Genomic DNA, 56,888 nt, shown 5'->3' with positions numbered 1-56,888 from the left:
GGTGGATACACTCTTGCTCGGCGGCTACGAGTGTCGTGAAGCGGACAGCGGCGAACGCGCCCTGCTGGCTCTGTCGCGCCAAAGCTTTGATATGGTGATCTCCGATATCCAGATGGGGGGCATGGATGGCTTGACCCTGCTGGCCGCTATCCGCCAGCAATATCCGCAGATCCCCGTGCTGCTGATGACGGCCTACGCCAACATCGACGGTGCCGTGCGCGCGATGCGCGAAGGCGCCATCGACTATCTCGCCAAGCCGTTTTCCCCCGAAGTGCTGCTCAATCAGGTCAGCCGCTATGTGCCGGCCCAGAAAGTAGAAAAGCGCGCCGTGGTATACGGGGATCCCAAGACCGCCGAACTGTTCCAGCTGGCGACCCGGGTGGCCAGAAGCGAAGCCACTGTCATGGTGACTGGTCCGAGCGGCACCGGCAAAGAGGTGCTGGCTCGCTACATTCACGACAACTCCAGCCGCGCCGAACAAACCTTCGTCGCCATCAACTGCGCCGCCATCCCGGAAAACATGCTGGAGGCGACCCTGTTCGGCTACGAGAAGGGGGCCTTCACCGGTGCCGTGCAGGGTTGCCCCGGCAAGTTCGAGCAGGCCCAGGGCGGCACCTTGCTGCTTGACGAGATCACCGAGATGGATCTGGGGTTGCAAGCCAAGCTGCTGCGGGTATTGCAGGAAAAAGAAGTAGAGCGGCTCGGCAGTCGCAAGATGATCCCACTCGATGTGCGGGTCATCGCCACCAGCAACCGGGATCTCAAGAAGGCGGTGCAGGACGGCCTGTTTCGCGAGGATCTCTACTACCGTCTCAACGTCTTCCCCCTGCGCTGGACCGCGCTCTGGGAGCGGCCCGGCGACATACTGCCGCTGGCGGAACATCTGCTGGCACTGCATGCCAGCCAGCAGGGGCTGCCGACGCCGCAGCTGGCAGAGAGGGCTCGCGAACGTCTGTTGGCCCACGCCTGGCCCGGCAACGTACGCGAGCTAGACAACGTGGTGCAACGTGCCCTGATCCTGAGTCCGGATGGCCTCATTGGCTGCGAGCACCTGATCCTGGAAGAGGTGGACGAGGAGGAGATCCGTTTCACCGGCAGCGAGCGTCTCACCGGTGGCGAGCATCTGGGAAGCGAGCTCAAGCAGCAGGAGCATCAGATCATCCTCGACACTCTGCAAGACTGCAACGGCAGTCGCAAGGCGGTGGCCGACAGGCTCGGCATCAGCCCGCGCACCCTGCGCTACAAGCTGGCCCAGATGCGGGAGGCGGGGATAGATCTTCCCGCCTGAGTATGGGGTCGAACCTGTCGTAGCCCTGATTGCTTGGCCTGGTTATCAGGTGGCCGGGAGCCCCTCTGGGTTGCAAGGTGGTGTGGAAACTGTCGTGACCCTCATGGTCTGACTCTGTTGTCCAAAAGGAAGGGCTCGCCTGTTTGCCGAAAGGTGGGGGTGAGCAATACCCTGGCTGCCTGGCTTGGTTATCAGTGCAGTCAGGGTGGTGTTGCGCTTGAGTGCCGAGGGTGGGAACTGTCATGGTCTTGGCGGCCTGGCTCGATTATCATGGGGTCCTTGGCGTTTGAGCCTGGCCCCTGCTGTATCGTTGATGCAGGGGACCGAGCCTTTATAAGGGACCCCTATGATCTCTCATCGAAAACTCGAAACCGTACTCAACCATCTACTTGAACCCCACGCCATCAAGGATTACTGCCCCAATGGGTTGCAGGTGGAAGGGCGCGCGCGCATTCGCAAGGTCGTGACCGGCGTCACCGCCAGTCAGGCTCTGATCGATGCGGCCGTGGCCCTCGACGCCGATGCCATTCTGGTCCATCACGGTTACTTCTGGAGCGGCGAGCCGGCCCAGATCACTGGCATGAAGCAGCGTCGCCTCAAGACCCTGCTCACTCACGACATCAACCTGTTTGCCTATCATCTACCGCTGGATGTGCATCCCGAGGTGGGTAACAACGCCCAGCTTGCCAAGCTGCTGGACATCAAGGTGCGCCGTGGCCTGGAGCCCTGGAACAGCAAGAGCGTCGCCATGGTGGGCAAGCTGGAAGAGCCGATGAGCGGTCGCGATTTTGCGAAGCTCATCGCCGAACGGCTCGGTCGTGAACCCCTTTATTGTGGTGATACAGGCCCCGAGCTTATCCGCTCCGTGGCCTGGTGCACTGGCGGTGGCCAGAGCTATATCAATCTGGCGGCGGAGCAGGGGATCGATGCTTTCATCTCCGGCGAAGCCTCCGAGCAGACCATCCACACCGCCCGCGAGATGGGCATGCACTTCTATGCGGCCGGGCACCATGCTACCGAGCGCTACGGCATCAAGGCGCTGGGAGAGTGGCTGGCGACCGTGCAGGGGCTGGATGTGACCTTTATCGATATCGACAATCCGGTGTAAGTTCGATTAGCCGCGTAGCGGCGTCATCGGACATGACTGCAGCAATTGAGCGAGTAGCTAGAAATGACAAGGGAGGCTGAGCCTCCCTTGTTACATTTTGCATGCTGCGCTTAGCGGTTACTCGCAGGCATGACCTGCGGGGCCAAGGGCGGCACCGTCCAGCAGGACGGTATCGCCTTGCATTCTCAGCCTTCCCTCGCAGAACCACTGCACCACCAGCGGGTAGATGCTGTGCTCCTGGACCTGCACCCGGGCCGCCACTTCCTCGACATCGTCACCTTCGAAGATGGGGACGCGAGCCTGCAGGATCACGGGACCGCCATCCAGCTCTTCGGTGACGAAATGGACGCTGGCACCGTGCTCGCTATCACCGGCATCAATAGCCCGCTGGTGAGTGTGCAAGCCCTGATACTTGGGCAGCAGTGAAGGGTGGATGTTGATCATCCGCCCTGCAAAGTGACGCACCAGATCGGCACTCAGGATCCGCATAAAGCCGGCCAGTACCACCAGATCCGGCTGATAGTCATCCATCAGCGCCTGCAGGGCGACGTCATACTCCGCCCGGCTGGCAAACTGCTGCTGGGCCAGAATGGAGGTCGCCACCCCGGCCGTTTGCGCACGCACCAAGCCGTAGGCATCGGCCTTGTTGCTGATGACGCCGACCACTTCGCCGGCAATCTTGCCGCTGGCGCAACTGTCGAGAATGGCCTGCAGGTTGCTGCCGCTGCCGGAGACAAGCACCAGGATGCGTTTCATAGGGGAGGTCATTTGGCTGCTGATCCGGTCATTCATTGAATGATGACCTGCTCCTCACCCTCGGCCGCCTTGGCGATATGGCCGATGTGCCATGCATTCTCGCCTTCGGCCTTGAGCAGGGTCAGCGCTTTTTCAAGCTGATCCGCCGGCAGGGCGATGATCATGCCGACACCGCAGTTGAAGGTACGGTACATTTCGTGGCGGGTGACGTTGCCGGCCTGCTGCAACCAGCTGAACACCGCCGGCCACTGCCAGCTCTGCTCGTCGATCACCGCCTGGGTGTTGGCGGGCAGTACGCGTGGGATGTTTTCCCAGAAGCCGCCGCCGGTGATGTGGGACAGGGCGTGGATCTCGCACTCCTTGATGAGCTTGAGCACCGGCTTCACATAGATGCGGGTCGGCTCCAGCAAGGCGTTGGCCAGGGTGGTATCACCCAGCGGCTGGTGCACATCGGCCTTGGAAACCTCAAGGATCTTGCGGACCAGGGAGAAACCGTTGGAGTGGGGGCCACTGGCAGCCAGGGCGATCAGGGCATCGCCGTCACCCACTTTACTGCCGTCGATGATCTCGCTCTTTTCCACCACACCAACGCAGAAACCGGCGATGTCGTAGTCTTCCCCTTCATACATGCCCGGCATCTCGGCGGTTTCGCCGCCCACCAGGGCGCAGCCTGATTGCTCACAGCCGACACCGATACCGGTGACAACGGCCGCGGCCGTGTCCACGTCCAGCTTGCCGGTGGCGTAGTAGTCGAGGAAGAACAGGGGTTCAGCACCCTGTACGATCAGGTCGTTGACGCACATGGCCACCAGGTCGATACCGACGGTATCGTGCTTTTTCAGATCGATGGCGAGACGCAGCTTGGTGCCCACACCATCGGTACCGGAGACCAGTACCGGTTCCTTGTAGCCCGCAGGGATTTGACACAGGGCCCCAAAGCCGCCAAGACCACCAAGGACTTCAGGACGACGAGTGCGTTTTGACACGCCCTTGATACGTTCAACCAGTGCATTGCCAGCATCGATATCTACGCCAGCATCCTTGTAGCTCAGTGAGGTTTTGTCAGTCACGCGTATTCCCCGTCATATGAAGAAGTGGAGGGTAAAATTCGGGGCGTATTCTAACAGTGGCCGAGTAAAAGCAGAAAGGAAATCGTTTGCGCGTTTTTGCGTGGAAAAGCTCTACAAGCCGTGGCTTTTGTTGTATGATTGCGCGATTTTTTCGCGGCAGTTAGAGGAGATAATAATGAAAGTCGTTGAAGTCAAACACCCCCTGGTCAAACACAAAATCGGGTTGATGCGTGAAGGCGATATCAGCACCAAGCGTTTCCGTGAACTGGCCAAAGAAGTGGGCAGTTTGTTGACCTACGAAGCGACCTCTGACTTCGAAACCGAGAAGGTTACCATCGACGGCTGGAACGGACCAGTGGAAGTTGACCAGATCAAGGGCAAGAAGGTCACTGTCGTGCCTATCCTGCGTGCCGGTCTTGGCATGATGGATGGCGTGCTGGAGCACATGCCGAGCGCCCGCGTCAGCGTGGTCGGTATCTACCGCGATGAAGAGACTTTGCAACCGGTTCCCTACTTCGAGAAGATCGTCAGCAACATCGAAGAGCGCCTGGCGCTGGTCATAGACCCCATGCTGGCCACTGGCGGCTCCATGATTGCCACCATCGACCTGCTGAAAAAGAAAGGCTGCCAATCCATCAAGGTGCTGGTGCTGGTCGCCGCCCCCGAAGGCATCAAGGCGCTGGAAGCCGCTCACCCCGACGTTGAGCTCTACTGCGCCTCCGTCGATCAGGGCCTGAACGAGAAAGGCTATATTGTCCCGGGTCTGGGCGATGCTGGCGACAAGATCTTTGGCACCAAGTAATTCCTGATGCCTTGACCACCTTCTCTGTGTGAGGGGTGAGAATGGAGCCGGCGCCTTGCCGGCTCTGCTGTTTATGGCATCCTCTGTCTTGCTGCAATGCGCGCCTTGCCGCTACCATAAGCAGCATCTCCCATTTCGAGACTCCTCTCATGCTCAAACGTGTTGTGACCGCCCTCTGCTGCGGCTTGTCATTCATGGTCTCGGCCGCTCAGGTGACCGATCTCTATCAGGGCAAGGCGCCCACCAGCGGCGACATGGTGGCTGCCCAGTCCCAGGCGCTGGGGGATGTGCTCGTCAAGGTGACCGGCAAACGGGACATCCTCACCCAGCCTGACGTGGTCAAGGCGCTGGCCGCCCCCGGCGACTATGTGCAGCACTATGGCTATCAGGATGTGGGGCCGGTCAAGTTTCTGAAAGCCGACTTCAATGTGGCCAAGGTCAATGCCCTGATCTCCCAAAGCAAGTTTGCCCTGCTGGGGCCTGCAAGGCCACAGATGGCGCTCTGGCTGGTAATCAATGAGGGGGAGCGCCGCATCCTGCCGGATCAATCCAGCGATGGCTGGGCCAGCGCATTGCGAACCCAGAGCCAGGCCATGGGGCTGCCGGTCAGCATTCCTTTGATGGATCTCGATGACAACATGGCGGTCAACGCCACTGACGTCTGGGGTCGTTTTGCCGCTCCCATACTGCAGGCGAGCCAGCGTTACGGCGCCGAGATGGTGGTGCTGGGCAAGCTGACACCGGAAGGTGACAAGTGGAGCATAGACTGGGGCCTTTATGGGCCCAAGGCCGGTGGCGAGCTGGCCGAACTCACCCGTGGCAGCAGCAGTGGTACCCAGGCCGAGGTGGCACAGCATTTTGCCGATGAGCTGGCTGCCTGGCTGGTACAAAACTATGGCGCGCGCATTTCGGGTGTCGCTTCCAGTCAGACACTGGTGGTGGAAGGTTTGTCCGGTATTGATGGCATGATCACGGTGCAGAAGATGCTGCAGGGGATGGCCAGCGTTACCAAGGCGACTATCGGCAAGCTGGAGGGGGACAAGGTGACCTTCGATCTCTCGTTGCAGGGCGACAAGGCCGAGCTCATCCGCGGCCTGCAACTGGAGAGCCGGTTGCGCCAGATTGATGATAATGACAGCGGTTTGCGTTACCAATGGTCGCAGCCCTGATCATTTCATCGTGTTCCCGACCGCCCGGCCAAGTCCGGGCGGTTCTCTATCTGCCTTTGCGATGGTACACTCTGGCACAAATGTCACAGTCAAAGCCTAACGAGTGAAGCAACCGGCCCAACTGTCTTTAGCCGTACAACTACCGGATGATGAAACCTTCGTCAGTTTTTATCCCGGCAACAATGCTCATCTGATCACCGCTCTCAAGAATGCGGCCATTGGTCAGGGATCGCCTTTCCTCTATTTCTGGGGTGCCAAGGGATCGGGACGCTCCCATCTGCTCCATGCCACCTGTGCCGAGGTCAATGCCCGCGATGCGGCGGCGGCCTATCTCTCCCTCGATCAGTTTGAACAGCTGGATCCCAGCATGCTCGATGCCCTCGAAAGCTTGCCACTGGTCTGTCTCGACAGCCTGGAAGCCATCGCCGGCAATGCGCAGTGGGAACGTGCCCTGTTCGATTTTTACAATCGCTGGCAGGAGAAGGGGGAAGGTACCCTGGTGGTCACGGGTTGCAGCGCACCGCGCAAGCTGGGGCTGCAACTGCCGGATCTCGCCTCGCGCCTCGACTGGGGGGTGAGTTTCCATCTCGACGAGCTGGATGATGAAGGCAAGCTCAGTGCCCTGCAGCTGCGTGCCGAGCTGCGGGGCTTCAAATTGCCCATCGATGTGGGCCGCTTCCTGCTCAACCGACTCTCCCGCGACATGCGCACCTTGCTTACCACCCTCAATCAGCTCGATAACGCCTCATTTCGCGCCAAGCGCAAGCTCACCATCCCCTTTGTGAAAGAGATCCTCGAACTTTGAGCGGGCTGTGGCTGCGTGTGCGGGTAAACCCGGATTGAAACCAAAAAGAAACCCCGGCACCAGGCCGGGGTTTTTGTCTGTGCGACTGTCGTGATCAGTGGAACTGATCTTCTTCGGTCGAACCTGTCAGTGCGGTCACTGACGATTGGCCACCCTGAATGACGGTAGTGACCTTGTCGAAGTAACCTGTGCCCACTTCCTGCTGGTGAGCAACGAAGGTGTAACCACGGCTGGCGGCGGCAAATTCCGGCTCTTGCACCATCTCGACGTAGTGCTTCATCCCCTCGCCACGGGCGTACTGGTAAGCCAGTTCGTACATGTGGAACCACATGTTGTGGATGCCAGCGAGGGTGATGAACTGGTACTTGTAACCCATGTCGGACAGCTCCTGCTGGAAGCGGGCGATGGTGGCATCGTCCAGATTCTTCTTCCAGTTGAAGCTGGGGGAGCAGTTGTAGGCCAGTATGGTGTCCGGGTACTGCGCCTTGATGGCTTCGGCAAACTTGCGCGCCTCGTCCAGATCCGGCTTGGCGGTTTCACACCACACCATGTCGGCATAAGGGGCATAAGCCAAGCCACGGGAGATGGCCTGTTCGATACCCGCCTGCACCTTGTAGAAACCTTCGGCGGTACGCTCACCGGTCAGGAAGCCTGAATCGTACGGATCCGCATCCGTGGTCAGCAAGTCCGCCGCGTTGGCATCGGTACGGGCGATCACCAGGGTGGTGGTGCCACAGACGTCGGCTGCGAGGCGTGCTGCAACCAGCTTCTGCACCGCTTCCTGAGTCGGCACCAGCACTTTGCCGCCCATGTGGCCGCACTTCTTGACCGATGCCAGCTGATCTTCGAAGTGTACGCCGGCTGCGCCCGCTTCAATCATCCCCTTCATCAGCTCGAAGGCGTTCAGCACGCCGCCGAAACCTGCTTCGGCATCCGCCACTATCGGCAGGAAGTAGTCGATGAAACCGGCATCCTGCGGCCCCACCTTGTTGGCCCACTGGATCTGGTCGGCACGGGCAAACGAGTTGTTGATGCGCTCAACCACCGAGGGGACGGAGTTGGCCGGGTAGAGAGACTGATCCGGGTACATGGTGGAGGACAAGTTGTTGTCCGCCGCCACTTGCCAGCCGGAGAGGTAGATGGCCTCTATACCTGCCTTGGCCTGCTGCACTGCCTGGCCGCCGGTCAGGGCGCCGAGGCAGTTGACGTAGCCTTTCTTGGCGCTGCCGTGGATCAGCTCCCACAGTTTGTCGGCGCCGCGTTGAGCCAGGGTGTGCACCGGCTGCAAGCTGCCGCGCAGATTCACCACGTCTTCGGCGCTGTAGCCGCGCTTGATCCCTTTCCAGCGGGGGTTTTCTGCCCAGTCTTTCTCGATAGCCTGGATCTGTTGCTCACGGGTCAGTGCCATATCAGTTCCCTCTTTCATTGATTTCACGTTTCCATTGACTTGTTATTGGCGGGCTCCGCTGGGGAGACCCGTGGTTCAGAGCCGCTCGTAACCGGGCAGCGTCAGAAAATCGATCAGGGTATCGGCGCAGGTGATCTGCTCCATCAACTCGCTCGCTTCGGCAAAGCGTCCTGCTTGCCAGCGGGCGGCGCCCACTTCATGTTTGACCACCTCCTGCTCCTCGGCCAGCATCTGGCGAAACAGCTCCTTGGTCACCACTTTGCCGTTGGAGAGGCTCTTGCCGTGGCGGATCCACTGCCAGATGGAGGTGCGGGAGATTTCGGCTGTCGCCGCATCTTCCATCAGGCCATAGATGGGCACACAGCCATTGCCACCAATCCAGGCTTCCAGATATTGCAGGGCGACCCGGATATTGGTGCGCATGCCCGCCTCGGTACGTTCGCCTTCACAGGGAGCCAGCAGGTCGGCGGCTGTGATGGGCGCATCCTGCTCGCGTAATACGCCGATCTGGTTCTTGGCGCCTGCCGGTATGGTGGCGTTGAATACCGCCATTGCGGTGTCGGCGAGGCCGGGGTGGGCGACCCAGGTGCCGTCGTGGCCGTTGCTTGCTTCCCGCTCCTTGTCTGCCTTGACCTTGGCAAAGACCTGCTCGTTGACTGTGGCATCCTTGGCCGGGATAAAGGCGGCCATGCCGCCCATGGCAAGAGCGCCGCGCTTGTGGCAGGTCTTGATCAGCAGGCGCGAGTAGGCGCTGAGGAAGGGTTTGTCCATGGTGACCACCTGACGGTCGGGCAGCACTCTGTCTCCATGATCTTTCAGCGTCTTGATATAGCTGAAGATGTAGTCCCAGCGGCCGCAGTTCAGCGCGACTATGTGATCCTGCATCTGATAGAGCAGCTCATCCATCTCGAACACCGCCGGCAGGGTTTCGATCAGCACGGTGGCCTTGATGGTGCCGCGGGGCAGACCGAACTTGTCTTCGGTCCAGGCAAACACTTCGCTCCACCAGCGACCTTCCAGATGACTTTGCAGCTTGGGCACATAGAAGTAGGGGCCCGAGCCCTTGGCCAGCAGCGCCTGATGGTTGTGCAGGAAATAGAGTGCGAAGTCGAACAGGCCGCCGGGGATGGGCTCACCGTCGAAGGTGACATGTTTTTCCGGCAGGTGCAGGCCACGCACCCGGCAGATGAGCACGGCCGGATTGGGATTCAGGGTATAGGCCTTGCCTTCCGGACTGGTGTAGGAGACGGTGCCATTGACCGCATCGCGCAGGTTGATTTGACCCTCGATCACTTTATTCCAGGCAGGAGCCAGGGAATCTTCGAAGTCCGCCATGAAGACTTTGACATTGGCGTTGAGGGCGTTGATGACCATCTTGCGCTCAACTGGCCCCGTTATCTCTACCCGGCGGTCTTGCAAGTCGACCGGGATACCGCGCACCGTCCAGTCGGCTGCACGGATATGTGCTGTTTCCGGCAGAAAGTCCGGCAGCTCGCCGCCATCGATACGGTCCTGGCGTGCCACACGTTGTTTCAACAATTCGCCCCGTTGGGGAGCAAAGCGTTCCACCAGTTCGGATACCAGGGCCACCGCATCCGGCGTCAGAATTTGCGCGTATTCGGGAAGCATCTCGCCCTGGATGCGCAGACGGGCGCTACAGTGGGTCTGGGCCGGTGCCGACATAGGGTTCACTCCTTTGAGAATTACATTTTGAACTAATTAACTACGACTAAAGTCGATCCCTGTTCTTTCAAACTTCCCGTAACAACGGGATAACACGATTTATAAGGTGCGAAATATTGCCCTCTCCGTCAACCAATTTTTTAAAACGCCTGTTTCTGACACATAGTTAAGGTTATGTTTTTAATGGAGTTATGTGATTAGCGTAAATGCTCTATGCAGATGGATATGCTCTTGGTTTCCCACCCCCTATGGTGGTGTGAGCCAGCGGTGTTTTGAGTACCTGAAATGTAACTAATTACGTAATAAAATTACATATGCAAAAACAAATCCCGACCTTACTCCAAGCTTTCAGAAAACGGCTGTATGAAATGATTTTTTAGATCTCAGTGAATACTAAGCTCCCACCAGTGTTGGCTATTGAACGTTTGTTTAAAACGTGGATGGGGAAGAGGGGTCGAATGGGGTTTATCTCGTCAGCAGGGGAAAAGTGACGAGCAATAACGTAGGTTTGTATCACCTTGGCTTGCTATCTGGGGTGATGAGGGGAGGAGGTTGGGGAGTGGATAAAACTGATAAGTCGTAGTTACGCAGCATTTTATTGTTATTTGTGTCAGTGGGCCTTCCTGGCCCCCGGGGAAGGTAAAAGGGTGGCGAAACCCAAGGGTTCAGCGGCCACTTTTCCTCTTCTACTCTATCTTGAGCGGGATCAGTATTCGTCGTCCGGCGCCGCTAGATCGACCACATCCAGATGCACTATAGTGCCGTATTCATGCTCGCCGAGTTCGATGTCGGCTTGTGGCAGGGGGGCTGGGTGGGGCTGTGATTCAATTGCTTGCGTCATGGGTGCTTGCCTCATTGGATTGCAAGCCGGTCGGTGACTCCATCACCCGGATTCCCACCTCCCTGTTTCATTGCCGGCGGAAAAGTCGCGTATCCTAGCGACACTCGCCACAGGTTTCAAGTGATTCTGAATAAAAAACATACCACCAATGTGTGATGGCTCTGTGGTGGCGCCTGCCGGACAGAGTACTGCCACGGTCATAAAGAGGGTGAAGGGGCTGGAGTAAAATGGAGGTAAAAAAATAGCCCAGTCGTTTGACTGGGCTATTTCTCGGGGAAAATGGTCGGTGTGAGAGGATTCGAACCTCCGACCCTCTACACCCCATGCAGATGCGCTACCTGGCTGCGCTACACACCGACGAGGTCAGTTCGAGCTGACGGAAGGGAGTCTAATGATATGAATCTGTTGGTGCAACTCCTTTTTTATCAGTGAGATGTCGATTGCTTCTTTATTGCTCAGTCAAGATGCTGCTTGGGCCGGCCACGGAGATTTGGCATAATCGCCGCCCCGTATTGCGGTGGAAAAATTGCGCCGCAGGCCTAGCTTGGCGGCTGTGGTCAAGGCGCCAGCATCCACAGGCGTGGTGCCTGTCCCTGGTGCAGGCAAGCGCTGATGAGCGCAGTCACATGCAGGGCAAGCCGTCATGAACAACCAATCGGTCATGAACAACCAATCGAGAGAGGATCAAGGGATGGAACCATCAGCAGCCGCAGTATCCCTGAGCCAGACAGTGCAGCAAGCAGAGCAGGATGAGCGCTGGATGCGCCATGCCATGGCACTGGCCGCCCGGGCCGAGGGGATCGGCGAGATCCCGGTCGGTGCCGTGCTGGTGCTGGGGGACGAAGTGGTCGGTGAGGGGTGGAATCGCTCCATCAGCGAGCATGATGCGTGTGCCCATGCGGAGATCATGGCGATCCGTGCAGCCGGTGCCCGACTGGAAAACTACCGTCTGATCGATACGGTGCTGTATGTGACGCTGGAGCCTTGCTGCATGTGCGCGGGAGCCCTCATTCACAGCCGGGTCAAGCGGGTGGTGTTCGGGGCGCGGGATCTCAAAACGGGAGCGGCAGGTTCCGTATTCGAGATTTTGCAGGACCCCCGCCACAACCACAGAGTGTCGTTGACGGAGGGGGTACTGGCAGATGCCTGCTCGGCCCAGCTCTCGGCCTTCTTCAAGCGCCGCCGCGCCGAGAAAAAGGCCGCCAGACAGGCATTGCAGCAAGCGGCCGACTCTTCTTCTTGATGCAAGCGGGGGAGACTTTTGCCGCTCCCGCTTCTCACCATCCAATATATTTTCATATAAAACAGTTGGTTGAATCTGTTTCTTGCCGAAAAGTGCCGCCATTTCCTTCTTCGAAAATAAGCTCTGCTCAAGGGGCTTCGATGTAACAAAACTGTCATGCAACCGCCATATAATGCCGCCAAGCCTAGCTCACATTGAGGTCTTGCATGTCATCGGAATCGATCAACCTGGTCATGGCGGGCAGTAGAAAACGCCGGATCAAGGATAAGTTGGCCAAGTTCGGGGTCACCACAGGCGGTGCCCTCGTGCTGGTGGCCTTGTTGCTCATTTTTTTCTATCTGCTGTATGTGGTGAAACCTATTTTCAATGGCGCCACCATGGAGCCGACCGCATCGTTTACCCTGCCCATTGCGGGCAAGACTGCCTGGCTCGGGATGGAGGAGCAGAACGAGATTGGCTATCGCTTCAGCGATAAGGGGCTGGTCAACTTCTTTGCTCTTCAGGGAGATGGCAAGGTCAAGGTGGGACAAGCCATTGGTCAGGCCCAGGTTGCCGGTGACATCACGACTGTCACCAGCCCGGCGCCGGGTCAGAAGCTCATCGCCTACGGTTTTGCCGATGGCAAGGCTCTGGTCATGGAGCCCCATTTCAAGGTTTCCTATCCCAATGACGTGCGGGTCATCGAGCCCAGCCTGAGATATCCCTTCGGCGAAGAGCCGGTAGTGATCGATCCCCAAGGCAAGGCGCTGCAGTTCATGGTATTCGAAGCCACCAAGGACAAGATGGCCACCGCCGCCGTGACCGAAGATGGTCGCGGCGTGATGACTGTGATGAGCGGCGAGGAGAACTTCATTTCCGGCGACGTGGAGTGGAGCGCCCAGAACTACAGCATTCCTTCTCTGCCGAGCCATGTGGATCAGATGCTACTGACCCCCAACTTGCGCATCCTGTTTGTGCGTGAGGGCAACCGCCTCTCTGTCTACGACATCCACAACCTCAATAATATCGCCCTGCGCAACGTGCTGGAGATCAACGCCCCCAATGCCAATGTGACCCGGATTGAGCTGCTCGCCGGTGCCTCCTCTTTGCTGGTGGGCAACGACAACGGTGTCATCTCCCAGTGGTTCGAAGTGGCCAAGGATGGCAAGCGTCAGTTCACCCAGATCCGTGACTTCAAGAGTGATGGTTCTGTGGATCTGCTGACCCCGGAGCACTTTCGCAAGGGCTTTGTCAGCGCAGGCAAGGATGGCACCATCAGCTTCTTCCACGCCACCGGCGAGAGCAAGCTGCTGAGCGAGAAGATAGAGGGGGGAGCACTGTTGGCGCTGGCCATCTCGCCCCGCCACAACGTGCTGCTTATGCAGCAGGACGATACCTTCAAGCTGTTTGCGGTCGAGAATGATCACCCTGAAGTGACCTGGTCTGCCCTGTGGCAAGAGGTGTGGTATGAAGGCTACCCGGAGCCCATGTATGTGTGGCAATCCACCTCTGCCAGCAACGATTTCGAAGCCAAGCTGAGCCTGATCCCCATTTCGTTCGGCACGCTGAAGGCGGCATTCTACGCCATGATGTTTGCGGTCCCGCTGGGGGTCGCCGGCGCCATCTATACCGCTTATTTCATGTCTGCCGGCATGCGCAAGTTTGTCAAGCCGACCATAGAAATCATGGAGGCTCTGCCAACCGTTATCCTCGGTTTTCTGGCTGGTCTGTGGCTGGCACCCATTGTCGAGGATTACCTGCCAGGGATCTTCATGATGCTGGTGATGCTGCCGATGGGGATGTTGCTGGCCGCCCTGGCCTGGCATCTGCTGCCGGGCAAGCTCAAGCAGTGCGTGCCGGAAGGGAGCCAGGCTGTCTTGCTGATCCCCGTGGTGCTGCTGGTCGGCTGGTTGTCGTTGACCCTGAGTCCTGTGGTGGAAAATGCCTTCTTTGGCGGGGATACCCGTAGCTGGCTGACCCATGAAATGGGGATCAAGTTTGACCAGCGCAACTCCCTGGTGGTGGGTATCGCCATGGGCTTTGCGGTCATCCCTACTATCTTCTCCATCGCCGAAGACGCTGTCTTCTCCGTGCCCAAGCATCTGACTCAAGGATCGCTGGCACTGGGTGCCACTACGTGGCAGACACTGAGCCGTGTGGTGATCCTCACCGCCAGCCCGGGCATCTTCTCGGCAGTGATGATGGGTCTTGGCCGCGCCGTGGGTGAGACCATGATAGTGCTGATGGCGACCGGCAATACCCCCATCATGGACTTCTCCATGTTCCAGGGACTGCGAACCCTGGCTGCCAACATAGCGGTGGAGATGCCGGAATCGGAAGTGGGCAGCTCCCACTACCGGGTACTGTTCCTCGCGGCCTTCGTACTGTTTGTGTTCACCTTTTTCTTCAACACCCTGGCCGAGTTCGTGCGTCAGCGGTTGCGTGAAAAATACAGCTCCATGTAACGGGCAAGGAATCGACAATGGGTAAGTGGTTTAAGTCAGGGGCCCCCTGGATCTGGATGACAGGCGGTGCAGTCAGCCTGAGTCTGGTGGCGGTACTGGGTCTGTTGCTGCTCATCGGCTGGCGTGGTCTGATCTATTTCTGGCCTCACCCCATCTATGAGTGGCAGATCCAAGATGTCAGCGGCAACAAGAGCGTCTTGATCGGTGAAATCAATGACAGCGAACTGGTGCCGGTGGAGCGGCTGCGGGCTGCGGGTATTCCGCTGGAAGGTGAAGATCGCGAGGTGTTGACCCGCTATCTGGTCAAGACCGGCAACCGTGAGTTCGTCGACCTCGATTTCCGCTGGGTGCTGGAGACTGACATCAAGTCCCAGTCACTGCCTGCCGAGATGGCGGTGATTGAACGTACCACCAATGGTAACTTCTATGGTTATGTGGTGCAGGCCAAGGAAGATGGCGTGCTCCACGAGCAGGATCTGCACAAGGTACTCAAGAGGATGCTGGCTCGCAGCAACGGCCTCTCCGAGCAGGCCAGCAAGCTGCAAAAAGGTGCCATAGGATCAATCAACTACCAGTTGGAGAAGTTGCGTCTCAAAGAGCGCAAAGCCGAGCTCAATGATGAGCTGACCGATCAGCTTAAAGCCGAGCTGGTCGAAGAGCGCAAGGCACTCAACGACCGCTATCAAATATTGGAAAAGGAACTCTTTTCCCTGCGTGCCCAAGCGGATCGTGATGCCATCACAGTCAAGGACATGCGTGGTGAGCTGGTGACCATGCCCATGTCCAAGGTACTGGATGTGACCTGGCCCAACGCCATGGGATTGCCTGCCAAGGTGGGCCACTGGTTCCATCAGATAGGCAAATTCGTCACGGGTGAGCCTCGCGAGGCCAACACGGAAGGCGGTGTGTTCCCGGCCATCTTCGGCACCGTCTTCATGGTGATCCTGATGGCGATCATCGTCACGCCCCTCGGCGTGGTGGCGGCGGTCTACCTGCACGAGTATGCGGGCAAGAACAGCCTGACCAAGCTTATCCGCATCGCGGTGATCAACCTGGCGGGTGTGCCCTCCATCGTCTATGGCGTGTTTGGTCTGGGCTTCTTTGTCTATACCCTGGGTGGCTCGCTGGATCAGCTGTTCTACCCGGAGGCGCTGCCGAGCCCGACCTTTGGCTCACCCGGTGTCATCTGGTCGGCACTGACCCTGGCCATCCTGACCCTGCCGGTGGTGATCGTCTCTACCGAAGAGGGACTGTCCCGTATTCCCAGCACCATCCGTCAGGGGTCGCTGGCGCTGGGGGCCACCCAGGCCGAAACTCTGTGGCGTATCGTGCTGCCCATGGCGAGCCCGGCCATCATGACCGGCCTTATCCTGGCGATAGCCCGGGCCGCCGGTGAAGTGGCTCCGCTGATGCTGGTGGGGGTGGTGAAACTGGCGCCGACCCTGCCGATGGATGGCAACTTCCCGTACCTGCACGTGGAGCGCAAGTTCATGCACCTGGGCTTCCACATTTACGACGTGGGATTCCAGAGTCCGAACGTCGAAGCAGCGCGGCCGCTGGTGTATGCCACCTCCTTCCTGCTGGTGACGGTGATCGTTGGCTTGAACCTGACGGCCATCGGCATTCGTAACCACTTGCGTGAAAAATTCCGCTCTTTGGAACATTGATGCGGCAGTCCAGACGGATGTTGAGACAATGGATGAACAGCATGAACCTGACCGACATCACAGGCATTCGCAACCACTTGCGTGAGAAATTCCGGTCGCTGGAGCATTAATCCGGCGTCCTTGAGACAAGATCGAGAAAACAGATGCGCGGTTCAGAGAGTGCCGCCATCTGTCAGCAGCAATCATGGCGGTCGCTGGCAAGAGTCCGGCCACTCCAGACTGATTTTGAGGTAACAGATGATCAACGTAACGACCACATCCATTCAGCACACAGCGCTGGACCTGCTCAACCTGACCCCGGAGCAGACAGCGCTGGAGGTGAAGGATCTCAACCTCTACTACGGCAACAAGCAGGCGCTGTTCAACGTCAACATGAAGATCCCGAAAGGGCAGGTGACGGCCTTCATAGGCCCGTCCGGCTGCGGCAAGTCAACCCTGCTGCGCTGCATCAACCGGATGAATGATCTGGTGGAGATCTGCCGCATCGAAGGTGAAATCCAGCTGCACGGCCACAACATTTATGACAAGGGAGTGGATGTCTCCGCTCTGCGTCGTCAGGTCGGCATGGTGTTCCAGCGTCCTAACCCCTTCCCCAAATCCATCTACGAGAACGTGGTCTATGGTCTGCGCCTGCAGGGCATCAACGACAGACGCACCCTGGACGAGGCGGCCGAGCGTTCACTGCGTGGCGCGGCCCTGTGGGAAGAGGTGAAGGATCGACTGCATGACAATGCATTTGGTCTCTCCGGTGGCCAGCAGCAGCGTCTGGTGATTGCCCGGGCCATCGCCATCGAGCCGGAAGTCTTGTTGCTGGATGAACCCACCTCGGCCCTCGACCCGATTTCGACGCTTACCATCGAGGAGCTGATCAACGAGCTCAAGAGCCAGTTCACCGTGGTGATCGTGACCCACAACATGCAGCAGGCTGCACGAGTGTCGGATCAGACGGCGTTCATGTACATGGGCGAGCTCATCGAATATGCGGACACCAACACCATCTTCACCACACCGGCCAAGAAAAAGACCGAAGATTACATCACTGGTCGCTACGGCTAAGGCATGGTTGGTGCAATAAGGTGATTGATATGAACAGCAAGAAACAGATTACCGGCCAGTTCAACGGCTAAGGCATAATCGGAGCATCAAGGATTATTTGTATGGACAATATGAACCTCAATAAACACATCTCCGGTCAGTTCAATGCCGAGCTTGAGAATGTGCGCAATCAGGTACTGGTGATGGGCGGTCTGGTGGAGCAACAGCTTACCGACGCCATCGCCGCCATCCACGATCAGGATCTGGATGCGGCGCGCAAGATAGTGGCCAATGACCACAAGGTCAACGCCATGGAAGTGGCCATCGACGAAGAATGCACCCGCATCATCGCCAAACGCCAGCCCACAGCGTCCGACTTGCGTCTGGTGATGGCCATCATCAAGACCATCACGGATCTGGAACGCATCGGCGACGTGGCGGACAAGATAGCCCGCATGCTGACCGACAACGCCAACAAGCCACAGCCGCCGCTGGTGTCCCTCGAGAACATGGGGCGCCGCACCATCAAGATGCTGCACGACGTGCTCGATGCGTTTGCCCGCATGGATCTGGAGGCGGCCATCGCCGTCTACAAGGAAGATGACAAGGTAGATCGGGAGTACGAGTCCATCATCCGTGAGCTGATGACCTACATGATGGAAGATCCGCGCACCATCCCCCAGGTACTCAACGTACTGTGGGCGGCGCGTGCCATCGAGCGGGTCGGCGATCGCTGTCAGCACATCTGCGAGTACATCGTTTACTACGTCAAGGGCAAGGACGTTCGCCACACCAAGGTTGACGAGCTGAGCGATCTGCTTGGCAAGAGCTGATGAAATGAATAAAAAGGCGCGTTTCGCGCCTTTTTTGTTGCACTGCGTGTCAGAGCAAGATATAGCCACCCGGATGGCGGTTTTCTGCTAGAATATGCCCCCTGTGTGAGTCTCGGATGGACTCACGGTCTGGTCTCCCAGGCCCAGTTTGCCGTCTTGTGCTAAGGCGGGTGTAGCAATAGGTTAATCATGAGTTTTGCCGATAGTATATTTCTTCTGATGCTGCTGGTTGCCGGCAGTGTGTTCTTCTCCCTTTCCGAGATCTCCCTCGCCGCCTCCCGCAAGATCAAATTGCAGGTGATGGCCGATGAGGGGAACCGCCATGCCGCCAAGGTGCTGGCGCTGCAGGCCCAGCCGGGTAATTTCTTTACCGTGGTGCAAATTGGCCTCAACACTGTCGCCATCCTGGGCGGTATCCTGGGCGAGTCTGCCCTGAATCCGGCCATCAAGGAGTTCATCTTCAGCTTCTATCAGGGCCCCTGGCTTGGCCAGATAAGTTCTGCCGCCTCCTTCGTGTTCGTCACCGGCATGTTCATCCTGATAGCAGACCTGATGCCCAAGCGCCTGGCCATGACCATGCCGGAGCGGATCGCCGTTGTGGTGGTACGCCCCATGCTGCTGTGCGTGACCCTGCTGATGCCGCTGGTGTGGTTCTTCAATGGCATGGCGAATGCGTTGTTCCGTCTGCTGCGGGTCTCCATGATACGCAACGACGAGATCACCTCCGACGATATCTATGCGGTGATGGATGCGGGCGCCGAGGCGGGCGTTATTCAGCGCGAAGAGCATCAGCTCATCGAGAACGTGTTCGAGTTGCAGTCCCTCGGCGTCACCTCCGCCATGACGGCGCGGGAGAGCCTGATTTACTTCACCCTGCAAGAGGGTGAAGAGAGCATCAAGGCCAAGATCGCCGAGCACCCCCACAACAAGTTCCTGGTCTGTGACCACAACCTCGACAGTATCAAGGGCTTCGTCGATGCCAAAGAGTTGCTGATCCGCGTCATCAGCGGCCAGAGCATAGATCTCAACAGCGGCTCCCTGGTGCAGAACGTCATCATCATTCCCGATACCCTCAACCTCTACGAGGCGATGGAGTACTTCAAGAACCACAGGGGTGACTTCGCCGTTGTGATGAACGAGTACGCCCTGGTCGTGGGGATAGTCACCATGAACGACCTGATGAGTACCGTCATGGGTGAGTGGGCCACCCACGTAGTGGAAGAGCAGATTGTGCAGCGGGATGAAAATTCCTGGCTGGTGGATGGTGTCACCCCCATCTCTGACGTGATGCGTGCCTTCGACATAGAGGCGTTTCCGGATAGCCAGAACTACGAGACCATCGCCGGTTTCATCATGTTCATGCTGCGCAAGATCCCCAAGCGTACCGACTCGGTCAAATACGCGGGCTACAAATTTGAAGTCGTGGATATCGACAGCTACAAGATCGACCAGCTGCTGGTCACTCGGGTTGAACCCATAGTGACCGACAAGTCCGCTCAGGAATCGTAAAGGAGCTACCAAGGAGTCATGAAGATGCAGTCTCATTCCCGTGCGCTGGCCTGTGTGGCGCTTGCCCTGGCGCTGGGCGCTTGCAGTCAGAGCGCTCCCCGCAAGGCGGTTGTCGTTGCCAAACCGGTTGCCGCCAAGGCAGAAGTGGTGCCGCAATCCGATCCCGATGCCGTGGTACAAAGCGCCGTAGTGGAGCCAAGTCCGGTCTTTGATGAGGAGTACCACGGCCCGGATCAGGGATCCCTGGAGTCGGTAACCGCCCTGTTTGCCCGTGGTTACATCGAATCTGCCATGCGTGAAACCATGCTGGCGGCGGTGCACAGCGACTATCCGCTACTCGGCATGCGGGATGTGCGGTTGACCGATCCTGTCTCCAAGTTTCTCACCTCGACCCAGGCTGCCACCACGGCCCACGACTATCTCTATGCCGGTGTGCAGCGTCGTCTCGGTCGCCCTCTGAGCCCGGCCCAGTGGGCGCAGATCTGGCAGGGATTGCCCCAACAGGGGCGGGTCTCTGACTGGACCAAGCAGATCAAGCGAGTGCTGGCAGGGCGTTAAACCGCCAGCTAACCAGACAGCAGTGAGGCCACCCTTGGGTGGCCTCACTCATTTCTACCTTTCCTCATCTTTGCGTTCTGATTTCTGTTGATACCGATTGCCGCCTGCACTGCTTTGCTTTATCTTATTTTGGCCATCTAAACATCTATATGTTTTTATGGCTGGTATTGATAGGGATGCCTCACCACCATGAGGCCCGGCGACGCACAGCCGCAGAGCAACGCTAAAGAGTGCATGGCAGCGCAAAAAAGCTGCAAATCGACAAAACAGACAAACACAGAACAACAATAGAGACACGACAGATGGAAACACAGGCATTGTGGGTACTGGATGGTGGCATGGGACGCGAGCTGGCACGGCGAGGGGCGCCCTTTCGCCAACCTGAATGGTCGGCGCTGGCGCTGATGGAGGCACCACAGACGGTGCGCGAAGTGCATCAGGCCTATGTGGCGAGCGGTGCCCGTGTCATCACCACCAACAGTTATGCCCTGGTGCCGTTTCATATCGGTGCCGAGCGATTTGCCGCCGAAGGGGAAGCGCTGGCCGCGCTGGCTGGCCAGCTGGCCCGTGAGGTTGCCAATGAGCAACCGGGCTCGGTGCAGGTCGCAGGATCCTTGCCGCCGCTGTTTGGCTCCTACCGCGCCGACCTGTTCGAGGCGGACAGAGTGGGCGAGCTGGCCACACCGCTCATTCGGGCGTTATCACCTCATGTGGATATCTGGCTGGCCGAGACCATGAGCCTGATTGCCGAGCCGCTGGCCCTCAAGGCGCTGTTGCCACAGGATGGCAAGCCGTTCTGGGTCTCCTTCACGCTGGAAGATGAAGCGCCGGGCTGCGAGCCTGCGCTTCGTTCCGGTGAGCGGGTGGCGAATGCCGTTACCGCACTGGCATCGGCCGGGGTGGACGCCATCCTGTTCAACTGCTGTCAGCCCGAGGTGATCGAGGCCGCGCTGACGGTGGCCGGTGACAGCTTGCAGGCGCTGGGTCGAGGGGATATTCGCCTCGGCGCCTATGCCAACGCATTTCCTCCCCAGCCCAAGGAGGCGACCGCCAACGACGGACTGGACGAGATCCGCGCCGATCTGGGGCCGCTGGATTATCTCGGCTGGGCCGAGCGCTGGCGCGCCGTGGGGGCCTCTCTCATTGGCGGCTGCTGCGGTATAGGCCCCGAGCATATTCAGGCACTGGCCAGCCGGCTGCGCTAAGGAGAGCACATGAAAGAGAGCAAAATAGGCCTCTGGTCCCTCACTGCGCTGGTATTCAGCTCCATGGTGGGGGCGGGCATCTTCAGCTTGCCCCAAAACATGGCCGAGGTGGCCGGTGCCCGCGCCGTGCTGATCGGCTGGGGCGTGACCGGGGTGGGCATACTGGCACTCGCCGCGAGTTTTCTCTACCTGTCGCGGCTAAGACCGGATCTCGATGGCGGCATTTACAGCTATGCCCGCGCAGGCTTTGGCGATCTGGTGGGTTTTTTCTCCGCCTGGGGCTACTGGCTGTGCGCCACCATAGGTGTGGTGGGTTACCTGGTGATCGCGTTCGCCGCCCTTGGCAGCTTCGTCGATACCCCTGAACACATCTGGTTTGGCGATGGCAATACCCTGGCGGCCTTTATCGGTGAGTCCTGCATCCTCTGGGCCGTGCACTTGCTGGTGGCCCGTGGCGTGCAACAGGCTGCCCTGTTCAATCTGGTGGCAACCCTGGCCAAGAGCCTGCCGCTGCTGCTGTTCATCCTGTTCGCCTGCTACTGGTTCGACCCTGTAACCTTTGCGACGGATCAGGGGGGCAGCACGCTTGCTGTGCCGGTCTCCGAGCAGGTGCGCAACACCATGCTGATCACCCTCTGGGTCTTTACCGGCATCGAAGGGGCCGCCGTCTTGTCGGCCCGCGCCAGAAACAAGCGGGACGTGGGCACGGCCACAGTGCTCGGCGTGGTGCTGGCGTTGCTGCTCTATGTGCTCATCTCTGTGCTGGCGCTGGGGATATTGAGTCGCCCCGAGCTCGCGGCCCTGCCCAATCCCTCCATGGCGGGGCTGATGGCCCAGATGACAGGCTCCTGGGGCAAGGTGCTGATCAGTGTCGGCCTCATTGTCTCTGTGCTTGCTTCTTACGTGAGCTGGACCCTGTTCTCGGCAGAGGTGCCCTTCAGCGCTGCCCGCCACGGCGCCTTCCCGGCCATCTTCCGGCGCCAGAATCGCAATGGCACCCCCATAGCGTCGCTGTGGCTCACCAGCCTGACGGTGCAGGGCTGCCTGCTGCTGGTGTGGCTGCTCGGCAAGGGGTATACCAACCTGCTGCTTATCTCCACCTCGATGATCCTGGTGCCCTATCTGCTGATCGGCCTGTTCCTGCTCAAGCTTTCCTTGAGTGGCGAGGGCAATGGCCTGATGCGGACAGTGGCACTGGTGTCGAGCGGTTATGGCCTCTGGCTGCTCTATGCCGCCGGTGTGGAATACCTGCTGCTCTCCTTGCTGCTCTACGGGCCGGGCCTGCTGCTGTTTCTCTATAGCCGCCGACAGCTTGGTGACCATCAGCGGCTCAGTGGTCGCGAGCGACTGCTGGCCGGGATAACGCTGGTGAGCCTTATTCCCGCACTCTGGTCATTTGCCTCTCCATAAAGGGGATAAGTGATCCTTGCAAAATGAGAGAGCGCCCTGGTGGCGCTCTCTCATTTTGCTTTGTTCCCGGGTTCTGGCTCAGGCGCTGCCGGGGCCGGCCGGTTTGCCAAACAGCACCTTGAGCTTCTCTGACCAGGGGAGACCACGGGCCTCGCGCAGCATGTCGCGCCACTCGTGGAAGGTGAGGGTGAGCGGATTGAAGCTGCGAACCGGTTTGGTGATGCCAAAGCGGCATGGCTCGGCGGGATCCTCTTCCACAAAGGTGCCAAACAGCCGATCCCAGATGATCAGCACGCCGGCGAAGTTGCGGTCTATGTATTTGGCGTTGCTGGCGTGGTGCACCCTGTGGTGGGAGGGGGTATTGAAGACCCACTCAAGCCAGCCGAGCTTGCCCACCACCTGGGTGTGAACGAAGAACTGAAAACCCAGGCTCAGCAGCACGGTCGCCACCACGGCCTGTGGCGGGAAGCCGATGAGGATCATGGGGATCCAGAACAGCCACATGCCCGAGACGGGGTACATCAGGCTCTGGCGAAAGGCGGTGGAGAGGTTGAGCCGCTCCGAGCTGTGATGCACCACGTGGGAGGCCCACAGCCAGCGCACATGGTGGCTGGCAAAGTGGAACAGCCAGTAACAGCAATCCTGCAGCAGGAACAGCAGCAAGATGCTCCAGACATTGAGCTCGATGTCAAACAGCCGCCAGCCCCACAGGGTGTCATACAGGTAAGCGATGGCGATGGCCGTCAGTGCGTCCCCCCCCTGATGCATCAGGGCCAGGGTGGCGTTGGCGAAGAGATCCTTCCAATGGTAGGTGGCGGTGGGAAAGGCCGCCCCGTGCTTGCGCAGGTAAAGCATCTCCCAGCCGACAAATGCCAAAAAGACGGGGGAGAGATAAAGCAGCAGCAGTTGCACATCCATGTCGGGCATCCGGTTTGACCAGTTGTGTTCCAGCATACCGAATGGATTTAAAATTTCATTAACATATTGCACCGCCATCTGGTGACTGGCCTGAATTTAAATTCAATGTAACCTGTTGTTTTTATATGGTTTAAGAGGTGGTTATGCAGTTGGTGAAAAGAGGGGTGGTCATTGCCCTGCTGTGGAGTGGCTGTGTGTGGGCCGATCCTGCTCAGGATCTGGTCAACCTGATCAACAGTGAACAGCAAGCGGAGCAGTTACAGGCCCAGCTGCAGGCACAGTTGATCCCGCTGATCATTCGGGGGGCAGGCGAACATGCGCAGGAATTGGCCAAGCATCGCGATGTACTGGAGGCCTGGTTTGGCCGCTATCTCTCCTGGCCGGCCATGAGTGCCGAGGTGGCCGCCATCTATCGCAAGCATTTCTCCGACGCCGAGCTCAAGGAGCTGATCGCCTTTTATCAGAGTCCGGTCGGGAAGAAATCCCTGGATACCATGCCGGCTATCTTTCAGGAGAGCTCGCTGGTGGGTAAATCCATGGCCGAGCGCAATATGCCGGCACTGCAAACCATGCTGGATGAAGCAAAACGCCAGGCGGCAAAATAGATGCGACGGGTTGAGCCTGTGTCAGCGTGAAGAGGGAGCCACGGGCTCCCTCTTCAGCTTTCTACGGCTGTTAGCGTCAGAGCACCTGACTCAGGAACTGGCGCAGGCGCGGGGAGGGAGGATTGTCAAAGAAGTCGGTGGGCTTTTCATCCACCAGCAGCTCGCCGTTTTCCATAAACAGTACCCTGTCCGCCACCTCGCGGGCGAAGCCCATCTCGTGGGTCACCACCACCATTGTCATGCCCTCGCGAGCCAGCCCCTTCATGACGTCCAGTACCTCGCCCACCATCTCGGGGTCCAGCGCACTGGTGGGCTCGTCGAACAGCATGATGCGCGGCTGCATGGCAAGCGCCCGGGCGATGGCCACCCGCTGTTGCTGGCCGCCGGAGAGCTGGGACGGATAGCTCTCGGCCTTGTTCGACAATCCCACTTTCAGCAGCAGGGCCTTGGCCCTGTCCCGCGCGTCATTGCGCGACAACCCGCGCACCTTCTGTGGCGCCAGGCAGATGTTGTCCAGTACGTTCAGGTGGGGGAAAAGGTTGAATGACTGAAACACCATGCCCACCTCTTCCCGCAGCTTGTTGACGTCACCCGGTTCGGTCAGGCAGATGCCATCGACCACTATGTTGCCGTCGTTGATGGTTTCCAGCTGGTTGAGGGTTCGCAGAAACGTGGATTTTCCCGAGCCGCTCGGCCCCACTATCACCACCACTTCCCCTTCGGCGACTTCCGTGCTGACGTTCTTCAGGGCGTGCACACCACCGGCGTAGATCTTCTCCACTCCGCTGGCTTTTATGATGGGATCAGGCTTAGTTGCTGCGTGCATATTTCACCTCCAGACGACGCACCAGAAAAGAGAGGGTGCCGGTCAACACCAGATAGAGCAGGGCCACGGTGAACCACACCTCGAACGGGCTGAAGGTGGAGCTGACCACCTCACGCCCCGCCTTGGTGAGATCCGTGATGGAGATGACGGACACCAGGGAGGAGTCCTTGATGAGGTTGATGAACTGGCCTGCCAGCGGTGGCAGCACCCGCTTGAAGGCTTGCGGCAGAATGACGTAGCGCATGGTCTGGGCCGAGGTGAGCCCCAGGCTGCGACCGGCCTCCATCTGCCCCTTGTGAATGGAGCTGATGCCGGCGCGCACGATTTCGGCCACATAGGCGCCGGTAAAGACGGCCAGTGCCGCCACCCCGGCGGTGAAACGGTCCAGGTTCAGCACAGTGCCGATAAAGAAATAGACGATGAAGATCTGCACCAGCAGTGGCGTGCCGCGAATGAGCTCCACGTAGGTGACCGCCAGATTGCGCAAGGCCGGATTGGGGGAGAGGCGGGCCAGCCCTGCCAGGGTGCCGAGCAGGATGGCAAACACCCCTGCCACCAGGGAGAGCTTGACCGTGACCCAGACACCCCAGGCGATGGGGCCCGCGGTCCAGGTGAGTTCGGTATCCAGGGTATCGCCCCGGAAAATAGTGTCCCCTTCGGTGACCTTCACTCCTGTGCTGGCGATGGCCTGTCGCTGATTGGGGTCGAGATCATTTTGCAGGAACAGTTTGCCCTGCTCGGCGCTGGTGGTGCCGGCGATCACTGTGCCGTCAAATTCGGCCAGGTTGTTCTGCTCCGCCTGATAGGCGATGTATTGGGGGATCCGCTCCCAGCGCCAGGTGTAATCCACGGACTGAACCGCTTTATAGATGCCGAATACGGCAGCCAGCAGCATCAGCAGGAAGACGCCGTGCCAGAGCAACTGGTTGGGTTGTTTTTCCATCTGTCTTGTTGGGTTGTGCACTGTCGCAACCTCTTTGTAGTTATTGTGTGGGGATCTGCGTGAAGGGGCGGCAGGCCGCCCCTTGCGAGGTTACTTGAGCTGGTTCAGCCAGGCGTTGGATTCGAACCACTTCTTGTAGAGGCGGTCGTAGCTGCCATCGCCCTTGATCTGGCGCAGGTAGTTGTTGAACCAGTTGAGGGTGTCCTGATCGCCCTTGCGAATGGCCCAGGCCAGGGGTTCGAAGGTGAACGGCTTGTCCAGGTGCACAACGGCACCGGTATTCTGGGAAGCGAAGATGGCGTTGTAGGGCAGGTCATAGACGAAGGCATCGACCTTGCCGTTGATCACTTCCAGCTTGGCGTCATCCTGGGTTTCAAACTGCAGCAGGGTCGCTTTGGGGATCAGACGTTTGACCGCCTGCTCGCCTGTGGTGCCGAGCTTGACTGCGATTTTGTACTTGGGATCGTTCAAATCGCTGAAGGATTTGATCTCGCCGGCCTTGTCCTTGCGCAGCACTATGGTCTGGCCCACGACTATGTAGGGATCGGCAAAGTTGACCCTCAGGTTGCGCTGGGGGGTGACTGTCATGCCGCCCATGATGACGTCGAACTTGTCGGTCAGCAGCGCAGGAATGATGCCATCCCAGGCGGTGTTGACGAACTCCACCTTGACGCCCATCTCCTTGGCGACCATCTTGGCGAGATCCACGTCAAAGCCGATGTACTGGCCCTGCTTGTTGGTCATTTCAAAGGGTTGATAGCCGGCGTCGAAACCGACTCTCAGCACGCCGCGATCGAGCACGGCATCCAGGGTGGAGGCAGGGGCGGCGGCGTTGGCGAGCCCGCACAGCAGCAAGGTAGAGAGAATGAGTTTTTTGATCATAAGTGACGTCTCTGTCGGTGGTGTGTTCGGCCTTGAACCTGATCCCGTGCGACTCCGTGGCACAAGAGACTGCTGCATCCGGCAACAGGCAAGACAGGATTATTGTCTTGGTTGAGGCAAAAGCCCCATATGAGATTCCATTTTCTGTGTGCTGAGTGAAAAATGTACCAAATTCCGATTGTGCCAGATGACTCAACAGGTTAGTGACGCTTTTTCCCCGTAACTGCACTCATAAAATCACACGAAAACAACATATCTATCTAATGGAGCGGGTTCAAGTCCAAAATGCCGGCGGGACACTTTGTTACATCCGGCCTCGTCATCGGCAGTGCCAAACGTTACTCACTTTCTCAACTGCGACACGAGAGGGATTCCAATGGAGCATATTTAGCGGATTTTTATGCAATACGTGAACTTTTATTGAGGATTTAGTCAGACACCACTGGGTCTTGTTTTGCGCTTCAAATATACTCAGTTACCTTCGTTTAGTGGCACGGGTATGGACGCCTCAATACTGCTCAAGCTGGATGTATTCACCCTCATGGTCATGGCCCTGGGTGGCTACAGCCTCGGTTTTATCACCCTCTCCATCATATGGTTGACCCACAGGGAGATCCCCGGACTCGGATTCTGGTGGTGGTCGAGCCTGTGCGCCCTGGCGGCCCAGAGTCTCTTCTCCCTGCAGGCCTTCATGCCCAATCTGGCGGGGATCTGGCTGGCCAATCTGCTGATCACCGTCTGTATCGCCCTGATGCCGCTGGCACTGCAGCGCTTCTTCGGCAAGCCTCTCAGCTGGGGGGCAAGCGCGCTGTTCATGCTGGTCTATGTGCTGATCCTGAGCTGGAGCATCTTGTTCAACGACCATATGGCGCCCCGGGTATTGCTGGCCTGTCTGAGCTACATGGTTTTGGGGGCCGTGATCGTCTTTCTCATCTGGCGACACGGCTATCCCGCCTACCTGCCGGCTGTGCTGGTGTTCACCGTGGTTAATATCCTGCTCTATGGCTTCAACCTGATGCGGATGGGCTTCCTGCTGGAAGGGGATGCCAGGGTGCTGATGGATCAGAGCGGGGTCAACGTGCTGCCCTTTCTCTCCATGTTGATGGGCAGTTACCTCTCCACCTTCGGGGTGTTGCTGCTCTGTACCCAGTACCGGGCCCTGGCCCTGCGTCAGCAGGCCAGCCATGACTCCCTGACAGGTCTGTTGAACCGGCGCGGTTTCATGGAGCAGATGGGAGCGCGGCGGATTGGCGAGTTCGGCGCCCTGGCCGTACTGGATCTGGATGACTTCAAGCAGGTCAATGATCGCCATGGCCACGAGATAGGGGACAGGGTGCTGGAGGCGGTAGGCGCCTATCTTGGTGCTCAGCCTGAGCTGGTGGCCAGCCGTTTTGGTGGGGAAGAGTTCGTCTTGCTGCTGCCCAGAGAGGATGAACAAGCCCAGCAGGCACGCTGCGAACGGATATTGCAAGATCTGGCGGCGCTGGATCTGAACGGGATCCGCATCACGGTCAGCATGGGGCTGGCGCGCTGCCAGCACGACTGGCATTTCGATACCCTGTTCAGCCAGGCCGATGGCGCCCTTTATCAGGCCAAGCGAGCGGGCAAGAACCGCATCTGCCGACTGGCCTGAAGGGACTGGCTCATACTGCTTCTGCGGCGAGAGGGCGTGGTGCCTGGGCCTTGAGGAAGGGGAGCAGCAACAGGGCCGAGACCCCTGCCGCAACCGAGATCACCACGAAGAAGCCGTTCCAGTGCCAGATCTCCATCACCTTGGCCAGCGGATAACCCGACAGCGCCGCCCCCATGTAGGCAAACAGGCCGACGAAGCCGGTGGCGGCCCCCGCCGAGTTTTTATGGGAGCACTCGGCCGCCGCCATGCCGATCAGCATCTGGGGGCCGAACACGAAGAAACCTATGGTAAAGAAACAGGCTGCCTGCATCACATAGCTGAAGAAGGGCATCAGCCACAGCGACCCCACCGCCAGCAGTATCCCCACCGCGAAGATGAGGTTCATCGGCCCGCGATTGCCGTTGAACAGCTTGTCCGATCCCCAGCCCGCCACCAGGGCACCGATAAAGCCCCCCACCTCGAACATCGAGATAGCCGAGTTGGCGCTCATCAGATTGAAGCCGCGCTGCTCCGTCATGTAGAGATTGCCCCAGTCGTTGATGGCGGTGCGCACCACATAGACCAGCACGTAGCAGCAGGCAAGCAGCCAGATGTAGGGATTGCCAAGCACGTATTTGCGCAAGATCTGGCGATGGGAGAGGCCGGCATCCTGAGTCTGCTGGGCCAGCTCCATGGCATCCTGGCGCCACTCCCCGACCGTGGGCAGCCCCATGGCGCTCGGGGTATCTCGCAGTCGCCAGCACAAGAACAGCCCGGCCAGAATGGCGATGACGCCAGGCACTATCATGCCGTAGCGCCAGCCGTGCTGCAGAGCTATGGTGCTGACGATGAGGGGAATGAGCGCCCCACCCACGTTGTGGGCCGTGTTCCAGGCCGACCACCAGACGCCCCGCTCGCTGCGGGAATACCAGCTGGTAAGCAGCTTGGAGCAGGGGGGCCAGCCCCAGCCCTGAAAGAAGGCGTTGGCGACCCAGAGTGCCGCAAACAGCCACAGGGATGACGACAGGCCGAACAGTATGTTGATGACACCGGTGGCCATCAGCCCCAGCCCCATGAAGTAGCGGGGGTTGGCCCGGTCGCTGATGATGCCGGAGAAGAACTTGGAGCAGCCGTAGGTGATGTAGAACAGAGTCCACAAGATGCCGATGTCGGACTTGTCCAGCATGCCGTCCGCCAGCATGTCCGGCATGGCGAAGTTGAAGCTCTTGCGGGTGAAATAGAAGACAGCGTAGCCCAGGTACATGGTCAGCAGAATATGCAGTCGCCAGTGACGGTAGCTGGCATCGATCTCGGCCTGATCACGGATGAGCGGCTGTGGCGGTGCGCTCCTCATAAAGCTCAACATAAGACGGTCTTCTCCCGGGATGGCGCGTCAGTCACGGGGATCTTCCCGTTTGCGATTGGGCAGGTGTACGGTCAGCTGGGTGCCGTGGATGCAGGAGAGCTGCAGGCTGCCACCCAGTGCCTGTACCCGCTCGCGAATACCGAGCAGGCCATAACCCTGGGGAGATCTGTGCTCCGGCAAGCCGCAGCCGTCGTCTTCCAGCAACAGCAGCAAACGCTCGGCCTGGCGATGGGCGCGAATGGTGACCGAGCTGGCGTTGGCATGCTTTACCACATTGTTGAGCCCCTCCTGACAGACCCGGAACAGGGTGACCCGCTTGGCGTCGGAGAGCCCTTCGTCCGTCAGCTGCCACTCGAGCCGGGTGACGATGCCGTGGCGTTCCAGCTCCAGTTCTCTCAGCAGGCCGCGCACCGCCTGCTCCAGACTCATGTCGTCTAGCTGGCGGGGGCGCAGACGGCCGAGCAGGCCGCGCACCGCATCATAAATACCCAGGGAGAGCGTTTCGATGAGGGCGCTGCTCTGGCCGACCCCGGCATTGTCCGGCGCGAGACGCCGTACTATGCCAGCCTGGGTGCGAATGGCCGTGATGGTCTGGCCTATGTCATCGTGCAGCTCGCGGGCCACTTCCTTGCGGATGCTCTCCTCGGTTTCCAGCAACCGCTCTGTGAGCTGGCGGTTGTGGGCGAGCTGGCGGGTCAGCGCCTGATTGAGCTCACGTTGGCGCTGAATGCCGGCCCCCAGCAGCAGGCCGGTGAGGCTCTGGGCCAGCAGGGAGAGCAGCAGATCCAGCGGGTGTTCGTGCCAGGCCTGCCCTGCCATCAGGGCGACCGTGTTCATCAGGGTGGCGAGCAGGGCCCCCTGCCAGCCGTAGCGCCAGGCCATGGCCATGATGGGGATGGCCAGACAAAACGGGGTGAAGCGCACCAGCGAGTCCGGCAGGCCGAGCTGCAACCAGAGGCTCAATACAAACAGCAGCAGATACCAGACCAGATGGCGAAAACGCCAGTCCACCGGTTGATCCACCAGAGCGGGTCCCAGCGGCACCCAGGTAGCGCGGGTGAGGTAGTGCCAGATCAGCATGCAGGTGGAGGTGAGGGTCAGGCCGCCGGTCAGGGTGAGCAGCAGGGCGGTGAGGCCATCTTCCCCGGCCAGATGCCAGAGCAGGGATTGCAGCAGCGCCGCCACCGTCACGGTGGCGAGCAATACCAGCAGTTGTTGCCAGTCATTGCGCACCTGCTGGCGGCGGGCGATGAGCAGTGGCAGCAGGGTGAGCAGGCTGCCCGCCTGAACAAGTGGCCAGGATGGCAGGCCGACTTCGCTGTCGAGCCAGTAGAGCAGCAGGGATTCACTGAGCAGCAGCGGCGGCCAGTAGGCGATCGGACTTTGCAGCAGGAGGCCCAGGCGCAGACCAAACGGGAACAGCAGTACCGCCAGTATGGGGGAACCCGCCAGATGCAGGCTGATGCTCCACAGGCAAAACCAGCCGGCGGCAAAGATGAAGCAGGCCGCCAGCGAGATGGCGACATAGCTGGCAAACCGGGAGATCACCAGCTGTCCAGCATGCGGTGGGCCAGCTCCACGTTGTTGCTGACTTTTAGTTTGTCCATCAGGTTGGCGCGGTGCACGTGCACCGTTTTGGGGGAGAGTCCCAGCTGCTCGGCGATGGCCTTCACTTCCAGCCCCCGCGCCAGCAGCTGCGCCACTTCCCGCTCCCGGTTGGTGAGGGGATCCTGACTGTTGCAGGCCAGTTTGTGGGCTATGTCCGGGGTCAGGTAGCAGCCACCGTGGGCGGCGGTGCGCACAGCGGCGATCAGCTCGTCCGGGCTGCAGCGCTTGGAGAGAAAGCCCTTGGCGCCTGCCTGCAACGCCTGCTCGATCAGCGCCGGGCTGTCGTGCACCGACAGCATCACCACGGCAAGGCCGGAAGGCAGTCGCTTGAGCAGGTCCAGCCCGGATTGATCCGGCATTGAGATGTCGCACACGCACAGCTGCACGCCGCTGCCCGGCAAACCGGCCAGGGCGTCGGCGGCGCAGCCGAATTCGGCCACAACCTTGAGGTCTGGCTCGAGATTGAGCAGTTGGGCAAAGCCGGAGCGGACGATCTGGTGATCGTCGATGAGGGCAATCTTTATCATGATGTCAGCCTGAAATCTGCGGCCAGGGTGCTGGCGCGGCCAACAAGATACCTGCCGCTTTGCCCGGGCTCAAGGGGAAGCACAAATTGTGGTCAAGATAGGGGCGGATCCCACCCTAAAGCTTGATCAGGATCAGGGGAGGGGATAGCTCAGAGTCTAGGGGTGACCGGGAGCAGACAAGAGCAAGCGCCGCCGCCGAAGGCGGTCGGGTCGGCGCCTGCCAGTGGCGGCTAGCGGTGCAGCTCGCCCGCCCGCTCCGGTTGGTAGACCACTTCCAGGATCTCGACCTGGATGGTGCGACCGGCGGGGCCCGGCCAGGCGATGCTGTCGCCCACCTTCAGCCCCAGCAGGGCGCTGCCGACCGGTGCCAGCACGGAGATCCTGGACTCATCCCCCTGTACATCCTTTGGATAGACCAGGGTCAGGCAAAATTCGTTTTCGCTGTTTTGCATCTTGAAGCGCACAGTGCTGTTCATGGTGACCACGTCCGGCGGCATGTCGGCCGGTTCGCGCATCTCGGCGCGATCCAGCTCCTCTTGCAGTGCCAGGTGTTGGGGGTGGTTGCCGAGCAACTGTTCGATACGATCCAGGTCCAGGCTGGAAATCACAAGATTAGGTTTTTGCATAAGATATTCCTTATCAATGGGTTATATGACCAGGATGGCAGGCAAGCTGGTCGCAAAAGAGTATTGGATACGAAAAAACAGATCGGGAAGGCGATGCCCCCGAACGACTCGCTGTCAGGGGCGAGGGCGGGGGCTCAACGGGGTGTGAGCTGGCTTGGAAAAATCTTGAACGCTTTCATGGGGATACCATAACCATTCTGGACTGCTTTGGCAATTATCCTGATAGGGTTGTCAGGGGGCCTGATAATCGTACTGCTTGAGGATGCGGGCCAGGCTGCCATCGTCGTGCATGGCCAGCATGGTTGTGCGCCAACGCAGCGCGTCGGCAGGGGGAAAACGGGGGCTGGCGGCAAGATAGAGGGTGCTCTTTTGCAGGGTATCGCCACGCACCAGATCCGTCAGTGGCAAGCCCGCCTGCTGCTGGTTGTAACGGGCCGAATTCCAGGCAACGGCCCAGCCCTGAATGCGGTTTCGGGCCAGCTTGTTGGCATTGCTGACCTCGTCGGTGACCGGGTCCTGCTTCACCCGACCAAGCGGCTGGATCAGGTTCTGACCGAGGGAGCCACGCATCACCCCTATGGTCAGGCCTGGCAATGTTTTGACAGTGAGTGGCGCCGGGTGGAATTGGCGATGGCCCACCAGCACGAAGGCTTCGTCCAGCAGGGGGGCAACCCAGAGAAGCAGGGGTTCACGCTGGGGGGTTCTGGCCGGTGGCAGCAGCAGCACATCCTGGCGATAGTGAGTCTGGCTGAGAGCGCGGGCCAGCGGCATCAGCTCTATGGTCAAGGGCTCCTTGAGGCGACGGGCTGCTTCTTCCAGTACCTCTATGGCCATGCCGCTCGGAGCTCCCTGGTTGGAGCGAATGACATAAGGGGGGATCTCGGCTGCAAGGACCACGACGGCGTGGGCCTGAGCGCCAGCGAAGAGGGTGGTGCAGAGCAGCAGGAGCAAAACGGGAATGCGCATAAGAGGCCGGATCCGGGATGAGTACACAGAGTGTAACATCCCGTTACCGCAAGTCAGCTCACCCCATGCAGGGGAGTGCGTCAGTCGAAGAAGTCCCGCAGATCCAGAGTCTGATAACCGTCCAGTTGCAGCCAGGGCAACTGCTTTGGCAAGGATTTGAGAGTGACCTCCATCCGGTAGCTGCGATAACCGTCCAGGCTGGCGGATTCCACCACCAAGGGTATCTGCCATCGGCTGGACCAGAGGATGCGGGTGCGCTGTTTGCCCTCGCGTTTTTCATACCAGCGTGCCTGCTCGGGAGCCGCCTCATCGAGCGGGGTCATCTCTTGCAACAGGGCCGGGTTGATGAGGTAGCGGATCCGCTCCCAATCCGGTTTGAAGGCCACCTGACCATACTCTTCCACCGGCACCTCTACCAACTGGTTGTGCCAGGCGTCGGCGTAGCGCAGTTGCAGCTCACCGCGCGTGTCGCGGGTTACCCAGCGGGCCGCCATTTGGTGGGTGAAGTGTTTGTGGCCAGGGGTAGCATCGTGGGTGGCGTGATAGGCACGGGCCAGGGGCAGGGGGATCAATCGCTGGCTCCATACCTGGTTGTCGACCCGTATCCATTTTTCCTGCCAATGGTTCTCCCGGGCTATGCCATCGCTGCTGGTGACCCTGTCCTGATAGCTGATCCGGGCGGCGAGATCCGGGGGCGTGTCATCGGCATGGACATGAAAAGAGAAGGTGCTGCCGAGCAGCAATAAAGGAAGCAAGCATCGCATCATCATCTGTCGCTCGAAAGAGCCGGGGCCCGGGCTCAGGGTGAAGCCGGGCCCCCGCTGCTTACAGGCCGAGCGCCTCCCGCAGTTTGCCGAACACCTTGGTATTGTCCAGGGTGCCCTTGAAGCGGTTGCTGCCGGCGCCATCGGCGAACAGCATGACGTCACCGCCACCGTGGGTCTCGGAGCCCAGCTTGACGCCTGTCTCCTGCAGGTAGTCGTTACCCATCACCTCGTCGCTGGTGAGGGTCGGGCGCACATCGGGGCGGTTGGGGCCGTTGCCAAACACCAGGGTCGTGAAGGGTTTGCCATCCACGTCGTTCTGGGTCGAGCCATCACCGCTCTTGACCAGATCCAGCACAGGGTTGCCCTTGGCGGAGTAGCCGTTGATGGTCATGGTGTGGTCATGGTCGGCAGTCACTACGACCAGCGTATCTTTCAGATCCACCTTGCCCAGCGCCGTCTTGACCGCTTCATCCAGTGCCACCGTATCGGTGAGGGCACGCTTGGCGTTGGTGCCATGCAGGGCGTGATCGATACGGCCCCCTTCCACCATCAGGAAGTAACCCTGACTGTTCTGGCTCAAGAGATCGATCGCCTTGGCGGTCATTTCGGCCAGGGACGGCTGGGTATTGGCATCCCCCTTGGCGACGCGGTCCAGCTCGTAATCGAGGTGGGATTTGGTGCTGAACAGACCCAGCACCTTGCCGCTGCTGACCTTGGCCAGCTCGCTCTGGGTGGTGACATAGTTGTATCCCTGAGCGGCCAGCTCGGCGGTGAGATCCCGACCATCGGCGCGGCCACCTTTATTGCTGGCGCTGTAAGGGGTCCAGTGATTGGCACCGCCCCCCATCAGCACATCGACCCCATCCCCGAGGGCGGTGTTGAAGCCGGCGCCGCCCGGCACCGCCTGTTCGGCGATGGCATAGGCCGCATCTCTGTGGCAGATGTGGGAATAGGTGGCCGCCGGGGTGGCATGGGTCAGCTCTGTGGTGGTGACGGCGCCAACCGACTTGCCGGCCGCCTTGGCCAGCTCCAGTATGGTGGGCGCCGGCTTGCCGTTGTCGGCGGTGCAATTGTTGATGCCCTTGTTGCCGTTGGCATCCTTGCCGGGCGCCACGGCCAGGGTGTCGCTGCTCATGGCGATTACCTCGTTGTTCATCTTGACCCCCGTGGTATAGGCCGCCATGGAGGGGGCCGAATCCGTGGTCTGGGCATCGTTGGAGAAGGTCTTGATGCGGGCGCTGCGTGGCAGCTTCATCATCTCCAGGTTGCCCTCTTCCCCGACTTTGAACAGGCGGGTGGCGGTGAGCACTGTGGGGCCCATGCCATCACCGATAAAGAGAATGACGTTTTTGGCGTCACCGGCCTGGGCCTGGGTGGTTGTGCCCAGCGCACTGAACAGGGCGGCGCAGACCAGGGTGTGCTTGATGGATGTATTCATCTGTTTGCTCATGAAAGTGCTCCTTACAGCTTGGCTGCAGCCTTGACCTTGCCAAAAACGGCTGTGTTGTCGAGAGAGCCGTGGAAGCTGTCCGCTCCCTGGCCGATGGCGCCGAGGAAGACGTCGGTACCGCCGTGGGTTTCGTTGCCAATGTCACCGACCTTGACCACGACCTCCTGGTGATAGTCGTTGGCGGAGACGGTGGCATCGTCCAGCGGTGCCACGCTGCTGCGCGGGCCATCCACCCGGTTATAGCCGTTGCCAAAGCCGATGATGGTGTAAGGCATGCCATCGGCATCCTTGTTGGGTTCACCGGTTTGGTAGTTCTTCACCAGCCCGAGTACACCCGGGTTGCCTGTGGTGGTCTTGCCGGTGCGTTTGGCATAACCGTTGAGCACGAGCGTATGATCATGGTCGGCGGTGACCACTATCAGGGTGTTCTTCAGCTCGGGGTCGGTTTTTTTCACCTCATCGATGGCGGCCTTGATAGCGTTGTCGAAGGCGAGGGTATCTTGCAAGGCACGCTTGGCGTTGGTGTCGTGCAGGGCGTGATCGATGCGGCCCCCTTCCACCATCAGGAAGTAACCCTTCTCCTTGTTCTTGAGCTGCTTGATGGCGGCCAGCGTCATCTGGGCCAGTGAAGGCTCATCGGCCGGGCGGTCCAGTTCATATTTCATGTGGCTCGAACCGAACAGTCCCAGCAGCGGCTTGCCAGCCTCGGCCTTGTTCAACTCGCTCAGGTTGCTGGCAAACTGGTAGCCCTTGGCCTGCATCTCGCTGATGAGATTGCGGCCATCCTCCCGCTTGCCCTTGTCGGCTTTTGGCAGGAAGAAGCCGCTGCCACCGCCGAGCACCACATCCAGCCCCTCTTTCAGGGCGCCGTTGTAACCGGCGCCGCCCGGTACCAGCTGGACGGCGATGTCATTTTCCAGATCCCGGTTGCAGATATGGGCATAGGTGGCAGCCGGTGTGGCGTGGGTGACCCGGGTGCTGGTGACGACACCGGTACCGCGGCCGTCGGCCTTGGCCAGCTCCAGCAGTGTGGTGACCGGCTTGCCGGCACTCTTGCTGCAGTCGTTTTCATAGGTGGCATCGCCATCCATGCTGATGACGCCGTTGTTGCTCTTGACCCCTGTCATGTAGGCCGCCATGGAAGGAGCGGAATCTGTGACCTGGGCATCGTGGGAGAAGGTCTTGATAAAGGCCGTCTCTGGCAGGGTATCGATGGTGAGACTGCCCTCTTCGCCGACACCGTAGATGCGGGCCGCGGTCAGGGTATTGAGGCCCATGCCGTCACCGAGAAAGAAGATGACATTCCTGGCGCTGGGGTCGGGTGTGGTGCTGTCGTTGTTGGAGTTGCAGCCGGCAGCCAGGGCGGCGCCGATCATCAATGCAAGTCCTGCCATTTTTCTCATTGGGGTTCGCTCCTTGTAAAACCTGAGCGCAGCCTAGAGGCAGGAGATGACACTTTTACTGATTATCGGTGACGGTTGTATGAAAAGATGAAGTAAATGTTACATTATATCAGTATGTTATGTGTCAATTGCTGAGGAAGATTGGTGCCGGGCCGCCACTCTTCTCCCTTCATGGCGGCTTGGTGGTTTTATGGCCTGATGGCTAGAATGACCTGTCAAATCGGTGCGCCAGCAGGTAAAATGCGCCCCCTTGCGACGCCTGACGTCTGCCATCGCCCGCCGCTCGTTCCATAGCAAGCCAGCGCCCGCAGCCCCTATTTAGAGAGTAACGGATATGTCCATCAACTGGTTCCCCGGCCACATGCACAAGGCCCGCAAAGAGATTGCCGAGGTCATGCCACAGGTCGATGTCATCATAGAGATGCTCGATGCCCGCATCCCCTTCTCCAGCGAAAACCCGCTGGTGCCCGAGCTGCGTGGCGATACCCCTGTGATCAAGGTGCTGAACAAGGCGGATCTCGCCGACCCCGAGATCACGGCGCTGTGGGTGGCCCACATGGAAAAGGAGAAAGGGATCAAGGCCCTGCCGCTGACCCAGCAGGAGCCCGAGAAGATCAAGCAGCTGCTGACCCTGTGCCACGAGATGCTGCCGGAGCGCAACCTGGAGCTGCGCGGCGTGCGGGCCATGATCATGGGGATCCCCAACGTGGGCAAATCCACCCTGATCAATACCCTGGCGGGTCGCATCATAGCCCGGACGGGCAACGAGGCAGGGGTGACCAAGTCCCAGCAGCGGATCAAGCTGGACAACAACGTCGTCCTGACAGATACCCCCGGTTTCCTCTGGCCCAAGCTCAACCCGCCCTCCTGCGGTTATCGTCTGGCGGTCACCGCGGCCATCAAGGACACGGTATTTGACTATGCCGACATCGCCATGTTCGCCGCCGATTACTTTATCAAGGCGTACCCAGAGCGCATCAAGGCGCGCTACCAGATTAGCGAACTGCCGGAAACCGAGATCGAGCTGCTGGAGATGATCGCTCGCCAGCGCGCCTTCATGCGCAAAGGCGGCCTGGCCGACCTGCACAAGGCGTCAGAAATCCTGGTGAACGAGTTCCGCTCCGGCCTGCTGGGCCGCATCTCGCTGGAAACTCCCGAGATGGTGAGTGTCGAGATAGTCGCGGCCGAAGAGGACGCGGCGCAAAAGGCCAAGGAGAAGGCCGAGCGGGAAGATGAGCGTCAGGCGCGCGCCCGTCGCAAGTACGCCAGGAAGCGTCAAAAGTAGGTTCAACGTTATCCCGCCAAGGCAGGTTCGCGAAGCGTGAGCGGACCGTTTGACGCCTGTGTGGTCGAGGTAAAGAGACAAGATAAAAAGAAGAGGCGACCCAAGGGGTCGCCTCTTCTTTTTATGGCTTCTGGTACAGGGCAGGCATGCTGGTTTGGCCAAAGCGCTTTCGCGCCTCCTCAAACAGCGCCATGTGCAGCGGGATCAGCTGTTGCCATTCCCGACGGTAACCACCACCGGGCACAGCGGCGACAGGCAACCCATGCTTGATTGCACAGTCAAATACCATGGCATCCCGCTGGCGAATGCCTTCATCACTCAAGGCCAGATAGCCGAGCTCGTCGGCATGGTGCACATCGACCCCGGCCTGATAGAGGACGAGGTCGGGTTTGTACAGGCGCAGCGCCAGAGTGAGTGCCTGCGCCAGAGTGTCGAGATAGGCATCGTCCTGCATGCCGCTTGGCAGGGCAAAGTCCAGATGGGAGGCCGGCTTGTGGCGGGGAAAGTTGTGCTCCCCGTGCAGCGACAGCGTGATGATGTCACGCCGCCCGGCACAAAGGGCGGCGCTGCCATCCCCCTGATGGACATCGAGGTCCACGATCAGCACCTGATCGCAGCGCCCCTCGTCCAGGCAGGTTTGCGCAGCAATCACCAGATCGTTGAACAGACAAAAACCGCTGCCGTGAGCCCGGTGGGCGTGGTGATAGCCGCCGGATATCTGCAGTCCGCAGCCCTGTTCGAGAGCGTGGCGGCTGGCGGCCAGGGTAGCCCCGACCGAGAGCAGGGTGCGCTCGATGAGCCGTGGCGACCAGGGAAAACCGAGCTGGCGGATGGCGTTATCGTCAAGCTGGCCTGCAAGTGCGGCACTCACATAGTTACTGTCGTGAACCCGGTCGATCTGCGCTCGGGTTGCGGCTTGTGTCTCCTGGAGTGGATAGCCCCGGGTGCTGAGCGTCTGAAACAGGGCCTGGTATTTTGCCAGGGGAAAGCGATGGCGTTCGGGCAGCGCCAGAGAGGAGTAATAAGGGTGATGGAAAATGCACAGTGACATGGGTGTCAGACCGGATAGGGTATGAAAAAGGGGAGCCAGGCTCCCCTTTTTGCACGATACGGCATTACTGCTGTTGGATAACCCAGATCTGGAAGGCTTTGCGGGTTTCCGCGTCGGCCTTGTTGTACCAGCTCTGCAGCTGGGTCAGGGCTTCTGGATTGCTCTGAGCCTTGCTCGGGGCAACCTGTACCGGCGCGCTGGCGGCGGCCATGACGGCGGCGGTGGAGACGGCGACTGTGGTCGGCTGGTTGAAGGCCTTGCCCATGCCCAGCAGCTCTTGCTGATAGTCACGGGTCAGCTGGAAGCCTTCGACCTTTGGCATCACGAACTGCTCGCTGGCAACGATTTGGCCGCTGTTCTTGTCTTTCAGAACGACTTTTTGATCCTTCACAAACTGCTTGGCTTCGCTTTCGTTGCGCGGCTTCTTGAAGTCCAGTACCAGTTTCTGGTTGTCGGCTGCGGTGAAGTTGATCACCAGCGGCTCGGCGGTCACCAGTTTGATGTCGCTACGGCTTGAGTAGTTGCCTTCGAAGGCGACGACCAGTTGATGATCACCCGCCTTGATGGGGTAGGTGTTGCTCTTGTCGAGCAGCTTGGGATTGATGGGTTGGCCATCGATCAACTGGGCAACATAAGGATTGGTGACTTCCAATTGGGCATCGGCCAGGGCACTACCTGCCCACAAAAGACCAGCCAGAGCCGGTACCAGAACAGTCAGTTTCATTTCATCTCCTTGAACAGTCAGGCGATTGCCCACTGAAAAACAGGGGCTCATTTTTACAGGTTTGCCCAAGGGCGGCAATAGGCGTTTATGGTGCCTCATATTTACCCGGCTGCTGACTTTTCTATTAAACAGTGGTCATGCCAGTGGGCCATGCTGGCCAGTTCAGAGCTGGCCCTATTCAATCCGGCGGCTGAAGGGGGGCAATGCATCGAGTAGTCCCTTGCCATAGCGCTTGGTCAGCAGACGCCTGTCGAGGATGGTGACCCGGCCCCGATCCGCCTCTTTGCGAATGAGGCGGCCGCAGGCCTGGATCAGCTTGCGAGAGGCTTCCGGCACCGTCAGTTGCAGGAAGGGGTTGCCACCCCGTTTCTCTACCCACTCGGCGGTGGCCTCTTCCACTGGCGAGTTGGGCACTGCAAACGGCAGTTTGGTGATCACCAGGTTGGTGAGGTAGTGGCCGGGCAAGTCCAGCCCTTCCGAGAAGCTGCCGGTGCCAAATAGAATGCTGGGCTGACCGCCATCGCATTTTTGTTTGTGCAGAGTGAGCAGGGCATTGCGGGATGCCTCACCCTGTACCAGCAAGGAGAGTCCCTTGGCCCTCAGCCCTGCCACTACTTCGTTCATCTGCCGATAGGAGGAAAAGAGCACCAGGCTTGCCTCCTTGCCTGCCAGTATGCGGGGTAGCACGCTGATGAGCTCCTCGGTAAAGGCGGGGGAGCTGGGCTCATGTTCCATCCTGGGCAGATAGAGCTCGGCTTTTTGGTAGTCAAACGGGGAGCGCAGGCGCAGATAACGGGTGCCGTCATGCTCTTTCAGTCCCACCTGATGGCGAAAATAGCTGAAAGAGGAGAGGGCTGTGAGGGTGGCTGACACCAGCACGGCACCGAGGCACTTGGACCAGAGCCACTCCTCCAGCAGATAACCCACCTCTATGGGGGAGGCGTGCAACCAGATGTCGCCATCATCGCTCTTGGCCATCCAGCGAGCGAGCGGTGTCTTGCCCTCGGGCACATGGCGCCCCAGCATCTCCCACAGGGCGCAGAAACTCTCCAGCCGTTGCAGGTAGAAGCCGCTCTCCGCCAGCAGGGGCTCGGCCTCCTTGCGCCGGATCTCGCCATCTTTCAAGGCTTCGCCAATGGCACCCTGCATCCTGTCCAGTGCCCGCAGCGCCTTCTTGCTCGCCTCTTTCAGATTTTCCGCCAGCATGGGCAGGGGATCGGGCAACACGCCTTCGGCGAATCGATAATGTGCCTCGCCATTGAACAGCTTGTCGTTGGCACCCAGCCACTGATCCAGGGCCTTGAGATCCGGTTGCAGCGAGGCCAGTGCATCCTGCAGCTTCAACTGGGGATCGAGCAGGCTGTCCTTGTTCAGCGTCCTGGCCAGTTTGCCTGCGCTTTGCGTCAACTTTTCCAGCCAGCGGCGGGAACCCTTGACGCTTGCCGAAGCGGCGCCGTGATCCCGGGCTATGGTGGGCAGGTGGTGGGCTTCATCCAGTACATAGAGGCACTCATCGGGTGGCGGCAAAATGATGCCGCCACCCATGGTGAGATCCGAGAGCAGCAGGGCATGGTTCACCACCAGCACATCGGCGGCATCCATGTCGTTGCGGGCGCGATGGAAGGGGCAGTGCTGATGATGGCTCAGCGCCTTGTTGCAGGTATGGCGGTCGGCAGCGATGCGATTCCAGCAAAGATCGGGAATGGTCGTTGGCCAGTTGTCCCGATCGCCGTCCCATTTTCCGTCTGTATAGGCTTGCCACAGCGCCTGATAGCGCTCCTTGTCAGAGTCGGATGGCTTGTGTTTGCTGAGTGCGTCGAAGTTGAATTCGAAGTTGGCCATTTCCGTGCCGCTGGCAGCTTGCTCCAGCAGATGCTCGCAGCAGTAACGCTGACGGCCCTTGACCAGCATGAAGCGAAATGGCAGTTCGCTGTGGCGGTGATAAAAGGGCAGGTCCTTGTGGATCAACTGCTCTTGCAGGGCGACAGTGGCGGTGGAGATCACCAGCTTCTTCTGGGTCAGCCGTGCCACCGGAATGGCGCCCTGGGCATAGGAGAGGGATTTACCGATACCAGTGCCCGCTTCGGCCACCAAAATACGGCGCTGCTTGTCATATTCCCCGGTCAGGGTCTTGGCGATCTCCGCTACCAGAAAATTCTGCTCCTTGCGCGGTACAAAACCGGGTAAACCATCGGCAATTTGACGATAGGTATTGCGAATGGCGGCTTTGAGGCGGGTAGAGAGCATGAAAGAAAAGACCGTTTCGGGGAGTGAAGGGAGACAGGATACCTGTAACTGCCAACCCGGGTCGAGGCATGGCTCAGCGCACAAATTTGACCTCTTCTTCTATTTATAAGGCGCGCCGTCGCTATTGTGCGATAAATCACCAAAGTGGCCTGATAACGCCAGCGATTATCGCTGTAAACGTTTTCCCTTGGTATGCAAATAATATGAGATTCAGATCACACTTTTTTCGCTAAGACCATGTGTTTGGTAAAAAGTTCCAAGTTTTTTCATTGCGGTTCAAAAAATCCGGTGCTAGTCTCGGCTGCATAGTGATGCAAAGAACATCGCTAACACAGGGAATAACAACAACTTAGTGTTTAATTACAGTAGGCATTGGAAACTATGAAAAAGACAATTCTGGCTATTGCTATCCCGGCTCTGTTTGCATCCGCCGCTAACGCCGCAGTGATCTATGACAAAGACGGTACCACCTTTGACGTATACGGCCGCGTTCAGGCTAACTACTACGGTGAGCACGATGACACCGATGGCGAGATCGTTGGTGCTTCCCGTCTGGGTTGGTCTGGCAAAGTTGCGCTGAACAACACCTGGTCCGGTATTGCCAAGACCGAGTGGCAAGTAGCTGCTGAAAATAGTGACAACCAAGTTCGCGACGTAGTCGATGCGAATGGCAACAAGATCGGTACCGTTGAAGATTCTGGTGGTAAATTCCAGGCTCGTCACGTCTATGTTGGTTTCGATGGTTCCCAATACGGCAAGATCATCTTCGGTCAGACCGACACCGCTTTCTACGACGTGCTGGAACCGACCGATATCTTCAACGAATGGGGTGACGTAGGTAACTTCTACGACGGTCGTCAAGAAGGCCAGGTGATCTACTCCAACACCTACGGTGGTTTCAAGGGCAAGCTGTCCTATCAAACCAACGATGACAAGGCTGTCAAAGTGGCTGACGTTGGCGGTTCTGTTAAAGAAACCGTATTTACCGACGTCAAGCGTAACTACGGTTATGCCGCTGCCGCCGGTTATGACTTCGACTTCGGTCTGGGTCTGAACGCTGGTTATGCTTATTCCGACCTGGAAAGCAACACCAACACCCAGACTGGTGACAAGTCCGAGTGGGCCCTGGGCGCACATTACGCCATCAACGGCTTCTACTTCGCCGGTATGTACACCCAAGGTGAAGTTGAAAACGACAACACCGGTTACAAAGGCAAAGGTCGTGGCTATGAGCTGGCCGCTACCTACAACGTTGATGCCTGGACCTTCCTGGCTGGCTACAACTTTACCGAAGCCAAAGAGAACAACACCAGCTACCAAGATCAAGTTGATGAAACCCTGCTGGGTGTTCAGTACAACTTTACTTCCAAGCTGAAAGCCTATACCGAATACAAGATCCAAAATATTGATAATGTGGACGACGAGTGGACTGTCGCCCTGCAATACAACTTCTAATCTAGCCTTGGCGTAGATTGAGTTGATAAACGGCCAAGCTTGCTTGGCCGTTTTGCTTTATCCGATTCGGACTTGTTTTCTACCTACTTTGTTTATTCTTCCTCCTTTTCGCCTGCGCCAGTTCACGTTGTCTCTTTTTTGCCCTTGGCTCTCTGCCAGTGAATCGCTAGATTATTCCACTCGTTGAAGGATGCTCGACAAACAGGGAAGGGCAACGCTTGATTGACTTCAGTCACCCGCAATGGCGACAACTGGCTCGCCAGTTACTGGACCACTCTCCTGTGGTGATCCGGGCTCGTCAGTACCTGCCGTTGGTGGGTTTGCTCAAGGACAACCAGTTGCTGCTTGCCCTTGGCAATCACAGTTATGAGCTGACCTCGGCCGGACGGCGTTACCTGACTCGCGAGCTGATGCTGGCCGAGATTGCCACCGCGCCCCCTGAGCCTGAAGAGTGGCTGCAGGCCCATGGCTGGCAACTGGGGGAGCGAGTCAACGATCGGGTACTGGCGGCACTCTATCGTAAACCTGAGGCTACCTTCAGTCCGGTCGAGCAGATCGATTTCGAGGACAAGGGAATTCGGCTCTGTGCCGATCAGCTGCTGCGGCTGCGGGCGCCTGCGCCTTTCAGCCTGTTTTTCAGCGGCGGCACCCTGCTCGATGCAGCGCCCTGGTTGCAGGCGCTGGGGGAAGTGGCTGTGCCGGAGCGCACACTGGCTGGCCTTGGCAAGATATTGTGGGGGGAGGGGGAGATTGAGCGGGTGATCACCACCGACAGTGTCGGTGCCTTTGCTGAGCTAAGCCTTTGTTCAGGAACCCTGCTGGTCTGGGCACCCGCCACTGCCCAGCTCGCCTTGCAGCAGATGGTGGCGGCGTTGCCGCCCAAGGTACAGTGGAGCCACCTCACCTCCCTCGATCCTGCCGGAGTGGATCGGGTATTGGCACTGGCCCAGCGGCTCGGTCGTCCTGCCAGCTGGTGGTTGCCAACCGGTTTGCTTCCCATCATGGCGGCCTATGCCCAGCCGCTGACCGATTCTCGCCCCTGGGAACCGAGCCGTATCCCCAGACCTTTGTTAGCAGTTTGTAGCGGTTTGGTTGAGTCCAATGGTGGCTTGTCTGCCGAGGTGTGCGCCCTGGCGCCAGCATGGCATGCCATCGGTTGATATTGCCGCAGATGCCGTTGAGAAAGCGGTTTTCCCCCATTGAGCGCAGTGATATAAAGAGTTGACGAAGCGCTCGTCAAACGGGCGCTTTTGTCTGCCACGTTTTTGCGTGCGACAGACGGTTTGCCAACACGCTTTGCCACCAACGAACTCAACGGAATACAGGGAATACCATGTTTGAAAAGGTTGTTGCCGCCCCAGCGGATCCGATCCTGGGCCTGACCGAAGCCTTCCGCGCTGACTCTCGCAGCCACAAGATCAATCTGGGGGTCGGGATCTACAAGGATGAGACCGGAGCTACCCCAATCCTTCACTGTGTCAAGAAAGCAGAACAAAAGCTGTTGACCGACGAGAAGACCAAGAACTACCTCGGTATTGAAGGCAATATCGAATATGGCCGCATAGTGCAGCAACTGCTGTTCGGGCAGAGTTCCGCATTGGTTGCCAGCGGTCGCGCCAAGACAGCCCAGGCGCCGGGCGGTACCGGTGCCCTGCGCATCGCCGCCGAGTTCGTGGTGCGCAACGGTCTGGCCAAGACCATCTGGATCTCCGATCCCACCTGGGCCAACCATGTGAGCGTGTTCCAGGCCGCGGGCCTCTCCGTCAAGTGGTACAAGTACTATGATGCCGCCACCAAGGGGCTCGACTTTGCCGCCATGCAGGCCTCGCTGGCCGAGGTTCAGCCAGGTGAACTGGTGCTGCTGCACGGCTGCTGCCACAACCCGACCGGTATCGACCCCACCAGCGATCAGTGGCGCGCCTTGGCCAAGCAGAGCGCCGCCGCTGGCTGGTTGCCGCTGTTTGACTTCGCCTATCAGGGCTTTGCCCGTGGTATTGAAGAAGATGCCGAAGGTCTGCGCATCTTCGCCGAGTGCCATGACGAGTTGCTGGTGGCGAGCTCTTTCTCCAAAAACTTCGGCCTCTACAACGAGCGGGTCGGCGCCTTCACTCTGGTCAGCGCGAGCAAAGAGATTGCCGATGTGGCCTTTACCCAGGTCAAGACCGTTATCCGTGCCAACTACTCCAACCCGCCGTCACACGGTGCCGCTGTCGTCACTGCCGTGGTGAGCGATCCGGCCCTCTACGCAGAGTGGGTAGAAGAGGTGGCGGCCATGCGGGTGCGCATTCGCGAGATGCGCGAGCTGCTGGTAGAGAAGCTGGCGGCCCTCGGCGTGAGCCAGGACTTCAGCTTTATCCGCGAGCAGAACGGCATGTTCTCCTTCTCCGGTCTCTCCAAGGATCAGGTTGAACAGCTCAAGAGCGAGTTTGCCATCTACATCGTCGGTTCAGGCCGGATCAGCGTGGCCGGGATCACCCATGCCAACATAGATCCTCTGTGCGAGGCCATCGCCAAGGTGCTGTAAGCGAGCCCTCATTGTTCGGTGATGTATTCGCTCAGTAAAAAGCCCGCCAGGATCTCTGGCGGGCTTTTTCGTTCCTGCTATTTGCACCTCAGCGACGTCGCTTGTTCCCCCCCAGCAGAGAGCCGAGCACCCCGCGTACCAGCTGGCGCCCCACTTCGTTGCCTATGGTGCGTGCCACGCTCCTGGCTGCGGTCTGCACCACACCGTCATGCTGGCCTCCGCGCGGGCCTGTGCGGCCAAACAGAATGCCGTTGAGGGTATCGAGCAGACCTCCAGTCGCTGGCGGCGTCTCTGTGGGGTCAGTCAGCGAGCCTGCATTTTCCCTCTTGCCGTCATTGAGCCGCTCGAAGGCTGACTCGCGATCCTCGCGAGTCTCGTATCTGCCATAGAGCAGTGATCCCCGGATCAGGGCAAGTCGCTCTGCCTCGCTCAGTGGCCCGATGCGGCTGGCGGGCGGGGCGATAAAGGCGCGTTCCACCACACTCGGGCGACCCTTCTCATCAAGCAGGGAGACCAGGGCTTCGCCCACCCCCAGTTCTGTGATGACGTCAGCCGCGTCGAAGGCCGGATTGGCACGTAGCGTGTTGGCGGCGATCCGCACCGCTTTCTGGTCACTCGGAGTAAAGGCGCGCAGCGCATGCTGCACCCGATTACCCAATTGCCCCAGCACGCTGTCGGGAATATCGACCGGGCTCTGGGTCACGAAATAGACGCCCACTCCTTTCGAACGGATAAGGCGCACCACCAGTTCTATTTTTTCCAGCAGCGCCTTGGGAGCATCGTTGAACAGCAGATGGGCTTCGTCGAAGAAGAACACCAGCACGGGTTTGTCCGGATCGCCCACTTCGGGCAATTGCTCGAACAGCTCGGACAGCAGCCAGAGCAGGAAGCAGGCATAGAGGCGGCTGGACTGGGTCAGTTTGCTGGCCGCCAGCACATTGATATGGCCGTGGCCGACCTCATCGGTTTGCAGCAAGTCCTGAATGTCCAGCATGGGCTCGCCGAAGAAGTGATCGCCACCCGCGCTCTCCAGGGTGAGCAGGTTGCGCAAGATGGCGCCGATGGAGGCGGTCGACACATTGCCGTAGCGAGTGGTCAGGGATTTGGCGTTCTCACCGGTAAATTGCACCATGGCGCGCAGGTCTTTCAGATCGAGCAGCAGCAAACCCTCGTCGTCCGCCACCTTGAATACCAGCTCCAGCACCCCGCTCTGGGTGTCGTTGAGGCCGAGCAAACGGGCCAGCAGCAAGGGACCCATGTCGGAGACGGTGGCGCGCACCGGGTGCCCCTGTTCGGCGAACAGATCCCAGAAGAGGGTCGGGCTGGCGGCAAAGGCGGGGGCTGGGATGCCGAGCTGGGCAAGTCGGGCATCCAGCTTGCTCGACCTGGCACCGGCGGCGCCCAGGCCGCTGAGATCCCCCTTCACATCGGCCAGAAAGACCGGGACTCCCTGGCGGGAGAATCCCTCCGCCAGTACCTGCAGTGTGACTGTTTTACCCGTGCCGGTGGCACCTGTGATGAGACCATGGCGATTGGCCATGGCCGGTAGCAGGGAGAGTGGTTGGCCATTGGCATAGGCCAGTGTCAGTGGTGTGGCCATGGTGGACTCCTTGTCCTGGCAGGTGGTGTGGGGCAGCTAGCTACAAGGAGTGTGGCGGCAGAGCCAAATGATGGCAAGCGGGGGCAGGCAAGGGATAAGGGGAAGCAAGGGGATAGCCCCCTTGTCAGGACAAGCTCTGTCTTGACAAGGGGTTGCCGGGTCAGCGGGGACGGATCAGCTTGCCCAGTTGCAACAACAGTAGCGTCAGCACAGCCCCCAGAATAGCCGTCAGCACCGCCAGCAAGAGGCTGCCGAGCAGGAAAGGGGGCACCAGGGTTGCCGCTTCGTGCTCAAGCCAGTGCAGGGACCAGGTGAGATGGAATGGCTCCGGCGTCTTGTGCAGCACCAGACAACCGGTGCGGTAGGCATAGAGATACATGAAGGGGAGCGTCACCGGGTTGTTGAACCAGACCGCCAGCAGGGCCAGTGGCAGATTCAGACTGAACGCCAGCGCCAGAGCGACGGCGATCAGCGAGTGCATGGGGACCGGGATCCAGCAGGCGAAGATACCGGCCGCCACGGCGCCGCTCAGGGCGCGACAGCCACCTTGCCACAAGGCAGGTGCCAGCAGGCGATCGCCAAACAGCGCGAACCACTTCTGCTGGCGCAGGGTATCGGGGTCGAGTTTGAGACGGGGCAGCTTCATGCACGGGCCTTGCGGCGGCGCCATTGACGAATGATGCTCAAACGCCACATCAGGCGGATCGTGACATAGCCGAGCACAGAACTCAGCATCGCCAGCGCCAGTGACCCCAGCAGCAGGGGCGGTGCCACGGTTTCAAACACAGAGCTCAGCCAGTGCCAGGTAAACTCGATGTCGACATGCTGGGCGGGGTGGCCGAGCAGCAGGCAGCCAACCCGATAGGCGGCATAAAACAGGGGAGGCATGGTAATGGGATTGGTCAGCCAGACCAGGGCGACAGCCAGCGGCAGATTGACCCGGCAGGCGATGGCGCCGCCAGCCGCCAGCAGCATCTGGCAGGGCACGGGGATCCAGGCCATAAAGAGGCCGACCCCGAAGGCGCCAGCGGCGGAACGGCGATTGAGGTGCCAGAGGTTGTTGTCGAGCAACAGGTTACCAAACAGCTGCAAGCGCTTGTTTTCTTTGAGCGTCTTCTGATCCGGCATCCAGCGTTTGATGATTCGTTTGGGCATATTGAAACCTTGCTAAATACTTGCACCATGGATCTGCGCTTGTTGTCGTTTGCCCTGGGGGCAAGCTCCTCGTTACTCTGGCCATGGTTGCCTTCCATCGCATGGGGGGGCGTCATGCTCTGCCTGCTGGTTCCCCTTGCATATTATCGTGCCTGGCGGCTGTTGTTTCTCCTGCTCGGCATCCTCTGGATGCAGGCCAATCTGTCATATCGACTCGCCTGGTTGGATCAACTGGGAGCGCAGGGGAGCCACATCATAACCGCACGGCTGCAAAGTGCAGAGCCTCAGGGTGATAAATTTGTCCGGCTGCTGCTGCGGGTGACCTCCCTCGATGAGCGAGAGGTGACGCCTGAGCCCCTGATCCGGGTCAACGCCTATCAACAGTTGCCAGCCATGCCGGCGGGCAGCTCAGTGACCCTGGTGACGTCGTTGAAACCGGCCCATGGTCTTGCCAACGAGGCGGGGATGGATGGGCGACGTCTGCTGCTTGGCAAGGGGATCACCGCCACCGGCAACCTGCGCCGCGTCATCGAGATAGAGGTTGCTTCCCCGGGATTGCGTGATCGCTGGCTGGCAAAGGCCACCGCCAGTTGGCAGGGATTGGCCCAGGCTCCCTTGCTCGCGGCCCTCACCTTTGGCGAGCGCAGCGGTATCAGCGATGAGCAGTGGGATCTTTTTCGTGGCGGCGGTCTGACCCATATCATCGCCATCTCCGGTCAGCATATCGCATTGGTCGCCGTTCTCGGCTGGTGGCTTGGGCGGCTGTTCGGGCTGAGGGGGGCCATTGTGGTCGCCCTGCTGTTTGCCGCCATTTACAGCTGGCTCGCAGGGTTTGCAGTGGCCACAGAGCGTGCCCTCATCATGGTGCTGGTGTGGAGTCTGTTGCGCTGGAGCAAGCGGGATTGGCCCGCCTATCGGGTCTGGTTGTGGGCGTTTGTGGTGCTTTGCCTGTGGGATCCTTTTGCTCTCTATTCGGCCGGATTCTGGCTCTCGTTTCTGGCGGTCGCCATCTTGCTGCTGGTGGGCTATCTCAATGCCAAGCCGCGGTTGTGGCAGCTCCAGTTATGGTTGTTACTCGGTCTGTTACCCCTGCAACTGGCACTGTTCGAGGGCGTAGCGCCACTGGCCATGATGATCAACCTGCTGGCGTTGCCGCTGTTCTGTATTGTCATTATTCCGCTGGCCTTGCTCGGTGTTCTCTGTTCGCTGCTTTCACCCGCTGTGGGCCATGGGCTCTTCTGGGTGGCAGATCTGGGTCTCGGTTGGGTGACGGGCCTGCTCGGCTGGTTGGCTGCCAGATTCCAGCTCTGGTGGCCACTTCCCGGCTGGTGGGTACCGCTGTGCGCCCTGCTGTTATTGCTCTGGCTCGGTTGGCGCTGGTATCAGGCGTGCTGGATCTGGTTGCCAGGTGGTGTCGCTCTGTTATTGGCTTGTTGGCCTGTTTCCGAAGGGTGGCAGTTGCGTGTGCTGGATGTGGGGCAGGGGTTGGCGGTGCTGATCAGCCGAGGTGAGCGGGCCATCCTCTATGATACCGGCGACAGTTATCCCGGCGGCTACAACATGGCGCAAGCGGTGATCTTGCCTGTGTTGGGTCATCTTGGGATCAAGCAGCTGGACCGGCTCATTATCAGCCATAAAGACAGGGATCATGCCGGTAATCGCCAACTGCTGCTGAAGGCATTGCCGGTGCGGGGGGAGTTATCCTCGTTTGCATTCGAGCCGGCAGTGTTGCTATGCGAGCGTGGCCAGCAGTGGCGCTGGCAAGGGTTGACGTTTGCGGTGCTGTGGCCAGAACGTCCTGGGCATGGCCGCAATAACGACAGTTGTGTGGTGCGCATCAGCGATGGCCAACACAGCGTGCTGCTCAGTGGGGATATAGAGCAACGTGCAGAGCAGCGCCTGGTGTTGCTGGAGGGAGAAGGGCTGGCCAGCACCCTGTTGGTGAGTCCTCATCACGGCAGTCGCACCTCATCCACTGTGCCCTTTGTCGAGGCTGTGGGGGCGGGCTATGTGGTACACAGCGCAGGGTATCTCAATCAGTGGGGTTTTCCTCGCCCCGAAGTGGTTGCCAGGTATGGACAGGCTCGCCAATGGGTGACCGGACAGGATGGCGCCATCCTGATTGAACCCGCGTCTGGCGGGCTCAATATCCGCGCCGAGCGCGACTTGGGGCCCTGGTATCGACGAGGTGGCAGCTGGTGGATGCCCAAGCATTGGCCTGGGCATTAATCCGTCATTTCCCCCTTGGGTTACGGGTATCGAGATGGCGGCGCTTGGTGGATGTTCAAGTTTTGGCTTGGGCATTAATCCGTCATTTCCCCCTTGGGTTGCGGGTATCGAGATGGTGGCGCCTGGTGGATGCCCAAGCATTGGCCTGGGCATTAATCCGTCATTTCCCCCTTGGGTTGCGGGTATCGAGATGGCGGCGCCTGGTGGATGTTCAAGTTTTGGCTTGGGCATTAATCCGTCATTTCCCCCTTGGGTTGCGGGTATCGAGATGGCGGTGCCTGGTGGATGTTCAAGTTTTGGCTTGAGCATTAATCCGTCATTTCCCCCTTGGGTTGCGGGTATCGAGATGGCGGTGCTTGGTGGATGCCCAAGCTTTGGCTAGAATACCCCGTCATTTCCCTTATTAACGGCTATTCATGCAACAAGAAACCTCACAAGACAGCTGGCCTGTCTTCAAGCGTCTGCTCGGTTATGTCCGGGATCGCAAGTTGGGTCTGGTCGGCGGCATCATAGGGATGCTGGGCTATGCCGCCGTGGATACCACCTTCGTCTACTCCATCAAGCCGCTGATCGATCAGGGCCTCAATGGCAATGACAGCAGTGTGCTGAAGTGGATGCCTTTCTTCGTGCTTGGCATCGTTGCACTGCGTGGCTGTGCCACCTTCCTCTCCAACTATTGCATGGCCTGGGTCGGCAACCATGTGGTGATGCGGCTGCAACAGCAGGTGTTCAGTCACCTGATGGCCATGCCCATGAGTTTCTTCGACCGACAGAACACCGGCAACCTGCTGGCCAAGGTGACCTATGATGCGGGTCAGGTCTCCTCTGCTGCCAGCTCCACCCTGGTCTCGCTGGTGCGGGAAGGGGCGACCGTGATCGGTCTGCTCGGTCTGATGTTCTGGCACTCCTGGCAGTTGTCGGTGATCTTCCTGGTGGTAGGCCCGGTCGTCGGGATCCTCATTGGTCTCATCAGCCGGCGTTTTCGCAAGATCAGCCGCCACATACAGCAGGCGGTGGGCGACATCACTACCTCGACCGAGCAGATGCTCAAGGGTCATAAAGAGGTGCTGATGTTTGGCGGTCAGCAGGTGGAAGAGAAACGTTTCTTCCGCGTCAGCAACCATATGCGTCAGCAGACCATGAAGATGGTGGCTGCCGATGCCATCGGCAGCCCCATCGTCCAGATGGTGGCCTCCGTTGCGCTGGCCGTCTTCCTCTACGTGGCCACCATAGACTCGGTCAAGGCGACCCTGACAGCCGGTACTTTCACCGTCATGGTCACCTCCATGATGATGCTGCTCAAGCCGCTCAAAAGCCTGACCGACGTGAACAACCAGTTCCAGCGCGGCATCACCGCCTGTCAGAGCCTGTTTGGTCTGCTCGACTCCACCCCTGAAGAGGACACAGGTACCCGAACCCTGGATCGTGCCCGTGGCGAGATCGAGTTTCGCAATGTCACCTTTACCTACCCGACCAAGGACACCCCTGCGCTGCACAACGTCAGCTTCAAGGTGGAAGCGGGCAAGTCCGTGGCCCTGGTGGGACGCTCCGGCTCCGGCAAGAGCACCATCGCCAGCCTGCTGACCCGTTTTTACGACGTGGAGCAGGGCGAGATCCTGCTGGATGGTGTCAACATTCGCGAGTACCGCCTGAGCGAGCTGCGCAAGCAGTACGCCCTGGTTTCCCAGCATGTGCACCTGTTCAACGACACTGTCGCCAGCAACATCGCCTATGCGGCGGAAGAGCGTTACAGCCGGGAAGAGATCCAGCAGGCGGCACGCATCGCCCATGCCGACGAGTTCGTCAGCAAGATGACCCAGGGTTACGATACCGTGGTCGGCGAGAACGGGGCTTCGCTGTCCGGTGGTCAGCGTCAGCGTATTGCCATCGCCCGCGCTCTGCTGCGCGATGCCCCCGTCTTGCTGCTGGATGAAGCGACCTCGGCACTCGATACCGAGTCCGAGCGTCACATCCAGGCTGCCATCGACGAGCTGTGCAAGGCGCGCACCTCCCTGGTGATCGCCCACCGTCTCTCCACCATAGAGAAGGCGGACGAGATCCTGGTGATCGACGAGGGTCATATCGTCGAGCGCGGCAATCATGAGGCCCTGATGGCCAACCAGGGTACCTATGCCCAGCTGCGCGCCATCCAGTTCGGCAACACTTCCGTGGGTAACAAGGGCTAATGCTGCAGCAACTCTGGTACGGCAAGAGCGGCTGGCGCTGGTTGCTGGCCCCTTTTGCCCTGTTGTTTGCCATTCTTAGCGGCGCGCGCCGCTTCGCCTATCGGCGTGGTTGGTTCAAAGCCTATCGTGCCACTGTCCCTGTGGTGGTGGTGGGCAATATCTCGGTGGGCGGCAACGGCAAGACCCCTGTGGTGATCTGGCTGGTGGAGCAGTTGCAAGCTCGCGGATTCAGGCCAGGAGTGGTGAGCCGTGGTTATGGTGGCAAGGCGCCCCATTACCCCTATCGGCTCGATGCCGCCAGCACGACCGCGCAGGCGGGGGATGAGCCAGTGCTGATCGCCCGGCGCTGTGGTTGCCCCGTGGTGGTCGCCCCCAAGCGAGCCGATGCGGTGCGGCTGCTGGAACAAAGCGGTGAGGTGGATATCATCATCACCGACGACGGCCTGCAGCACTATGGGCTGGCCCGCGACATCGAGCTGGTGGTGGTGGATGGGGTACGCCGCTTTGGCAATGCCTGCCTGCTGCCCATGGGGCCGCTGCGCGAGCCTGTTACCCGGTTGAAGCGGGTCGATGCCATCATCTGCAATGGCGGTGAGCCTGCCAAAGGAGAGTATGCCATGCGCCTGGTGGCCGATGTGCCGCGCCGGGTGCGGGATGATGCCCAGGCCACCGAGCCCTTGCCCCGTGCGGTGGATGCCCTGGCCGGGATAGGTCATCCCCCCCGCTTTTTTGCTACCTTGGCCGAGCTTGGGTATGAGTTGCACCAGCAGGTTGGTTATGGGGACCATCATGCGTTTGACCGCGATGAGCTGGTCGCCCGTTTCGGGCAGCGTCTGCTGCTGATGACAGAAAAAGACGCGGTCAAGTGCCGGACGTTTGCGCTGGATAGCTGGTGGTATCTGCCGGTCAGTGCCGAGTTGCCGGCCTCCTTGCTCGATACCTTGCTGCAAAAACTGCCATCGCTGACAGTGCCGCGTTCAGGTTCCGGATTGTGACGCGACATCATAGGGGCCTGGTTGTATCGCCCACTCGACATGGTTGAAGGGGGGTATTTCGGCCCGGAATCGAATATTGAATAGCTCGACATCATAAGGGCCTGGTTGTCTTGCCCGCTCGACATCGTTGAAGGAGTTTATTTTGGCATTGGACATTAAATTGCTCGACATCATTGCTTGCCCGGTTTGCAAGGGGAAGCTGCATTACAACAAGGCCGTGCACGAGCTGGTCTGCCGATTCGACAAGCTGGCCTATCCGCTGGAAGAAGGGATCCCTGTGCTGCTGGAGAACCGCGCTCGCCAGCTCAATAGCGATGAGATGCCGTCATGAGTTTCGTGGTGGTCATTCCTGCCCGCTACGCCTCGACCCGCTTGCCGGGCAAGCCGCTGGCAGATATCCATGGCAAGCCCATGGTGCAGCACGTGGTGGAAAAAGCCCTGCAATCCGGTGCGGATCGGGTGATCGTCGCCACCGATGACGAGCGGGTGCACAGCGCCCTGGCATCTTTTGCCGAACAAGCCGGTGTCGAGGTGTGCATGACATCGCAGGATCACCAGTCCGGCACCGAGCGACTGGCGGAAGTGTGCCGTCACTACGGCTTCTCTGCCGACACTATCGTGGTCAACGTGCAGGGAGATGAGCCACTCATTCCCCCCGCCATCATTCGTCAGGTGGCCGACAACCTGGCTGCGGCGAGCGCGCCCATGGCGACGCTGTCCGTACCCATTCAGGACGCAGAAGAGGCGTTCAATCCCAATGCGGTCAAGGTCGTGACGGACAAGGAGGGCTATGCCCTCTACTTCAGTCGCGCTTGCATTCCCTGGGACAGGGATCGCTTTGCTGCCAGTGATCGCGCTGCTGGGAGCCACGAGCAGATTGGCGGGCACTATCAGCGTCACATCGGCATCTACGCCTATCGCGCCGGTTTCATCCAGCGTTACGTGGACTGGGCGCCGAGCGTGCTGGAACAGGTCGAAGCCCTGGAGCAACTGCGGGTGCTCTGGTACGGGGAGAAGATCCACGTGGCCCAGGCGCTGCAAGCGCCACCGGTCGGGGTGGATACCCAGGCCGATCTGGACAAGGTGCGGGCGTTGCTGGCGAACTGATGCCAGTACAATCAATGTGGCCCTCTGAACGGTGCCTGCAGGCACCGTTTTTTGTGTTGAATCTTTATATAATTATTTGATTACAAACACCATTTACGAGCACTTTCAAACTTTTCCCGCCCATGGTTTGCCAAATGAACGAGTTTGGTTATGATGCAAGACGCCGTGTTAACCCTAACTGGCGTATAACGAGATAAAAAACGGGGTGTTTGGGTGATTAATGTATTCCTGGTCGATGATCATGAGTTGGTGCGTACAGGGATAAGACGCATTTTGGAAGATGTCCGCGGGATCAAGGTAGTGGGTGAGGCACAGAGCGGGGAAACCGCCGTCACGTTTTGCCGTCAGCACCATCCTGATGTGATCCTGATGGACATGAACATGCCGGGCATCGGCGGCCTGGAGGCGACCCGCAAGATACTGCGGATCCGGCCCGATGTGCGCATCATAGTGCTGACCATTCATTCAGAAAATCCGTTCCCAACCAAGGTGATGCAGGCGGGCGCCGCCGGTTACCTGACCAAGGGAGCCGCGCCGGATGAGATGATCCACGCCATTCGCCTGGTGCATTCAGGCCAGCGTTACATCTCCCCCGAGATCGCCCAGCAGATGGCCCTCAGTCAGTTTGCCTCGGCGGACGAGAATCCCTTCAAGTCCCTCTCCGAGCGCGAGCTGCAGATCATGATGATGATCACCAAGGGACAGAAGGTGACTGACATCTCCGAACAGTTGAACCTGAGCCCCAAGACGGTCAACAGCTACCGCTACCGCCTGTTCAGCAAGCTCGACATCAATGGCGATGTGGAGCTGACCCATCTGGCCATTCGCTATGGCATGCTGGATGCCGACACCCTGTAACCGGCTGTCGTGTGGCAAGCAAAGGCGGCCCGGCCGCCTTTTTGCATTTCGCTGGCCTGGCGCAGTATGCTCTCCCCGTTGATGCTGACTTCTATCGTTTTCGCCCCTTTGTGTTGAGTCGAGTAGCCTGATGACTTTT

49 protein-coding genes and 1 tRNA gene (1 of these 50 only partly in view) are annotated in these 56,888 nt (G+C 59.4%); 26 read left to right on the top strand and 24 right to left on the bottom strand.

Annotation, left to right across the window (positions count from 1 at the left end; genetic code table 11):
• Together AACX78_RS15660 and AACX78_RS15655 are read left to right on the top strand one after the other, a co-directional pair.
• Window positions 1-1,288, top strand: partial view of a sigma-54-dependent transcriptional regulator gene (locus AACX78_RS15660; RefSeq protein WP_159166752.1) — the 3' portion only. Its footprint begins 56 nt before the window's first position; 1,288 of the gene's 1,344 nt are visible here — the last part of the coding sequence; its start codon lies beyond the left edge, outside the window; its stop codon occupies window positions 1,286-1,288.
• Between the two features lie 346 nt (window positions 1,289-1,634).
• Window positions 1,635-2,396 (top strand): Nif3-like dinuclear metal center hexameric protein, encoded by a 762-nt coding sequence (locus AACX78_RS15655; protein ID WP_021139230.1) that lies wholly within the window; start codon window positions 1,635-1,637, stop codon window positions 2,394-2,396.
• Between the two features lie 117 nt (window positions 2,397-2,513).
• On the opposite strand, the gene purN is transcribed toward AACX78_RS15655, so the two are convergent.
• A complete protein-coding gene (gene purN, locus AACX78_RS15650; protein WP_201302874.1) occupies window positions 2,514-3,152 on the bottom strand; it encodes a phosphoribosylglycinamide formyltransferase in 639 nt (212 codons plus the stop codon).
• A 32-nt stretch (window positions 3,153-3,184) separates the two neighbouring features.
• A complete protein-coding gene (purM, locus tag AACX78_RS15645) occupies window positions 3,185-4,222 on the bottom strand; it encodes a phosphoribosylformylglycinamidine cyclo-ligase (protein WP_059112624.1) in 1,038 nt (345 codons plus the stop codon).
• A gap of 175 nt (window positions 4,223-4,397) precedes the next feature.
• On the opposite strand from purM, the gene upp reads away from it, so the two are divergent.
• The 3 genes from upp to hda all read left to right on the top strand — a co-directional run bounded on the left by upp (window position 4,398) and on the right by hda (window position 6,998).
• On the top strand, window positions 4,398-5,024 hold the full coding sequence (upp, locus tag AACX78_RS15640; protein WP_005320172.1) for a uracil phosphoribosyltransferase: 627 nt from the start codon (window positions 4,398-4,400) through the stop codon (window positions 5,022-5,024).
• A gap of 149 nt (window positions 5,025-5,173) precedes the next feature.
• Window positions 5,174-6,193 (top strand): DUF2066 domain-containing protein, encoded by a 1,020-nt coding sequence (locus tag AACX78_RS15635; protein WP_159166750.1) that lies wholly within the window; start codon window positions 5,174-5,176, stop codon window positions 6,191-6,193.
• 103 nt (window positions 6,194-6,296) lie between these two features.
• Window positions 6,297-6,998, top strand: coding sequence for a DnaA inactivator Hda (hda, locus tag AACX78_RS15630; protein ID WP_005320168.1), 702 nt, complete (start codon window positions 6,297-6,299; stop codon window positions 6,996-6,998).
• 94 nt (window positions 6,999-7,092) lie between these two features.
• On the opposite strand, the gene aceA is transcribed toward hda, so the two are convergent.
• From aceA to AACX78_RS15610, 4 genes are all read right to left on the bottom strand, one after another.
• Window positions 7,093-8,406 (bottom strand): isocitrate lyase, encoded by a 1,314-nt coding sequence (gene aceA / locus AACX78_RS15625; RefSeq protein ID WP_021139226.1) that lies wholly within the window; start codon window positions 8,404-8,406, stop codon window positions 7,093-7,095.
• Window positions 8,407-8,481: 75 nt separating this feature from the next.
• The gene (gene aceB / locus AACX78_RS15620; RefSeq protein WP_159166749.1) at window positions 8,482-10,089 is read right to left on the bottom strand and encodes a malate synthase A; all 1,608 of its coding nucleotides are present in this window, start codon (window positions 10,087-10,089) and stop codon (window positions 8,482-8,484) included.
• 706 nt (window positions 10,090-10,795) lie between these two features.
• Entirely contained in the window at window positions 10,796-10,930 is a 135-nt protein-coding gene (locus AACX78_RS15615) for a hypothetical protein (protein ID WP_265342330.1), read from the bottom strand.
• A 280-nt stretch (window positions 10,931-11,210) separates the two neighbouring features.
• Window positions 11,211-11,287 (bottom strand) — tRNA-Pro (locus AACX78_RS15610).
• 334 nt (window positions 11,288-11,621) lie between these two features.
• Here AACX78_RS15610 and tadA point away from each other — a divergent pair.
• The 9 genes from tadA to AACX78_RS15565 all read left to right on the top strand — a co-directional run bounded on the left by tadA (window position 11,622) and on the right by AACX78_RS15565 (window position 22,834).
• Window positions 11,622-12,173 carry a tRNA adenosine(34) deaminase TadA gene (tadA, locus tag AACX78_RS15605; protein WP_159166748.1) on the top strand — a complete coding sequence of 184 codons (552 nt, stop codon included), beginning with the start codon at window positions 11,622-11,624 and terminating at the stop codon, window positions 12,171-12,173.
• A 206-nt stretch (window positions 12,174-12,379) separates the two neighbouring features.
• Window positions 12,380-14,617, top strand: a complete 2,238-nt coding sequence (locus AACX78_RS15600) for an ABC transporter permease subunit (RefSeq protein ID WP_021139223.1) — start codon at window positions 12,380-12,382, stop codon at window positions 14,615-14,617.
• 17 nt (window positions 14,618-14,634) lie between these two features.
• On the top strand, window positions 14,635-16,284 hold the full coding sequence (gene pstA / locus AACX78_RS15595) for a phosphate ABC transporter permease PstA (RefSeq protein ID WP_099993822.1): 1,650 nt from the start codon (window positions 14,635-14,637) through the stop codon (window positions 16,282-16,284).
• Between the two features lie 237 nt (window positions 16,285-16,521).
• On the top strand, window positions 16,522-17,340 hold the full coding sequence (gene pstB, locus AACX78_RS15590) for a phosphate ABC transporter ATP-binding protein PstB (protein WP_159166747.1): 819 nt from the start codon (window positions 16,522-16,524) through the stop codon (window positions 17,338-17,340).
• A 101-nt stretch (window positions 17,341-17,441) separates the two neighbouring features.
• Entirely contained in the window at window positions 17,442-18,152 is a 711-nt protein-coding gene (gene phoU / locus AACX78_RS15585) for a phosphate signaling complex protein PhoU (RefSeq protein ID WP_111587581.1), read from the top strand.
• Between the two features lie 189 nt (window positions 18,153-18,341).
• Entirely contained in the window at window positions 18,342-19,661 is a 1,320-nt protein-coding gene (locus AACX78_RS15580) for a hemolysin family protein (RefSeq protein ID WP_159166746.1), read from the top strand.
• 18 nt (window positions 19,662-19,679) lie between these two features.
• Complete coding sequence (locus AACX78_RS15575; protein ID WP_005320140.1) at window positions 19,680-20,219, top strand: hypothetical protein; 540 nt, start codon at window positions 19,680-19,682, stop codon at window positions 20,217-20,219.
• A 302-nt stretch (window positions 20,220-20,521) separates the two neighbouring features.
• Window positions 20,522-21,424 (top strand): homocysteine S-methyltransferase family protein, encoded by a 903-nt coding sequence (locus tag AACX78_RS15570; RefSeq protein WP_159166745.1) that lies wholly within the window; start codon window positions 20,522-20,524, stop codon window positions 21,422-21,424.
• Window positions 21,425-21,433: 9 nt separating this feature from the next.
• The gene (locus AACX78_RS15565) at window positions 21,434-22,834 is read left to right on the top strand and encodes a basic amino acid/polyamine antiporter (RefSeq protein WP_159166744.1); all 1,401 of its coding nucleotides are present in this window, start codon (window positions 21,434-21,436) and stop codon (window positions 22,832-22,834) included.
• A gap of 78 nt (window positions 22,835-22,912) precedes the next feature.
• Here the strand turns inward: AACX78_RS15565 and AACX78_RS15560 are convergent, their stop codons facing one another.
• Window positions 22,913-23,752 (bottom strand): sterol desaturase family protein, encoded by an 840-nt coding sequence (locus tag AACX78_RS15560; protein ID WP_201302873.1) that lies wholly within the window; start codon window positions 23,750-23,752, stop codon window positions 22,913-22,915.
• Window positions 23,753-23,895: 143 nt separating this feature from the next.
• Here AACX78_RS15560 and AACX78_RS15555 point away from each other — a divergent pair, with 143 nt between their 5' ends.
• Window positions 23,896-24,357, top strand: coding sequence for a DUF2059 domain-containing protein (locus tag AACX78_RS15555; RefSeq protein WP_159166743.1), 462 nt, complete (start codon window positions 23,896-23,898; stop codon window positions 24,355-24,357).
• A 76-nt stretch (window positions 24,358-24,433) separates the two neighbouring features.
• Here the strand turns inward: AACX78_RS15555 and AACX78_RS15550 are convergent, their stop codons facing one another.
• The 3 genes from AACX78_RS15550 to AACX78_RS15540 form a co-directional block, all read right to left on the bottom strand.
• A complete protein-coding gene (locus AACX78_RS15550) occupies window positions 24,434-25,183 on the bottom strand; it encodes an amino acid ABC transporter ATP-binding protein (protein WP_005320136.1) in 750 nt (249 codons plus the stop codon).
• A complete protein-coding gene (locus AACX78_RS15545; RefSeq protein ID WP_005320135.1) occupies window positions 25,167-26,126 on the bottom strand; it encodes an amino acid ABC transporter permease in 960 nt (319 codons plus the stop codon). Before AACX78_RS15545 ends, AACX78_RS15550 begins: the two co-directional genes overlap by 17 nt.
• Before the next feature lie 90 nt (window positions 26,127-26,216).
• A complete protein-coding gene (locus AACX78_RS15540) occupies window positions 26,217-27,008 on the bottom strand; it encodes a transporter substrate-binding domain-containing protein (protein ID WP_017412027.1) in 792 nt (263 codons plus the stop codon).
• Between the two features lie 499 nt (window positions 27,009-27,507).
• Here AACX78_RS15540 and AACX78_RS15535 point away from each other — a divergent pair, with 499 nt between their 5' ends.
• A complete protein-coding gene (locus tag AACX78_RS15535; protein WP_159166742.1) occupies window positions 27,508-28,641 on the top strand; it encodes a GGDEF domain-containing protein in 1,134 nt (377 codons plus the stop codon).
• Between the two features lie 10 nt (window positions 28,642-28,651).
• Here AACX78_RS15535 and AACX78_RS15530 read toward each other — a convergent pair whose 3' ends face one another.
• The 8 genes from AACX78_RS15530 to AACX78_RS15495 form a co-directional block, all read right to left on the bottom strand.
• A complete protein-coding gene (locus tag AACX78_RS15530) occupies window positions 28,652-29,986 on the bottom strand; it encodes an MFS transporter (protein WP_111587586.1) in 1,335 nt (444 codons plus the stop codon).
• Between the two features lie 27 nt (window positions 29,987-30,013).
• A complete protein-coding gene (uhpB, locus tag AACX78_RS15525) occupies window positions 30,014-31,534 on the bottom strand; it encodes a signal transduction histidine-protein kinase/phosphatase UhpB (protein ID WP_159166741.1) in 1,521 nt (506 codons plus the stop codon).
• Window positions 31,531-32,121 carry a transcriptional regulator UhpA gene (gene uhpA / locus AACX78_RS15520; RefSeq protein WP_021139640.1) on the bottom strand — a complete coding sequence of 197 codons (591 nt, stop codon included), beginning with the start codon at window positions 32,119-32,121 and terminating at the stop codon, window positions 31,531-31,533. Before uhpA ends, uhpB begins: the two co-directional genes overlap by 4 nt.
• 230 nt (window positions 32,122-32,351) lie before the next feature.
• Window positions 32,352-32,747: a nucleoside diphosphate kinase regulator gene (gene rnk / locus AACX78_RS15515; protein ID WP_005320129.1), complete on the bottom strand. Its 396-nt coding sequence runs from the start codon at window positions 32,745-32,747 to the stop codon at window positions 32,352-32,354.
• Between the two features lie 231 nt (window positions 32,748-32,978).
• Window positions 32,979-33,713, bottom strand: a complete 735-nt coding sequence (locus AACX78_RS15510) for a substrate-binding periplasmic protein (RefSeq protein ID WP_201302872.1) — start codon at window positions 33,711-33,713, stop codon at window positions 32,979-32,981.
• 80 nt (window positions 33,714-33,793) lie between these two features.
• Window positions 33,794-34,480 carry a hypothetical protein gene (locus AACX78_RS15505; RefSeq protein WP_058394315.1) on the bottom strand — a complete coding sequence of 229 codons (687 nt, stop codon included), beginning with the start codon at window positions 34,478-34,480 and terminating at the stop codon, window positions 33,794-33,796.
• 58 nt (window positions 34,481-34,538) lie between these two features.
• The gene (locus AACX78_RS15500) at window positions 34,539-35,930 is read right to left on the bottom strand and encodes an alkaline phosphatase (protein WP_159166740.1); all 1,392 of its coding nucleotides are present in this window, start codon (window positions 35,928-35,930) and stop codon (window positions 34,539-34,541) included.
• Between the two features lie 11 nt (window positions 35,931-35,941).
• Window positions 35,942-37,333 carry an alkaline phosphatase gene (locus AACX78_RS15495; RefSeq protein ID WP_159166739.1) on the bottom strand — a complete coding sequence of 464 codons (1,392 nt, stop codon included), beginning with the start codon at window positions 37,331-37,333 and terminating at the stop codon, window positions 35,942-35,944.
• 334 nt (window positions 37,334-37,667) lie between these two features.
• Here AACX78_RS15495 and ylqF point away from each other — a divergent pair, with 334 nt between their 5' ends.
• Window positions 37,668-38,618, top strand: a complete 951-nt coding sequence (gene ylqF / locus AACX78_RS15490) for a ribosome biogenesis GTPase YlqF (RefSeq protein WP_058394178.1) — start codon at window positions 37,668-37,670, stop codon at window positions 38,616-38,618.
• A 121-nt stretch (window positions 38,619-38,739) separates the two neighbouring features.
• Here ylqF and AACX78_RS15485 read toward each other — a convergent pair whose 3' ends face one another.
• The 3 genes from AACX78_RS15485 to dinG form a co-directional block, all read right to left on the bottom strand.
• Window positions 38,740-39,669, bottom strand: a complete 930-nt coding sequence (locus AACX78_RS15485) for a histone deacetylase family protein (RefSeq protein WP_159166738.1) — start codon at window positions 39,667-39,669, stop codon at window positions 38,740-38,742.
• Window positions 39,670-39,733: 64 nt separating this feature from the next.
• Window positions 39,734-40,393 carry a YccT family protein gene (locus tag AACX78_RS15480; protein ID WP_096118242.1) on the bottom strand — a complete coding sequence of 220 codons (660 nt, stop codon included), beginning with the start codon at window positions 40,391-40,393 and terminating at the stop codon, window positions 39,734-39,736.
• Window positions 40,394-40,567: 174 nt separating this feature from the next.
• Window positions 40,568-42,640, bottom strand: a complete 2,073-nt coding sequence (gene dinG / locus AACX78_RS15475; RefSeq protein ID WP_159166737.1) for an ATP-dependent DNA helicase DinG — start codon at window positions 42,638-42,640, stop codon at window positions 40,568-40,570.
• Between the two features lie 381 nt (window positions 42,641-43,021).
• On the opposite strand from dinG, the gene AACX78_RS15470 reads away from it, so the two are divergent.
• The 3 genes from AACX78_RS15470 to AACX78_RS15460 all read left to right on the top strand — a co-directional run bounded on the left by AACX78_RS15470 (window position 43,022) and on the right by AACX78_RS15460 (window position 46,619).
• Window positions 43,022-44,095: a porin gene (locus AACX78_RS15470; protein WP_159166736.1), complete on the top strand. Its 1,074-nt coding sequence runs from the start codon at window positions 43,022-43,024 to the stop codon at window positions 44,093-44,095.
• A 218-nt stretch (window positions 44,096-44,313) separates the two neighbouring features.
• Window positions 44,314-45,255: a hypothetical protein gene (locus tag AACX78_RS15465; RefSeq protein WP_201302871.1), complete on the top strand. Its 942-nt coding sequence runs from the start codon at window positions 44,314-44,316 to the stop codon at window positions 45,253-45,255.
• A gap of 173 nt (window positions 45,256-45,428) precedes the next feature.
• On the top strand, window positions 45,429-46,619 hold the full coding sequence (locus AACX78_RS15460) for an amino acid aminotransferase (RefSeq protein WP_159166735.1): 1,191 nt from the start codon (window positions 45,429-45,431) through the stop codon (window positions 46,617-46,619).
• 88 nt (window positions 46,620-46,707) lie between these two features.
• On the opposite strand, the gene AACX78_RS15455 is transcribed toward AACX78_RS15460, so the two are convergent.
• The 3 genes from AACX78_RS15455 to AACX78_RS15445 form a co-directional block, all read right to left on the bottom strand.
• Window positions 46,708-48,219, bottom strand: coding sequence for a helicase HerA-like domain-containing protein (locus AACX78_RS15455; RefSeq protein ID WP_159166734.1), 1,512 nt, complete (start codon window positions 48,217-48,219; stop codon window positions 46,708-46,710).
• A 160-nt stretch (window positions 48,220-48,379) separates the two neighbouring features.
• Window positions 48,380-48,865, bottom strand: a complete 486-nt coding sequence (locus AACX78_RS15450) for a DUF2062 domain-containing protein (protein WP_159166733.1) — start codon at window positions 48,863-48,865, stop codon at window positions 48,380-48,382.
• On the bottom strand, window positions 48,862-49,374 hold the full coding sequence (locus AACX78_RS15445; RefSeq protein WP_021139626.1) for a DUF2062 domain-containing protein: 513 nt from the start codon (window positions 49,372-49,374) through the stop codon (window positions 48,862-48,864). The genes AACX78_RS15450 and AACX78_RS15445 overlap by 4 nt, the downstream gene beginning before the upstream one ends.
• 27 nt (window positions 49,375-49,401) lie before the next feature.
• On the opposite strand from AACX78_RS15445, the gene AACX78_RS15440 reads away from it, so the two are divergent.
• The 6 genes from AACX78_RS15440 (at window position 49,402) to uvrY (ending at window position 56,749) form a co-directional block, all read left to right on the top strand.
• Window positions 49,402-51,603 (top strand): DNA internalization-related competence protein ComEC/Rec2, encoded by a 2,202-nt coding sequence (locus tag AACX78_RS15440; RefSeq protein ID WP_201302870.1) that lies wholly within the window; start codon window positions 49,402-49,404, stop codon window positions 51,601-51,603.
• Window positions 51,604-52,019: 416 nt separating this feature from the next.
• Complete coding sequence (gene msbA / locus AACX78_RS15435) at window positions 52,020-53,789, top strand: lipid A ABC transporter ATP-binding protein/permease MsbA (protein WP_111587599.1); 1,770 nt, start codon at window positions 52,020-52,022, stop codon at window positions 53,787-53,789.
• Window positions 53,789-54,784 (top strand): tetraacyldisaccharide 4'-kinase, encoded by a 996-nt coding sequence (gene lpxK / locus AACX78_RS15430; protein WP_159166731.1) that lies wholly within the window; start codon window positions 53,789-53,791, stop codon window positions 54,782-54,784. The genes msbA and lpxK overlap by 1 nt, the downstream gene beginning before the upstream one ends.
• Window positions 54,785-54,926: 142 nt before the next feature.
• On the top strand, window positions 54,927-55,115 hold the full coding sequence (locus tag AACX78_RS15425; RefSeq protein ID WP_005320086.1) for a Trm112 family protein: 189 nt from the start codon (window positions 54,927-54,929) through the stop codon (window positions 55,113-55,115).
• Complete coding sequence (gene kdsB / locus AACX78_RS15420) at window positions 55,112-55,891, top strand: 3-deoxy-manno-octulosonate cytidylyltransferase (RefSeq protein ID WP_058394168.1); 780 nt, start codon at window positions 55,112-55,114, stop codon at window positions 55,889-55,891. The genes AACX78_RS15425 and kdsB overlap by 4 nt, the downstream gene beginning before the upstream one ends.
• A gap of 213 nt (window positions 55,892-56,104) precedes the next feature.
• Entirely contained in the window at window positions 56,105-56,749 is a 645-nt protein-coding gene (uvrY, locus tag AACX78_RS15415) for a UvrY/SirA/GacA family response regulator transcription factor (RefSeq protein ID WP_005320080.1), read from the top strand.
• Window positions 56,750-56,888 lie beyond the last annotated feature (139 nt).

Source organism: Aeromonas sp. 9A, assembly GCF_963900955.1.
GTDB classification, from domain to species: domain Bacteria; phylum Pseudomonadota; class Gammaproteobacteria; order Enterobacterales; family Aeromonadaceae; genus Aeromonas; species Aeromonas salmonicida.
The sequence above is the reverse complement of the archived record's forward strand: the minus strand, read 5'-3'. Positions and strand labels throughout refer to the sequence as shown.

What these genes read in the sequence shown, in the direction of transcription:
- AACX78_RS15480 (WP_096118242.1), bottom strand. Translation starts at nt 40,393, where the DNA reads ATGAAACTGACTGTTCTGGTACCGGCTCTGGCTGGTCTTTTGTGGGCA.
- AACX78_RS15495 (WP_159166739.1), bottom strand. Translation starts at nt 37,333, where the DNA reads ATGAGAAAAATGGCAGGACTTGCATTGATGATCGGCGCCGCCCTGGCT.
- AACX78_RS15505 (WP_058394315.1), bottom strand. Translation starts at nt 34,480, where the DNA reads ATGATGCGATGCTTGCTTCCTTTATTGCTGCTCGGCAGCACCTTCTCT.
- AACX78_RS15470 (WP_159166736.1), top strand. Translation starts at nt 43,022, where the DNA reads ATGAAAAAGACAATTCTGGCTATTGCTATCCCGGCTCTGTTTGCATCC.
- AACX78_RS15600 (WP_021139223.1), top strand. Translation starts at nt 12,380, where the DNA reads ATGTCATCGGAATCGATCAACCTGGTCATGGCGGGCAGTAGAAAACGC.
- AACX78_RS15530 (WP_111587586.1), bottom strand. Translation starts at nt 29,986, where the DNA reads ATGTTGAGCTTTATGAGGAGCGCACCGCCACAGCCGCTCATCCGTGAT.
- AACX78_RS15440 (WP_201302870.1), top strand. Translation starts at nt 49,402, where the DNA reads ATGGATCTGCGCTTGTTGTCGTTTGCCCTGGGGGCAAGCTCCTCGTTA.
- purN (WP_201302874.1), bottom strand. Translation starts at nt 3,152, where the DNA reads ATGAAACGCATCCTGGTGCTTGTCTCCGGCAGCGGCAGCAACCTGCAG.
- ylqF (WP_058394178.1), top strand. Translation starts at nt 37,668, where the DNA reads ATGTCCATCAACTGGTTCCCCGGCCACATGCACAAGGCCCGCAAAGAG.
- AACX78_RS15575 (WP_005320140.1), top strand. Translation starts at nt 19,680, where the DNA reads ATGAAGATGCAGTCTCATTCCCGTGCGCTGGCCTGTGTGGCGCTTGCC.
- AACX78_RS15550 (WP_005320136.1), bottom strand. Translation starts at nt 25,183, where the DNA reads ATGCACGCAGCAACTAAGCCTGATCCCATCATAAAAGCCAGCGGAGTG.
- phoU (WP_111587581.1), top strand. Translation starts at nt 17,442, where the DNA reads ATGGACAATATGAACCTCAATAAACACATCTCCGGTCAGTTCAATGCC.
- lpxK (WP_159166731.1), top strand. Translation starts at nt 53,789, where the DNA reads ATGCTGCAGCAACTCTGGTACGGCAAGAGCGGCTGGCGCTGGTTGCTG.
- aceA (WP_021139226.1), bottom strand. Translation starts at nt 8,406, where the DNA reads ATGGCACTGACCCGTGAGCAACAGATCCAGGCTATCGAGAAAGACTGG.
- AACX78_RS15560 (WP_201302873.1), bottom strand. Translation starts at nt 23,752, where the DNA reads ATGGATGTGCAACTGCTGCTGCTTTATCTCTCCCCCGTCTTTTTGGCA.
- pstB (WP_159166747.1), top strand. Translation starts at nt 16,522, where the DNA reads ATGATCAACGTAACGACCACATCCATTCAGCACACAGCGCTGGACCTG.
- AACX78_RS15540 (WP_017412027.1), bottom strand. Translation starts at nt 27,008, where the DNA reads ATGATCAAAAAACTCATTCTCTCTACCTTGCTGCTGTGCGGGCTCGCC.
- pstA (WP_099993822.1), top strand. Translation starts at nt 14,635, where the DNA reads ATGGGTAAGTGGTTTAAGTCAGGGGCCCCCTGGATCTGGATGACAGGC.
- rnk (WP_005320129.1), bottom strand. Translation starts at nt 32,747, where the DNA reads ATGCAAAAACCTAATCTTGTGATTTCCAGCCTGGACCTGGATCGTATC.
- AACX78_RS15455 (WP_159166734.1), bottom strand. Translation starts at nt 48,219, where the DNA reads ATGGCCACACCACTGACACTGGCCTATGCCAATGGCCAACCACTCTCC.
- AACX78_RS15510 (WP_201302872.1), bottom strand. Translation starts at nt 33,713, where the DNA reads ATGCGCATTCCCGTTTTGCTCCTGCTGCTCTGCACCACCCTCTTCGCT.
- AACX78_RS15460 (WP_159166735.1), top strand. Translation starts at nt 45,429, where the DNA reads ATGTTTGAAAAGGTTGTTGCCGCCCCAGCGGATCCGATCCTGGGCCTG.
- upp (WP_005320172.1), top strand. Translation starts at nt 4,398, where the DNA reads ATGAAAGTCGTTGAAGTCAAACACCCCCTGGTCAAACACAAAATCGGG.
- dinG (WP_159166737.1), bottom strand. Translation starts at nt 42,640, where the DNA reads ATGCTCTCTACCCGCCTCAAAGCCGCCATTCGCAATACCTATCGTCAA.
- AACX78_RS15655 (WP_021139230.1), top strand. Translation starts at nt 1,635, where the DNA reads ATGATCTCTCATCGAAAACTCGAAACCGTACTCAACCATCTACTTGAA.
- AACX78_RS15450 (WP_159166733.1), bottom strand. Translation starts at nt 48,865, where the DNA reads ATGAAGCTGCCCCGTCTCAAACTCGACCCCGATACCCTGCGCCAGCAG.
- AACX78_RS15485 (WP_159166738.1), bottom strand. Translation starts at nt 39,669, where the DNA reads ATGTCACTGTGCATTTTCCATCACCCTTATTACTCCTCTCTGGCGCTG.
- kdsB (WP_058394168.1), top strand. Translation starts at nt 55,112, where the DNA reads ATGAGTTTCGTGGTGGTCATTCCTGCCCGCTACGCCTCGACCCGCTTG.
- AACX78_RS15580 (WP_159166746.1), top strand. Translation starts at nt 18,342, where the DNA reads ATGAGTTTTGCCGATAGTATATTTCTTCTGATGCTGCTGGTTGCCGGC.
- AACX78_RS15535 (WP_159166742.1), top strand. Translation starts at nt 27,508, where the DNA reads ATGGACGCCTCAATACTGCTCAAGCTGGATGTATTCACCCTCATGGTC.
- aceB (WP_159166749.1), bottom strand. Translation starts at nt 10,089, where the DNA reads ATGTCGGCACCGGCCCAGACCCACTGTAGCGCCCGTCTGCGCATCCAG.
- AACX78_RS15570 (WP_159166745.1), top strand. Translation starts at nt 20,522, where the DNA reads ATGGAAACACAGGCATTGTGGGTACTGGATGGTGGCATGGGACGCGAG.
- tadA (WP_159166748.1), top strand. Translation starts at nt 11,622, where the DNA reads ATGGAACCATCAGCAGCCGCAGTATCCCTGAGCCAGACAGTGCAGCAA.
- AACX78_RS15500 (WP_159166740.1), bottom strand. Translation starts at nt 35,930, where the DNA reads ATGAGCAAACAGATGAATACATCCATCAAGCACACCCTGGTCTGCGCC.
- AACX78_RS15635 (WP_159166750.1), top strand. Translation starts at nt 5,174, where the DNA reads ATGCTCAAACGTGTTGTGACCGCCCTCTGCTGCGGCTTGTCATTCATG.
- AACX78_RS15555 (WP_159166743.1), top strand. Translation starts at nt 23,896, where the DNA reads ATGCAGTTGGTGAAAAGAGGGGTGGTCATTGCCCTGCTGTGGAGTGGC.
- AACX78_RS15565 (WP_159166744.1), top strand. Translation starts at nt 21,434, where the DNA reads ATGAAAGAGAGCAAAATAGGCCTCTGGTCCCTCACTGCGCTGGTATTC.
- AACX78_RS15545 (WP_005320135.1), bottom strand. Translation starts at nt 26,126, where the DNA reads ATGGAAAAACAACCCAACCAGTTGCTCTGGCACGGCGTCTTCCTGCTG.
- AACX78_RS15615 (WP_265342330.1), bottom strand. Translation starts at nt 10,930, where the DNA reads ATGACGCAAGCAATTGAATCACAGCCCCACCCAGCCCCCCTGCCACAA.
- uhpA (WP_021139640.1), bottom strand. Translation starts at nt 32,121, where the DNA reads ATGATAAAGATTGCCCTCATCGACGATCACCAGATCGTCCGCTCCGGC.
- msbA (WP_111587599.1), top strand. Translation starts at nt 52,020, where the DNA reads ATGCAACAAGAAACCTCACAAGACAGCTGGCCTGTCTTCAAGCGTCTG.
- AACX78_RS15445 (WP_021139626.1), bottom strand. Translation starts at nt 49,374, where the DNA reads ATGCCCAAACGAATCATCAAACGCTGGATGCCGGATCAGAAGACGCTC.